At 55.8% G+C, this 57,671-nt stretch carries 36 protein-coding genes and 3 pseudogenes (2 of these 39 cut by a window edge); 27 read left to right on the top strand and 12 right to left on the bottom strand.

Annotated features, from left to right (window positions below; translation table 11 throughout):
- From mltG to H8711_RS03060, 4 genes are all read left to right on the top strand, one after another.
- Positions 1–83 carry the 3' end of an endolytic transglycosylase MltG gene (gene mltG, locus H8711_RS03075; protein ID WP_249282070.1) on the top strand. 1,177 nt of this gene lie to the left of the window's left edge, so 83 of the gene's 1,260 nt are visible here — the last part of the coding sequence; the start codon falls outside the window, past its left edge; it ends in the stop codon at positions 81–83.
- Positions 84–114: 31 nt separating this feature from the next.
- A complete protein-coding gene (locus tag H8711_RS03070) occupies positions 115–1,341 on the top strand; it encodes a peptidase U32 family protein (protein ID WP_249282069.1) in 1,227 nt (408 codons plus the stop codon).
- A 279-nt stretch (positions 1,342–1,620) separates the two neighbouring features.
- Complete coding sequence (locus tag H8711_RS03065) at positions 1,621–2,550, top strand: magnesium transporter CorA family protein (RefSeq protein WP_249282068.1); 930 nt, start codon at positions 1,621–1,623, stop codon at positions 2,548–2,550.
- A 127-nt stretch (positions 2,551–2,677) separates the two neighbouring features.
- A complete protein-coding gene (locus H8711_RS03060; RefSeq protein WP_249282067.1) occupies positions 2,678–3,478 on the top strand; it encodes a hypothetical protein in 801 nt (266 codons plus the stop codon).
- A gap of 144 nt (positions 3,479–3,622) precedes the next feature.
- On the opposite strand, the gene H8711_RS03055 is transcribed toward H8711_RS03060, so the two are convergent.
- Positions 3,623–3,829, bottom strand: a complete 207-nt coding sequence (locus H8711_RS03055) for an alpha/beta-type small acid-soluble spore protein (RefSeq protein ID WP_249282066.1) — start codon at positions 3,827–3,829, stop codon at positions 3,623–3,625.
- 144 nt (positions 3,830–3,973) lie between these two features.
- Positions 3,974–4,525, bottom strand: coding sequence for a hypothetical protein (locus tag H8711_RS03050; RefSeq protein WP_249282065.1), 552 nt, complete (start codon positions 4,523–4,525; stop codon positions 3,974–3,976).
- Between the two features lie 221 nt (positions 4,526–4,746).
- Here H8711_RS03050 and H8711_RS03045 point away from each other — a divergent pair, with 221 nt between their 5' ends.
- Positions 4,747–4,956: an LPXTG cell wall anchor domain-containing protein gene (locus H8711_RS03045; RefSeq protein ID WP_249282064.1), complete on the top strand. Its 210-nt coding sequence runs from the start codon at positions 4,747–4,749 to the stop codon at positions 4,954–4,956.
- A 74-nt stretch (positions 4,957–5,030) separates the two neighbouring features.
- Here H8711_RS03045 and pduL read toward each other — a convergent pair whose 3' ends face one another.
- Complete coding sequence (gene pduL / locus H8711_RS03040) at positions 5,031–5,606, bottom strand: phosphate propanoyltransferase (RefSeq protein WP_249282063.1); 576 nt, start codon at positions 5,604–5,606, stop codon at positions 5,031–5,033.
- Positions 5,607–5,829: 223 nt separating this feature from the next.
- Here pduL and H8711_RS03035 point away from each other — a divergent pair, with 223 nt between their 5' ends.
- On the top strand, positions 5,830–6,405 hold the full coding sequence (locus H8711_RS03035) for a uracil-DNA glycosylase (RefSeq protein WP_249282062.1): 576 nt from the start codon (positions 5,830–5,832) through the stop codon (positions 6,403–6,405).
- Positions 6,406–6,764: 359 nt separating this feature from the next.
- Here the strand turns inward: H8711_RS03035 and H8711_RS03030 are convergent, their stop codons facing one another.
- The 3 genes and pseudogenes from H8711_RS03030 to H8711_RS03020 form a co-directional block, all read right to left on the bottom strand.
- The gene (locus H8711_RS03030; RefSeq protein WP_249282061.1) at positions 6,765–6,932 is read right to left on the bottom strand and encodes a hypothetical protein; all 168 of its coding nucleotides are present in this window, start codon (positions 6,930–6,932) and stop codon (positions 6,765–6,767) included.
- Positions 6,933–7,050: 118 nt separating this feature from the next.
- A pseudogene (locus H8711_RS03025) lies at positions 7,051–7,143 on the bottom strand (TnpV protein); the annotation flags it as partial.
- Between the two features lie 61 nt (positions 7,144–7,204).
- Entirely contained in the window at positions 7,205–7,621 is a 417-nt protein-coding gene (locus tag H8711_RS03020; RefSeq protein ID WP_249282060.1) for a metal-dependent transcriptional regulator, read from the bottom strand.
- Between the two features lie 107 nt (positions 7,622–7,728).
- On the opposite strand from H8711_RS03020, the gene H8711_RS03015 reads away from it, so the two are divergent.
- The 4 genes and pseudogenes from H8711_RS03015 to H8711_RS03000 all read left to right on the top strand — a co-directional run bounded on the left by H8711_RS03015 (position 7,729) and on the right by H8711_RS03000 (position 10,797).
- The gene (locus tag H8711_RS03015; RefSeq protein WP_249282059.1) at positions 7,729–7,965 is read left to right on the top strand and encodes a FeoA family protein; all 237 of its coding nucleotides are present in this window, start codon (positions 7,729–7,731) and stop codon (positions 7,963–7,965) included.
- A 107-nt stretch (positions 7,966–8,072) separates the two neighbouring features.
- Positions 8,073–9,389: pseudogene (locus H8711_RS03010) on the top strand (FeoB small GTPase domain-containing protein); the annotation flags it as partial.
- A gap of 207 nt (positions 9,390–9,596) precedes the next feature.
- Positions 9,597–10,040 (top strand): MarR family winged helix-turn-helix transcriptional regulator, encoded by a 444-nt coding sequence (locus H8711_RS03005; protein ID WP_249282057.1) that lies wholly within the window; start codon positions 9,597–9,599, stop codon positions 10,038–10,040.
- On the top strand, positions 10,030–10,797 hold the full coding sequence (locus tag H8711_RS03000; RefSeq protein ID WP_249282056.1) for a sulfite exporter TauE/SafE family protein: 768 nt from the start codon (positions 10,030–10,032) through the stop codon (positions 10,795–10,797). The genes H8711_RS03005 and H8711_RS03000 overlap by 11 nt, the downstream gene beginning before the upstream one ends.
- Here H8711_RS03000 and H8711_RS02995 read toward each other — a convergent pair whose 3' ends face one another.
- Positions 10,798–12,378, bottom strand: coding sequence for a recombinase family protein (locus H8711_RS02995; protein WP_249282055.1), 1,581 nt, complete (start codon positions 12,376–12,378; stop codon positions 10,798–10,800). It abuts the gene before it with no gap.
- Between the two features lie 460 nt (positions 12,379–12,838).
- Here H8711_RS02995 and H8711_RS02990 point away from each other — a divergent pair, with 460 nt between their 5' ends.
- The 10 genes and pseudogenes from H8711_RS02990 to H8711_RS02945 all read left to right on the top strand — a co-directional run bounded on the left by H8711_RS02990 (position 12,839) and on the right by H8711_RS02945 (position 31,797).
- Positions 12,839–14,590: a phosphoadenosine phosphosulfate reductase domain-containing protein gene (locus H8711_RS02990; RefSeq protein ID WP_249282054.1), complete on the top strand. Its 1,752-nt coding sequence runs from the start codon at positions 12,839–12,841 to the stop codon at positions 14,588–14,590.
- On the top strand, positions 14,580–15,482 hold the full coding sequence (locus H8711_RS02985) for a DUF4007 family protein (RefSeq protein ID WP_249282053.1): 903 nt from the start codon (positions 14,580–14,582) through the stop codon (positions 15,480–15,482). The genes H8711_RS02990 and H8711_RS02985 overlap by 11 nt, the downstream gene beginning before the upstream one ends.
- Positions 15,483–15,485: 3 nt before the next feature.
- The gene (locus H8711_RS02980; RefSeq protein ID WP_249282052.1) at positions 15,486–19,085 is read left to right on the top strand and encodes a DUF6079 family protein; all 3,600 of its coding nucleotides are present in this window, start codon (positions 15,486–15,488) and stop codon (positions 19,083–19,085) included.
- A 10-nt stretch (positions 19,086–19,095) separates the two neighbouring features.
- Complete coding sequence (locus H8711_RS02975; RefSeq protein ID WP_249282051.1) at positions 19,096–20,259, top strand: aminotransferase class V-fold PLP-dependent enzyme; 1,164 nt, start codon at positions 19,096–19,098, stop codon at positions 20,257–20,259.
- A 2-nt stretch (positions 20,260–20,261) separates the two neighbouring features.
- Entirely contained in the window at positions 20,262–22,028 is a 1,767-nt protein-coding gene (locus tag H8711_RS02970; RefSeq protein ID WP_249282050.1) for a hypothetical protein, read from the top strand.
- Between the two features lie 13 nt (positions 22,029–22,041).
- Positions 22,042–23,547, top strand: a complete 1,506-nt coding sequence (locus tag H8711_RS02965) for a methylation-associated defense system protein MAD7 family protein (RefSeq protein WP_249282049.1) — start codon at positions 22,042–22,044, stop codon at positions 23,545–23,547.
- Positions 23,544–23,831, top strand: coding sequence for a hypothetical protein (locus H8711_RS02960; RefSeq protein ID WP_249282048.1), 288 nt, complete (start codon positions 23,544–23,546; stop codon positions 23,829–23,831). Before H8711_RS02965 ends, H8711_RS02960 begins: the two co-directional genes overlap by 4 nt.
- Positions 23,716–29,148 carry a winged helix-turn-helix domain-containing protein gene (locus tag H8711_RS02955; RefSeq protein ID WP_249282047.1) on the top strand — a complete coding sequence of 1,811 codons (5,433 nt, stop codon included), beginning with the start codon at positions 23,716–23,718 and terminating at the stop codon, positions 29,146–29,148. Before H8711_RS02960 ends, H8711_RS02955 begins: the two co-directional genes overlap by 116 nt.
- 47 nt (positions 29,149–29,195) lie before the next feature.
- Positions 29,196–30,044 (top strand): annotated as a pseudogene (locus H8711_RS02950) (nucleoside recognition domain-containing protein); the annotation flags it as partial.
- A 133-nt stretch (positions 30,045–30,177) separates the two neighbouring features.
- Positions 30,178–31,797 (top strand): peptide chain release factor 3, encoded by a 1,620-nt coding sequence (locus H8711_RS02945; protein ID WP_249282046.1) that lies wholly within the window; start codon positions 30,178–30,180, stop codon positions 31,795–31,797.
- A 48-nt stretch (positions 31,798–31,845) separates the two neighbouring features.
- Here H8711_RS02945 and H8711_RS02940 read toward each other — a convergent pair whose 3' ends face one another.
- Positions 31,846–33,648, bottom strand: a complete 1,803-nt coding sequence (locus H8711_RS02940) for an ABC-F family ATP-binding cassette domain-containing protein (protein WP_249282045.1) — start codon at positions 33,646–33,648, stop codon at positions 31,846–31,848.
- A 36-nt stretch (positions 33,649–33,684) separates the two neighbouring features.
- Entirely contained in the window at positions 33,685–35,193 is a 1,509-nt protein-coding gene (locus tag H8711_RS02935; RefSeq protein ID WP_249282044.1) for a DEAD/DEAH box helicase, read from the bottom strand.
- Between the two features lie 536 nt (positions 35,194–35,729).
- Here H8711_RS02935 and H8711_RS02930 point away from each other — a divergent pair.
- Positions 35,730–36,206: an NfeD family protein gene (locus H8711_RS02930; protein WP_249282043.1), complete on the top strand. Its 477-nt coding sequence runs from the start codon at positions 35,730–35,732 to the stop codon at positions 36,204–36,206.
- Between the two features lie 2 nt (positions 36,207–36,208).
- On the top strand, positions 36,209–37,162 hold the full coding sequence (locus H8711_RS02925) for an SPFH domain-containing protein (RefSeq protein WP_249282042.1): 954 nt from the start codon (positions 36,209–36,211) through the stop codon (positions 37,160–37,162).
- A gap of 56 nt (positions 37,163–37,218) precedes the next feature.
- Here the strand turns inward: H8711_RS02925 and H8711_RS02920 are convergent, their stop codons facing one another.
- The 3 genes from H8711_RS02920 to H8711_RS02910 are packed head-to-tail and all read right to left on the bottom strand — an operon-like array spanning position 37,219 to position 40,088.
- A complete protein-coding gene (locus H8711_RS02920) occupies positions 37,219–37,884 on the bottom strand; it encodes a DUF6320 domain-containing protein (RefSeq protein ID WP_249282041.1) in 666 nt (221 codons plus the stop codon).
- Positions 37,871–39,157: a hypothetical protein gene (locus H8711_RS02915; RefSeq protein WP_249282040.1), complete on the bottom strand. Its 1,287-nt coding sequence runs from the start codon at positions 39,155–39,157 to the stop codon at positions 37,871–37,873. Before H8711_RS02915 ends, H8711_RS02920 begins: the two co-directional genes overlap by 14 nt.
- Positions 39,126–40,088, bottom strand: a complete 963-nt coding sequence (locus H8711_RS02910) for an alpha/beta hydrolase (RefSeq protein WP_249282039.1) — start codon at positions 40,086–40,088, stop codon at positions 39,126–39,128. Before H8711_RS02910 ends, H8711_RS02915 begins: the two co-directional genes overlap by 32 nt.
- A gap of 542 nt (positions 40,089–40,630) precedes the next feature.
- On the opposite strand from H8711_RS02910, the gene H8711_RS02905 reads away from it, so the two are divergent.
- From H8711_RS02905 to H8711_RS02885, 5 genes are all read left to right on the top strand, one after another.
- A complete protein-coding gene (locus tag H8711_RS02905; RefSeq protein WP_249282038.1) occupies positions 40,631–45,748 on the top strand; it encodes an InlB B-repeat-containing protein in 5,118 nt (1,705 codons plus the stop codon).
- A gap of 111 nt (positions 45,749–45,859) precedes the next feature.
- Positions 45,860–46,852 (top strand): cohesin domain-containing protein, encoded by a 993-nt coding sequence (locus H8711_RS02900; protein WP_249282037.1) that lies wholly within the window; start codon positions 45,860–45,862, stop codon positions 46,850–46,852.
- On the top strand, positions 46,833–50,954 hold the full coding sequence (locus H8711_RS02895) for a dockerin type I domain-containing protein (RefSeq protein WP_249282036.1): 4,122 nt from the start codon (positions 46,833–46,835) through the stop codon (positions 50,952–50,954). Before H8711_RS02900 ends, H8711_RS02895 begins: the two co-directional genes overlap by 20 nt.
- A 58-nt stretch (positions 50,955–51,012) precedes the next feature.
- Positions 51,013–54,984, top strand: a complete 3,972-nt coding sequence (locus tag H8711_RS02890; protein WP_249282035.1) for a transglutaminase domain-containing protein — start codon at positions 51,013–51,015, stop codon at positions 54,982–54,984.
- 33 nt (positions 54,985–55,017) lie between these two features.
- A protein-coding gene (locus H8711_RS02885; RefSeq protein WP_249282034.1) for a dockerin type I repeat-containing protein crosses the window boundary here: on the top strand, positions 55,018–57,671 show its 5' portion. Its footprint extends 1,336 nt past the window's final position; only the first 2,654 of its 3,990 coding nucleotides appear in the window; its start codon is at positions 55,018–55,020; its stop codon lies off the right edge, out of view.

The raw sequence follows: 57,671 nt of genomic DNA, 5'->3' as shown, positions 1-57,671 counted from the left end.
TCTACTACGCCGCCACCATGCAGGAGCATGAGCAGAATATCCGCACCGCAGACGGCGTGGCCGGCGGAATCGCCACCGACTGATCGCCGTCCGCCGCATCGGAAAGGAGAGGCTATGTCGGAACTGATGATACCGGAGGTGCTCGCCCCGGCGGGCGACCGGGAACGGCTGGAGGCCGCGGTGCTGTTCGGCGCGGATGCGGTCTACCTGGGCGGCCAGGAGTTTGGGATGCGTTCTTCGCCAGCCAACTTCACGCCTGAGCAGCTCAAAAGCGCGGTGGAGCACGCGCACCGGCACGGGGTGCGCGTCTATCTCACCTGCAATACGGTGCCCACCAACGAGGAGATGGAACGGCTGCCTGCTTACCTGCGCGACGCGGCCGCCTGTGGGATCGACGCGCTGATCGTCTCGGATATCGGGGTGCTGATGACCGCGAAGCGGGTGGTTCCCGAACTCGAAATTCACATCTCCACCCAGGCTGGGGTGGTCAACTACGTCACCGCGGGCGAGCTGCACCGCATGGGCGCCCGCCGCATCGTGCTCGCGCGCGAGCTCCCGCTCGATTCGATCCGCCGCATCCGCGAGCACCTGCCCGATGAGGTGGAGCTCGAGTGCTTTGTCCACGGCGCGATGTGCATGTCCTTTTCCGGACGGTGTCTGCTCTCCAACTACATGGTGGGGCGCGACGCCAACCGCGGGGAGTGCGCCCAGCCCTGCCGTTGGGGCTATTACCTGATGGAGGAGAAGCGTCCGGGCGAGTATTACCCGGTCTACGAGGACGAGCGCGGGTCCTACATCCTCAACGCCAAGGATCTGTGTATGATCGAACACATCGATAAGCTGGCCGGGGTGGGTGTGAACAGCCTCAAAATTGAAGGGCGGGCCAAATCTGCCTACTATGTAGCCGTTGTGACCAACGCCTACCGCAACGCGGTGGATCAGTACCGGCGCCACCCCGACAGCTTCCGTCTGGAACCGTGGATTTTGGAGGAGACCTTCAAGGTGAGCCATCGGGAGTACTCCACCGGATTCTACTTCGGCCAGCCGGAAAACGCCCAATGCTACCAGGACGGCGGGTATGTCCGCACCTGCGACGTGGTGGCCACGGTAGACTCCTGGCGCGACGGCATGTTGGAGGTCATCCAGCGCAACCGCTTTTTTCCCGGCGACCAGCTGGAGGCGCTGCCCCCGCGCAGCCGCCCCGTGCCCTTTGTGGCGGAGCGAATTCTGAACGAAGCGGGGGAGACGGTGCAGAGCGCCTGCCACCCCATGGAGCGCCTGCGCATCCCGTCTGAGCGGCCCTTTCCCGTGGGTACAATCCTGCGCAAACAAAAAGAATAATTTTACTTAAAAACAGCGGAATTCCTTCATATTTGGCCTTATCGGTTCAATTAGTGCGGAATTTCGCTGTTTTTTTCGCTTTTTAAGCTGAAATCGGAGGATATCGCTTGCAATCGAGCTGGGATATGATATAATAATAGGGCTGGAAATTTTAAGAGATCAGACTTCAACGGAGGTGACGCTGTGAACCCCGATCCCATCCCTCGACGAAACGAGACAAAAAAATATTCGGCGGTTGCGGTGTCCCACCCGGCCGCCCCATAGAAATGGGGAGATTTCATGATCAATTACTACAAGACGGTGGAGAACCGCCTCGTCAGCATTGAGGCGATTCAGGACGGCTGCTGGGTGAGCGCTGTCTGCCCCACCGAGAGCGAGGTCGCGTTTCTCACCGACCAACTGGGGATCGACCAGGGGTTTGTCCGCTCCTCGCTGGATGAGGAGGAGACCTCCCGCGTGGAGCAGGAGGAGGATCAAACCCTGCTGATCATCGACCTGCCGCTTGCGGAAACCAACTCGGACGACACCATCCAATACACCACTGCGCCTATCGGCATCGTCATGCTGCCCAAGCAGATTGTGACCATCTCGCTCAAGAGCAATCCGCTCATCGGCGAGTTCGCGGGGGGCCTGGTGAAGAACGTCCCCACCCATCACAAGAACACCTTCCTGTTCACCCTGCTGCTGCGCATTGCGGCGCGTTACCTACAGCATCTCAAACAGATCGACAAACTTTCGATGCGTATGGAGCACCAGCTCCACAAGTCGATGAAAAATAAGGAGCTCATCCAATTGCTGGGGTTGGAAAAGTCGCTCGTCTATTTCTCCACCTCGCTCAAGGCCAACGAGCTGACGATGGAAAAAATTCTGCGCGGGCGCATCCTCAAGCTGTATGAGGAGGATCAGGACCTGCTGGAGGATGTCCTGATCGAGACCAAACAGGCCATCGAGATGTGTAATATCTACGCGAGCATCCTATCGGGCACGATGGATGCGTTCGCCTCAGTGATCTCCAACAACCTCAACATCGTGATGAAGGTGCTCACCTCCATCACCATTCTGATGGCGATCCCCACCATGGTATCCAGCTTCTACGGCATGAATGTATCCGGCCTGCCGCTGCCCTACTTTTGGTTCCCCTGTGTGCTGGCTGCGGTGCTCACCATCATCGTGGCGATTATCCTGGTGAAAAAGAATATGTTTTATTGAGACCGCGCCCGTTTGGTAGATTTTTCTAGCATGCGGGCGCTTGTTTTTTTAAAATCTATTTGTCAGCACTGAGAAACGATGTTATAATACCATTAGAAATCTGATTTTGACCGAGGAGGGACCGGACGTGGAGCAGGAAATCGCGTTTGAAACCAGTGCATTTGGCGGATTTAATAAAAAATCGGTGCTGAAATATATCGATGAGCTGGGGGAGCAGAATAAAAGCGTCGTGGAGGGCCTCGAGCGCCAGCTCGCAGAGGCACAGGCGAAAAACCAGGAGCTCGCAGGTGCGGTGGAGACCCTGAACGCCAAGGTCAAACAGGTGGAGCAGGAGTCCGCCCAAAAGGCCGCCGGACTGGAGCAGACTGTTGCGGAGCTCAGGGAGGATTTGGCGCAGCAGAGGAACACCCTGAGGGAGCGGGAAGCGGAGCTCGCGCGGGAGCGCGAGGAGCACCGCCAGCTCGCGATGCGCGCGGAAAATCTCGAGCGCAAGGGCCGCAAATATGACGAAGCGATGTTACAGATCGGCAGCGCCCTGATGGAGGCGCGCGAAAGCGCAGACGATATCATCAAGGAGGCGCAGCAGAAGGCGGGACAGATCAGCGCTGACACGGTGGAAAGCATCCGCCAGCTGGGCTCCGAGGTGAGCACCTTCAAAAGCGATGTTGCAACTCTGCGCGTGACGCTGCAATTCTCGATGTCCGAATTGGAACGCCGCCTGGACGCGATCGACAGCTCGATCGATACGCTGGACGCTGCGGTGCGCGGGGTCGAGTTCCGGGGAGAACCGGTTGTCCAACCGGATATTTCGAGCGAGGAGGAGACGGCGCCGGCCCAGGAGGAGCAGCCGCAGCAGGAAGACGAGGCTGAGGAGATGCCGAAAAAAGAGCGGGAACAGGGCGCCAAGCCGGCGAACTTTTTTTGGTAAGCCGCGCCTTCCTACGCGGAAGCAAGGCGGCTTTGCAGAGACAGCGCTTCAGGCGTTGGGCCGATGGCTGCAACGCTGGCTATCATAGATAAATAAGAAAAGGCAGAGGTGCAGTTGCACCCCTGCCTTGTTGCTGAAAAGGACTTATTTCATCGAGTTCTCATAAGCCTCGATCATCTTTTTGACCATCTGGCCGCCGACAGAACCGGCCTCGCGGGAGGTCAGGTCGCCGTTGTAACCCTGTTTCAGGTTGACGCCTACTTCGTTGGCAGCTTCCATCTTGAATTTATCCATCGCTTCTCTGGCCTGAGGCACAACAAGGTTGTTGCTAGAATTACTGTTGTTAGACATAATGTTTACACTCCTTAATTTTTTCAAGGTTTTTTCTTTTGCTGTTGCGTTTGTGGTAATAGTATGGGCGCATCCAAAGAATAAATACTTGGTAAATTCATTCAGAAATTCTACAATAAACCGGGAATCGACAAAAAATTCATTTTACCACGAGAGGCCGTCCAGCTTGGAGGCGTTGCCGGAGATCAGCAGTAGGGAGACCGTGCACATCAGCGCGTAGCGGTCAAGCGGACGGGAAAGGCGCAGCGGAATCTCGAACGGTTCGATGCTGCCGCCGTCCAATGTGGGGATATTGCGCTGGAGGCAGACGGTGGCGCTGTCCGCATCGATGCTGGAGAGGGTGACGGTATCGGTGACCGACATGCCGCAGGAGACAGCGGGGATTCCCCAGCGGCTCATCATCTCGGCTGCATTGCGGTTTTCGGTTTGCAGCACACCCACCGCGCCGTCCTCGCTCACCGCGCAGCGGTCAAAGGGGATGGCGAAGCGGCTTTTGCACAAAATAATACTGTGCGCGCCGTTTCCGGTGTGGATGCGGTCGCATTCCAGCAGCAAAAAATCCGGGCTTTCAGCGCAGCCGCTGACCTTTCCACCCTCCCGGATGTAGGCCACCTGAAAGGACGGCCGCAGAATCTGGTAGATGGCGTCGGCCAGCGCGCTGCCGTCCGAATTGCCCAGTACGATCAAATTTATCATTGGAATCCCCCACCTCAATTACTGTGATCGAACCGATCGACCCCTGCCAATGAAAATGCCTATTCACTAATTTTTGTAATTTTGAATCAATTATGTACAATTTTGAAATTAAATGGCGCGCGCTTGACAGTCGAAAATAAGGTACCTATAATAATGAAGTAACAGGGCAGAGATGTTCCATGATGGATCAGGGGATCTTATGAAAGAGGGAGTATCGTTTCATGAAAAATAGATGGAAAAAAATATCAGCGTCGCTTTCAGTTGCGATGGCCACCCTGCTGACAACATCGGTTCACGTGTTTGCGCTCAACCCGGATACGGGCGACAATTCCAACCTGCCGTTGGTGCTTGGTATCGGCGGCGGCGCACTGCTGTTGGTCATCATCCTGGTGGTGCTCGGCGGCAAAAAGAACAAAAAGAAACAAAAATAAGCGCTTGGGCGGATACAAAAGGGCCGGGCCGGATGGATTTTTCCATCCGGCCCGGCCCTTTTTTTCGTGGTCGATCAGTCGAGAATTTCGCCGTAGAACTCGCCGAACGCAGCGGCTGCATTGGCTTCGTCGGTGTCGATGTGCATCGCCGGGCTGTAGGAGGGCGAGACACGGCAGACCACGTCGCCGAAGACCAATTCGCGGCCGGTGCCGGCGCATTTAACCGACACGATCTGTTTGTCGCTCACGCCGAACTCAGCGGCAGCCTCGGGCGTGAGATGGATGTGCCGCTGAGCGACGATGACGCCCTCGGAGAGCTCCACTTCGCCGCAGGGGCCGACCAGCTTGCAGCCGGCCGAACCCGCGATGTTGCCGGACTCGCGCACCGGCGGATTGAGGCCGAGCGTTCTCGCGTCGGTGAAGGAAACCTCGATCTGAGTGGCCGAACGGGTGGGGCCGAGGATCGAGACGCGGGGGATCGTCTTTTTGGGGCCGACCACGTCCACGCGCTCCTCACATGCAAACTGTCCGGGCTGAGAGAGATCCTTTTTCGGGGTCAGCTTGTAGCCCTTGCCGAACAGAGTTTCAAGATCCGCTTCCGTCACATGCACGTGGCGGGCGGAGGTTTCAATCAGAATTTTTTTTGCCATCGGTTTGTACCTCCATACCATCATTTTGCGCGGGATCGAATCCCGCCGGGGAAAAAGTCCCAGAGCGCGCCGGACGGCGCACCCGAAGCTCTGTCCATTATTATACAAAAAGAATCCCCCCACCGCAAGGGCATCCGGACGCTTTTGGCGGAAAACTTGTCGCTTTTGCTGCGATTTATGATATAATCAAATACAGAATGTAGAAAGAGGGAAGTGATCGACGATGGTAAACTCCTGGGAGGAGCTGCGCGCGCAGGCGATGCAGTGTGAAAAGTGCAACTTGTGCCGGACGCGCACCAACGTGGTGTTCGGTACAGGCCCGCAGGATGCGAAGATTATGCTGATCGGCGAGGGTCCGGGCGAGAACGAGGACCTGCAGGGAGAGCCGTTTGTGGGCAGGGGCGGCCAATTGCTGGATAAGATGCTCAAGGCGGTGGATCTGTCGCGGCAGAAAAACGTCTACATCGCAAACATGGTCAAATGCCGCCCGCCCCAGAACCGCGACCCCAAGCCGGAGGAGAGCGAGGCCTGCATCGGTTACCTGCGCAACCAGGTGGCCCTGCTGCGCCCGCGCATCATCGTCTGCTTGGGGAGGATCAGCGCGATCCGGCTCATCAGCCCCAACTTCAAGGTGACCAAGGAACACGGCGTCTGGTTTGAGAAAAACGGCGTCCTCATGATGGGTACCTTCCACCCCGCCGCGCTGCTGCGCACCCCCGCCAGCAAACCGGCAGGATTGGAGGATTTTCTATCCCTCAAAGAGAAAGCCCTCGAGCTCTGTCCGGAAATTTTTGAATAAACCGCAGCAAAAAAAGGCTTCCCCGCGCATAGAGAGGGGTTCATAAAACAGTTGACCCTCCGTATGTACTGAAAGCATACGGAGGGTTTATTTATATTCATAATGAAACCTTGCTGGCGGCGAACGGTTTGTCAAACCGTTTGCGGACAGCAAGTCCACAGGGGATAGCCGCATTAGCGGCGCAAGGGAGTGCAGCCACCTTGACGGAACAAAGTGAAACATTCGAGGCCTGTCAGTTTCTTTCTGCTGACGGAAAATGAAGCTCCGCAGGACGCACGATACTCCCGATAGGAGAGTATAGAAGTGCACCCTTTAGTTCCTAAAGGGATTTTTTCAGTCCCTCCAAACCGGAAAGTATTCTATTCCGCACGGTTATCTATTGTGAAAACAACACAAGCAATTCCAGCAATCATTGAGAACAAAATAGCTCCACTCATTGCCTCATTCATAGTTGCTCCAATGAAAAAACCGATAACTCCTGCAATGACCATAGTGATAATAGATACTACAGTTCTAAACTTTTTCATGCGCCCTGTACCTCCACCAAATTTCGGTTGTTTATTCATAAGTATATCAGAAAAATATGAAGGAATCTACCGCCTGTACGAAAACACCCGAGCATTTTGAGCCCAGGTGTTCTCTGTATCAATCATAAATCAGCTCAAATATCACAATCGCTTCTGCCTGTGCCTTGCAAGCGTTCATCTGCCGCACCCATTCCATTTGGTTTTCGGCTTCTCGGCGCAATACTGTTTTACGGACACCTGGTATCGGGGAAGCCTTTTTTGCCCGTCGGGAATCAAGCCAGCCTTTGCAGCAGGCGTTCCAGGTTCTCAATGGTCTTTTCATCAAAGAAATGCTCGATCTGCTCTACCTGCTCGATCTCGTCGTCGGTGTGGTTGAGCAGACACAAAAAGCGGTGAAGCACATCGTGGCGATAAAGCAGGTATTCCCCCAGTTCCCATCCCTTTGGGGTCAGCTTCACCATGCCGTACCGCTGGGAATCCACGTAGCCGAGTTCCTTCAGATTGGCCACCATCTTGGACGCCGAGGACGGCTTGACCCCCAGCGCAGCCGCGATGTGGTTGACACGCGCATAGCCATCCTGCTTTTCACAGCGACAGATCATTTCGAGGTAATCCTCCATCGCGTCGGTGACAGCGCGGTTGTTTTTGAGCCGGTAGCCCTTGAGCGTTCGGAATTCGCTCTCCTCCATCCGCTCTCACCTCCTAAAAAGTTGTAGCGCGCCGTGCCGCATCCGAATAAATTAGTACAGGGAAACAAATTTGCCCATTCCTAAAATATTAACAGGAGTCAATGATTATGAACGAAAACACCATAACTTTATATAGAGTTCCGGAAGGAAAGACCGCAAAGGTGCATTCTCTGCAATCCACAGGGAGTATGCGCCGCCGCCTGCAGGATATCGGCCTCATAGAGGGGACCGACGTGCGCTGCCTACAAAGGAGCCCCGCGGGGGACCCGGTCGCCTACTTAATCCGCGGTGCGGTGATCGCGCTGCGTTCGGAGGATTCCTCACAGATCCTCGTATCGCTCTGAGGCGGTGTGCCGCCCGCCTTTTCCGGCCGAGAACTCGACGGGAAGGGGCGGGTGGCATGTTTTGCCGATCGATCGCATCTAAAATTTGAAACAGAAGGAGAATGATCATGGGTTTAACGGCAGAATCAACGGGGCTTGGGGCCGTGGACAATGGGCTGGTGATCCGCAAGGAGGACCCGGGCGACCGGGTGATTGCACTGGCCGGCAACCCCAACGTGGGAAAATCCACGGTATTCAATGAGTTGACCGGCCTCAAGCAGCACACTGGCAACTGGCCGGGTAAGACCGTCACAAACGCGCAGGGGCGCTATCTACATAACGGCCGGGGATATGTGATGGTGGATATCCCCGGCACCTATTCGCTGTTGGCACATTCGGCCGAAGAGGAGGTCGCGCGCGACTTCATCTGCTTCGGCAACCCGGATGCGGTGGTGGTGGTGTGCGACGCCACCTGCCTGGAGCGCAATATGAACCTGGTACTGCAAACCATCGAGATCACCCCGAACGTGGTGGTCTGCGTCAACCTGATGGATGAGGCCGCGAAGAAGCATATCCGCATCGACTTCGAGCAGCTCTCGCAGAATCTGGGGGTTCCGGTGGTCGGGACGAGCGCCCGCAGCCGCCGGGGACTGGATGAACTGATGGAGTGCGTCGAGCGGGTGGCGGATGGGAAACAGGCGGCCGCTCCGATGAAAGTCCGCTACAATTCCTACATCGAGGCAGCCATCGGCATGGTGGAACCGGTTTTACAGGGGCGGATCGGGGACCGGATCAATACGCGATGGGCAGCGCTCAAGCTGATCGATGCCGATCCCTCGCTGGTGCAGTCGCTCACCGATTTCCTGGGCGCCGACCCGTTCGAGGACGACGAGGTGGCGCAGGCGGTGGAGACGGCGCGCCGGTATCTGGCCGGGGAGGGCCTGGACGAGGAACATCTGCGGGACAGCGTGGTGTCCTGCCTGGTGCTGGGCGCCGAGAGCGTGTGCGCTGACGCGGTGTTCTTCGAGGATCGCGCCTACAACGAGCGCGACCGCAAGATCGACTACCTGCTCACCAGCAAGTGGACCGGGATTCCGGTGATGCTGCTGCTGTTGGCCGGTATCTTCTGGTTGACCATCACTGGGGCGAACTACCCGTCCCAGCTTTTGTCCGACGGCCTGTTCTGGGTCCAGGACCGGCTCACTGACCTGTTTACCGCGCTGAATGCACCGGAGTGGCTGCACGGGGCGCTCGTGTTGGGTGTCTACCGCGTGCTCGCCTGGGTGGTCGCGGTGATGCTGCCGCCCATGGCGATCTTCTTTCCGCTGTTCACCCTGCTGGAGGACGCGGGTTATCTGCCGCGCGTGGCGTTTAACCTGGACCGGGGCTTCAAAAAATGCCGCGCATGTGGTAAACAGGCACTAACCATGTGCTTGGTCGCCGGCAGGGCATTTTTGATCCTTCCGAGGTGACAGAAGACATTTACCTGATGATTGGAAAACTGGAAGGGGGATGGTGTCCTATACTGCGGCCGGGGTGCCGCTTTCTTTTTTGCATCCGGTTTGCAGAGGGACCCTTGACAATTTGCGAAGAGGTGCTATAATCCTATATAGTTCTAAATAGAACAATATAGAGGTGAAAAGGTCGTGTATATGGAGTTTTGGAATCTCCTCTCCCTTTCAAAGCGCCTGTACGATCAGAGTATGCAGCCGGTCTGCGAGCAGTTCGGGGTGGCACGCATGGAGCTGGATGTCCTGCTGTTCCTCGCCAACAATCCGCCCTACGACACAGCCAAGGACATCGTGGAGCGGCGGCGGCTGACCAAATCGCACGTGTCCACATCGGTGAATTCGCTGATCGCGCGGGGATATTTGGAGCCGTCCTTCCAGCAGGGAAACCATAAAACCGTCCATCTCCGAATCTGCCCGGCGGCGCGGGAGCTTCTCGCCTGCGGGCAGGAGGCGCAGAGTCGGTTCGTTGCGAGCGCATTTGCGGGTTTTCGGCCCGAGGAAATCAAGGAGATGGGGGTCAGATTCGGCCGAATCGCGGAGAACGTCCGCGCGGCTCTCACAGGAGGAATGGGAAATGCCTTATGAATTTTTGATCTGTTTTATCGCTGGAATCGGGGCGGGCTTGGGGACCGGGTTCGCCGGGATGAGCGCCGCAGCGGTGATCAGCCCCATGCTGATCACCTTTTTGCATCTGCCCGCCTATGAGGCGGTGGGCATCGCGCTGGCCAGCGACGTGCTCGCCAGCGCGGTCAGCGCGTATACCTACGGCAAAAACAAGAATCTGGACATCAAAAACGGCTTGATTATGATGTTTACGGTTTTGGGATTCACCCTGGTGGGAAGCTGGGTGTCCAGCCTGCTCCCTAACGGTGCGATGGGTGGATTTTCGGTGTTTATGACCCTGTTGCTCGGCATCAAGTTCATCGTGCGCCCCGTTTTGACCACCAAGGATTCGATGGCCGGGGTCAGCTTTAAAAAGCGCGCGGTGCAGTCGGTGCTCTGCGGCATTCTGATCGGCTTTATCTGCGGCTTCGTGGGCGCAGGCGGCGGCATGATGATGCTCCTGATCCTCACCAGTGTGCTCGGCTATGAGCTTAAAACGGCGGTGGGCACCAGCGTGTTTATCATGACCTTTACCGCCTTGACCGGCGCGGTCAGCCACTTCGCCATCGGCGGCGCCCCCGACTGGTCGGTCCTGATTTTTTGTGTTCTCTCCACGCTCTTGTGGGCGCGCATCGCCGCCAAATTTGCCAACAAGGCGAATCCTGTCGTGCTCAACCGCGCCACCGGTGTGGTGCTGACGGTGCTGGGTGTGGCGATCATCGCGGTCAATTACCTGTAATTAGTTTGCCGAGGAGAAGCGGTAGATAATTTTGATCTGCTGGCGCTTCACCCTGCGGCCGTCCGGTCCGGTCTCATACCGCCCCTGACTGATTTCTACGCGGTCGACCAGCCGGTAGAGCAGGTCTGGCGTCAGCGCTTCGGGGTTTTCCCACTGCGCCAGCAGGGTGGAACAATCCCGCTGGTCCGCGGGGCTGCCCGCCTCCGCGCGCTCCTGTATCTGCTGCAGCTCCGCTTCTGCGCCCTTCTGCTCCGCCTCATAGCGCGCGAGCAGCCGCTGAAAACGCTCGTCGCCGATCTTTCCCGAAAGGTTATCCTCGTAAAGCTGCTCTATCACGCGATCCAATTCGGCTGTGCGCCTTTTCAGCGTTGCCGCCCGTTTGTCCGTCCGGCCGCCATCCGCCCGGCCGGGCAGCTCCATTGCCCGGTTCAGTAGGGCATGGCGCTGTTCGTCGGTGAGCTGGAGCTGCTTGCGGAGCTGCTCCAGCACCAGGCGGCACAGCGTTTCGTAGTCGATGAAGTGGTTGGTGCATCCAGCTGTGCCGCGGAGCTTGTAGGCCCCGCAGGCGAGGCGATAGACCCCATGAGCCGAAGTGATCGACATGTTGTGGCCGCAGTCCGCGCACTTGGCGATCCCGGAAAAGATGTTGTGAAATCCGCCCGCCGGCCGTTTGGTGCGGGAGGCCATCCGCTGGCCCGCCAGGTCGAACGCCTCGCGGCTCACCAGCGGTTCGTGTGTGTGCTCCACCACCACCCAGTCCTCGCGCGGCTTTTCGATGGTGGCATGGGCTTTGAAGGATAGCTTGCTGGTCTTGCCCTGCGCCATATGGCCGAGGTAACAGATGTTCCGCAGCATTTTGCCGATGGTGGAAGGGGTCCATTCCAGGCGCCTGGAGTAGTTGGCTGCGTCCAGGCCCGGATGGGTCTGGCAGCGGTGGAGGGCGGGGCAGGGGACGCCGCGGCGGTTCAGCTCCCGCGCGATGTCGGCGGGGCGGAAGCCCAGCTCGGCCTGTTGAAAAATGTATTGCACCACCTGCGCTGTGGAGGGGTCCACGAGCAGGTGGTTTTTGTTTTCCGGGTCCTTTTGGTAGCCGTAGGGGGCGAAGTTCCCGATGAAGCATCCGGCCGCAATCTTGCTTTGAAGCGCGGAGCGGATTTTTTTGCTGGCGTCGCGGGCATACATCTCGTTGATGACGTGCTGAAAGGGGGCGAGGTCGTTGTAAGGCGAGTCGCTGTCGTATCCGTCGTTCACCGCGATGTAACGCACGCCCTTGCTCGGAAAGTAGAGCTCGGTGTACTGGCCGGCCGTGATGTAATCGCGCCCCAGGCGGGAGAGGTCCTTGGTGATGACCATGTTGATTTTCTTGCTTTCGATATCCCGGATCATCCGCTGGAAACCCGGCCGGTCGAAGGAGGTCCCGCTGTAGCCGTCGTCCACATATTCGGCGTAAACGAGATAGCCGTGTTCCTTGGCGTAGGCGGCGAGCATCCTGCGCTGGGTCGAGATGCTGGCGCTCTCCCCCAGCTTATCGTCGTCCCGCGACAGCCGCAGGTAAAGCCCCGCTGAATAATCGGTGCCCATCAGCGCCCTCCTTTCGCGGTGGATGCGTCTTTACGATCCCCTCTGTGGGGGCGGGTGGGCCAGCAGAAATTCCAACAGCAGCTCTTCGAGCGCCGGCCCTGCAGGATGGACGCTGACGACTTCGTACTGGTCTCCGCTGGACGTTGTAACCCAGATTTTCTCCTCATTGTGCTCCAATTTCTTCACCGCCGCTCCCTATTACATGTTAGGAAAAATCCGTCCCATCACTCTTATGCGGGGAACAAGTCCGGATATGTCTGGGGCGGGCCACGGCGGAAAAGCTCGAATTCCAGGATTCCAGATTGAAAGAATCGGTCTGATATGGTAAAGTTGTAGGGAGCACTCTGTTGAATCCGATCGGTTCGCCCCGCCTCAAGCGGCGGGGGTGTTTTGCCGGATAATCCGTTTTATGGGACCGAATATATGATATCATGGCGGTAAGCAAAGGCAGGTGAATGAGATGGTTAGTTACTATTGCAACAACTGTAAGATCGCGGTGGAGAAGAGTGAATGCCCCATCTGCAACAAGAGGACGGAGATGAAGAGCGAGCTCTATTGGTGCCCCTCCTGCAATATCCCGCTTTACGAAGAGACCTGCCCCCTTTGCCACGGCCGCGGGGCGTACTTCACGTCGGATGCGAGGCCGGTGTTCCCCGAAGAGCGGCTGCTGATCGAGATTATGCTGGATCAGCCGTTTGCGTTTCTGCACGATTCCGTCTGGAACGGCACGGGAAACCGCTACTATGTGAACGGGAAGCGTATCCCGTTTTCCGTCTCCAACCTGCGCCGGTACGACCCCGAGGAGATTCGTGCAAAGCTGGAAAGGTACAAACCGCAGAATTCCTATGGGCCGTTCAACGAGATGATCGGCCGCTGGATTCAGGCGAACGCGCAGCACCTCCACTTCATCACAACCGAGGCGCGGCAGTACGTCAGCGGCTATTCCCAGCGCTTTCTCAACACCGACAACGTGGCGTCGTTTGTCTCCTTTTCAGGAGGAAAGGATTCGACGGTGGTCAGCGACCTGGTGCGCAAGGCGCTCAGCAATCCCTCCGTCATCCACATCTTTGGAAACACGACCCTCGAGTTCCCTCAGACCTACGAATATCTGGAGCGCTTCCGCAAGGAGAACCGCAAGACCCCCATGTTGCGCGCCGAAAACAGGGATCAGGATTTTTTTGACCTCTGCGAGGTGTTCGGCCCACCGAGCCGCACCCTGCGGTGGTGCTGCAACATCTTCAAAACCGGCTTCATTGGGGAGAAAATCAAAAGGACCTTCGATGCCGACAACAAGGCCGTGCTCACGTTTTACGGCATCCGGCGGAGTGAATCGGCGAGCCGCAATACCTATGAGCGGTCCTCGGTGGGCCGGAAGATCAGCAAGCAGCTGGTCGCCTCGCCCATCATCGACTGGCTGGATTACGACATTTGGCTCTACCTGCTGACCACCGGAATCGACTTCAACGACGCCTACCGGTTGGGTTATACCCGTGTGGGCTGCTGGTGCTGCCCCAACAACAGCAGGTGGTCGCAGTTTCTGGCGAGCATCTATATGCCCGAGCAGAGCAAGCGGTTCCACGACATCCTCTACCGCTTTGCGGTGAAGATGGGCAAGGAGAACCCCGAGGAATATGTCGCCTCTGGCGGATGGAAGGCGCGGCAGGGGGGCGCGGGGATCGAGCTGAGCAAGAATGTGGCGATTGAATTTAAGCCCTGCGCAACCGACGCCAAGAGCTTCAACTATGTCCTGAATAAACCCATCACCAGGGAGCTCTACGAGCTTTTTAAGCCGTTCGGCGTCCTCAAATTCGATATGGGCAACCCCAGGCTGGGCGAGGTCTACATCCTCGACCATAAAACCATGCAGCCGATTATGAAGTTGCAGGGCAGGCTGGGCACGGACGAGCTGCGCATCACCATTCTGAGTACGCCGATCGCCCATCGGATCAAGACGGCGGAGATCGAGCTGAAATTCAAATGCCAGATCACCAAATACCAGCTCTGTGCGGGGTGTCACGCCTGCGAGACGGTCTGCAAGCAAAATGCGATCAAGCTGATCAAAGTCGGGGAGACCGGCTATCAATACCGATATGAAATCGATGAGGGCAAATGCAACCACTGCTGCGAATGTATCAACCACTATACAGGCGGATGCTATATGAGGCGGGTGCTGCTGCCCCGTGGAAAGGGATATTCTGAGAATGAACAATAAGCTCAACAAGGTGAGGCTCAAGGGAAACGAATCCTTCAACATCCGCGAGGGCTGGCTCCGCAAGGGGATGCGCTGCGTGGCAGAGGACCCCAGGCTGTTCGCCAAGCGCGAGGCGATGGAACTGCTCGGCATGGGCAGCAAGATGGTCAAGTCGGTTCGGTTTTGGCTTCAGGCCACCGGCCTCACCCAAGAGGTGTATCAAAACGGCGGCCGCGTCCAGACGATCACCGAGGACTTCGGCCGTGTGATCGACCGCTACGACCCGTATTTTGACGATATCTTCACCCTCTGGCTGCTCCATGCGAACATCGTGGCCAACGAGGAGTTCTGCATCGCCTGGAACATCTTTTTCAACGAGTACGAGGGGGAGAACTTCACTAAGGAGGATCTGTTCCTGATGTGCAAAGCGCAGCTGGTCAAGCGGATGGAGGAGGGGGCTGCCTTCTCCGAGAAGTCGTTTTACAGCGACTGCGCCAGCATCCTGAAGATGTACCTCAGCGCGGAGACCAGCGAGGACCCGGAGGAGAGCCTCGGGTGCCCTTTCGCGGCCTTGGGGCTCATCCGAAGGAGCGCCAACTCCAAAAACGCATACCGAAAGGTAGCGCCATCACCCGACCAGCTGGATAAGCTGGCCGTCCTCTACGTCATCAGGAAGAATTTGGCCGAAGGCAAGCGCTCGGTCAGCATCGATGATCTGCTCGGCGCGCCCAACAACGTCGGTAAGGTGTTCCACCTCAATCGGGTGGGGCTCAACGAGTATCTCGACCAGCTCCGGGTCTCCGGGCTGCTCACGCTCACCCGCACGGTCGGCCTGGACATGGTGTACCTGGAAGATTCCCCCACGCCGCCTGAGATTATGACGGCGTATTATGAAAAAGCAACGGTGAGGTAATCCATGAAATACGGTAGTTTCATCCGGGTGAACGAGAAGTTTCAGACCTCGATCAACCTGGAGTATGACTTGAATCAAATCGACAAGGTCGATTGTTACATACCGACCGAGCAGTCCGTCAAGATTCTCGGCGATTTTTTGCAATCCTTCTATTACGACAACAACACGCAAAACAGAGCGACGGTGTTCATCGGCCCGTATGGACGTGGAAAATCTCACCTCCTGCTCATCCTCACCGCGCTGACCTCCCTCGACGTGTACGCTGTCGGCGGGGGGACGGCAGAGGAGGCCGCGAGGGCGCAGCGGGAGCTCTGCAGCAAGATCAGCGCCGTCAATCCCGAGGTCGGCGAGCTGGCCAAAGTTGTGGTGGAGTCTGGCATCCGGACGCTGCCTGTGATCGTCAACAGCAACACGACCGACATCAATCAGGCGTTTATCGTCGCGCTGCGGGACGCGCTGGTCAACACCGGCCTGCAGAACCTGCTGCCTGAGACCTACTTTGACGCTGCCTGCGCCATGATCGGCAAGTGGGAGGCGTCCTTTCCCGAGGCGTACGAAAAGCTGGGCCGGGAGCTGAGGCAGCACAAGCGCTCGGTCGAGGACCTGCTGATCGGCCTCAAGCGGTACGACCAGGCTGCCTACGAGCTGTTCTGCGCCTGTTACCCCTCGGTGGCTGCGGGCGCGGAGTTCAACCCCCTCATCAATATGGACGTGGTCAAGCTCTACACATCGGTGGTCAACGCCCTTTGTGAACAGACGCCGTTTCGTGGCATCAACATCATTTTCGACGAGTTCAGCAAGTTCCTGGAGGCCAATCTGGACAGGAGCAGGATGCTCAACTTCAAGATCATCCAGGATATGGCCGAGGCCGCGACCCGCAGCGGCAGGCAGCAGATTCATTTCACCTGTGTCACCCACAAGGAGATTTTAGACTACTCCGCCAGCGACAGCTTCAAAACGGTGGAGGGGCGCTTCCGCCAGCTTCGCTTCATCGCGCCGTCCGAGCAGAGCTACGAGCTGATTTCCAACGCGATTGAAAAGGCGCCCGAGTTTGAAGACTTCAAGCGGGAACACCGGGCGGAGTTTGAGCGGGCGATCAGCGTCTCGTCGATGGTGGGCGTGTTTGGCGACCTCTCGCAGCAGGCGTTCGAGCAAAAGCTCGTCTACGGCTGCTTTCCGCTGTCCCCCCTCAGCGCATACGCGCTACTCAAGGTCAGCGAGAAGGTGGGGCAAAATGAGCGGACGCTGTTCACCTTCCTGGCGCAGCGCGATGCAAACACGCTCTCCGCGTTTCTGCAAAACGACTACGACACCCTGCGGTTCCTCACGGTGGAATCGATCTACGATTATTTTGGGGAGCTGTTCAAACGGGAGGTGTTTAACACCACTGTGCACAGCATCTGGGCCAAGGCCGATTCCGCCATCCGGCAGGTTTCAGACGGGGATCAGCTCAAAATCCTCAAGGCGTTCGCCGTCATCAAGATCATCGGGGACGAGGCGTTTCGATGCACATCGTCGCACATCAAAGCGGCCCTGATGATGGACGACGACCGGTTCGCCAGGGCGAGCCGCGAGCTGCTCAAGCGGCATATTCTGGTGCAGCACGGTTCGTCGGAATACGTCCTGATGACCGCTAACGGCGTGGATGTGCAGAAGAATGTGGAGACCTACGTCAAATCCAAGCTCGCGCGGATCAAGACCTGTGAGGTTCTCGCGGACGTGGTGGACCTCGGCTTTGTGATGCCGCGGGAATACAACGACAGGTTCCGGATGGTGCGCTATTTCAAGAATATTTTCCTGGAGGCCAAAGTCTTTCTGCACTACCAGGACGCTTCACAACTTTTGGCCGATTATCCCTACGACGGCCTCGTGATCTACATCGTCAACGAAGGGGAGGTCGCGGCTGAGGAGATCGAACAGAAGGTGCGGTCGTTTCACGGGCAGCCGCAGATCGTGCTGTGCATGTCCAAGGCGTTTTTTCAGCAGGAGGAGCTGCTGAAGAAGTACGTCGCGATTCAGCGGCTCAAGGCGGATATGGCGGATCAGATGGGGGACCCGCATTATCTCGAGGAGATGGACAACCTGGAGGAGGATATCTTCCGGCAGATCCACCAAGCGGTACAGGACCTGTACTCGCCGGGCAGCCCCAACAGCTACTTTGTCAATTGTGACGGGCCGTTCCCTGTCATCTGCCGCCAGGTGGAGCTCAACCACGAAATCTCCCGCATTTGCAGCGTTTGCTATTGGCAGACCCCGGTTGTCAACAACGAGATGGTCAACAAAAATGTGATAACACCTCAAATCCGCAAGGCGCGCGCCCTCGTCGCCGACTGGATTCTGGAGCGCGCCGACGACAACGTGATCCCCTGTATGGATGGCTTTGGCCCGGAGGTGAGCATTTTCAAATCGATGTTTGTGCGCACAGGTCTGGACCGCTCCACCGAGGCGCAGGACCCGGGCATCCGCGCGGTACTCGGCGAGATCGCGCGCTTCATCACCTCCTGCGAGGAGGAGCGGCGGAACTTCGGCGCTCTGTACCAGACGTTGACAGAGGCCCCATTTGGGGTGCGCAAGGGGGTCATCCCCCTGTTCCTCGCCTATGCCCTGCGGCAATACAGGGAAAATGCCGTCTTCTACTATGCGGGCAAGGAGGTCGAGCTCTCCTCCGCCATCCTGGGCGGGCTGGTGGAGGCGCCGCAACAGTATGAGATGCTGCTGGAAGCGGGCACGGGGGAGCGCGAAGCCTACTTGGACCGTCTGGAAACCCTGTTCGCCCCCTATCAGGACCTGAGAACCACCAGCGTCAACCGCATCTACCGCGTGGTCAAGAGTATGCAGAACTGGATGCGCGCGCTCCCCGAATATACCAAGAAGTTTGGGTCCTATTGGGAGAACGGCGAATCCAAGGCCGTCGGCGAGGAGGTCAAAACCATCCGGCGCGAGCTGCTGAGGTTTGAGACAAACTCCCGCGAGCTGCTCTTCAGCACCTTCCGCCAAAGCCTCAGCCCGTCCGGCGACATATCCGAATGCTACGTTGAGATTGAGGGCGCGAAATCCTTTTTGGAGGGCCACCTGCAGCGCTGCAAAGCGGAACTCAGAGGGAGGCTGATCGCGCAATTTGCGCCGGGCTACCGGGGTGGGCTCTCCCGCGCGATTCAGACGTGGCGGGACGGTCTGCCCGCGGCGGCCAGAACCCACCTGTTCGACAGTACCGCAAACGAGCTGCTATCCTTCGCGGGGAAGCTCAGCGGGTACGACGACGAACAGACCCTGGACGACCTCGTCTACCGCTTCTCTTCCATGGCGATCGAGGACTGGAACGACGCCCTGGCGGCGCAGTTTGACGGCGAGATATCGTCTGCCATCCGGCGGATCAACGAGTATCAGGCGGATGGGGAGGCGCAGGGGGCGGGTCCCTGCAATGTGGTCATCAACCTGACCGGACGGAGGATAGAAAAGGCGTTCTCGGAGGAGGAAATCTCCCCGCTGGGGAGGACGGCTCTCAACAACCTTCAGGCCGTCTTCGAGGAGTACAACGGCGCGCTGGAACCCGACGAACAGCTCGCCATTCTGATTCAACTGATGAAAGACCTTTTGGATTAAGGAGCGCCGTATGAACGATATGATTTATTTGGATAACGCTGCGACGACCTTCCCCAAGCCGGAATGCGTTTACCGGGCGGTCGATTTCGCACAGCGTAATCTGGCCGTGAACGTCGGCCGCGGCTCTTACGCCGCTGCAAAGTCGGCCGCGGCGGTGGTCGATGAGGCGAGGGCGCGCACAGCGAAGCTGGCCGGTGCGAAAAGCCCGGACGATGTCGTCTTCACCCCGTCTGCAACCATCGCCCTCAACGAGATTCTGTTCGGGCTGGAGTGGGACGAGTATAAAAATGTCTATGTCACCCCATTTGAGCACAACGCGGCGGCCCGCCCGCTGGAGGCCATCCGCCGGAGATGCGGCGCTGCGGTGCACCTGCTGCCCTACGATAAGACCACCTACCAGCTCGACGCCGCAGAGATGGAGCGGCTGTTTTCAATCGACCCACCGGACTATGTGCTCGTCGATCACGTCAGCAACGTGATCGGCCTGATCTCCCCGCTGGATGAGATTGTGCGGGCGGCCAAGGAATACGGCGCGGCGGTGATCGTCGATGCGTCCCAGTCGCTGGGGCTGCTCGACATCGACCTTTCCGTGTCCGGCATCGATTTTTTGGTGTTTGCGGGCCACAAAAATTTGTACGCCGCATTCGGCGTGGGCGGATTTGTCAAAAACAGCGGATATCCGCTTCATCCCTTTTTTGCAGGGGGGACCGGTTCTGATTCCCTCAACCTCGGTATGCCGCCCTCGACGCCCGCGGGCTACGAATTTGCAAGCCCCAACGTCATCGCGATCGCGAGCTTGAACGAATCGCTTCAATGGATCGAGTCGGTCGGCAGGGGCCAGATTTACCGGCACAAAAAGGACCTGATGCGCAGGCTGATCGACGGCCTCAGCGGCCTCGGCGGCGTGAAGCTCTACCTCCCCGCAGATTTGCACCGGCACACCAGCGTCCTGTCGATCAACCTGGAAGGGTATGAGGCCGGCGAGGTCGGCGCGATCCTGGACCAGGATTACGGGATTGCGGTGCGGACCGGATACCACTGTGCGCCTTATGTGCACGATTTCATCGGATCGACTGTTTATAAAGGGACGGTTCGCCTGAGCCTGAGTTATTTCAATACGATGGAGGAGATCGACACAGTGATCAAAGCCGTTTCTGAGATAGAGGGGGCATGACCATGAACGAATTTGTCAACTACCTGAACTCGACCAACAATGCGGGCAGCGATTCCACCGGTTCCCTGGCGGAGGTGCAGGTGAAAAGCGCCTATTACGACCGGATCAAGGTAGACCGCAGGCTGGGCGGGTATATCGCCGAGGGGCTGGAACGGCAGCGGTACGAGGCGTTTGTGCTGACCGGCCACGCGGGCGACGGCAAAACCAGCATTTTGGTGCAGGCGCTCAAACAGGAGGGTCTGCTGGCGCCGACGGAGGGCCTGGAAAAACAGAAGGATTACGAGCATTTCTACTATGTCAAGGATATGAGCGAAATTCCCAAGCACGACCAGACCGGGGTGCTTCGGAAAGCGCTCGAATCTCCGGCAAATGGGAAAAGCAGCCTGCTCATCAGCAACACCGGGCCGCTGATGGATGTGTTTGTCAAGCTGGTGCAGGAGATACGCGCGGAGAAAGGGTCGCCGTTTGGGGAGGACGAGAGGATCGAGCTCCAGTCCACCCTGCTCAGGCAGCTCGACAGGAGCGGGGACGCTGCGATTGAGATCGAGGGGTATTCCTTCGTCCTCGTCAACATTGCGCGGGTGGACAACGTCGCGTTTGCCGGCAGAATTTTGGAAAATATCCTCGCGGACGACCTGTGGGCTGCGTGCGACGGCTGCGCCTGCGAAGACCGCTGCCCCATCTGCTGGAACCGCAGGTATGTCAGCGAGCACCGCAAGCGCGTGCTGGCGTTTTTGGAAAATTATTACCGCTACCTATACGAGAATGACAAGCGCATGACCATCCGCCAGATGGTGGGCCAGATCAGTTATGCACTCACCGGGAACCTCACCTGTGACGCCATCCAGGGGCATTATTACAGGGCCCCTTTCTTCGATTACAACTTTGCCAACCTCTTTTTCGGCTGTGTCGGCCTGCGCGACGACAAGGACGCGGGCCAGGTGAAGGGAATCGAGCAGATCAGGAGCCTGGAGCTGGACAAAATCGCGCTGGATGCGGACTACAGCCTGTTTGTCAACCATGATTATACCTGCTTCAGCCCGGAAATCCAGACGGAGCTGACCGAACTGTTCCGGAAAAACCGGAGATATTACCGGATTTCAGAGGAGGGCGCGGCCTCCTCCAACCCCGTGCAGAAGCGCGAAACCCAATTGCGCCGGGCGGTGCGGCGGTTCTATCTGATGTACAGCATGTGCAGCGACGAGGCTCAGATGGAACAGGTGATGAATCAGGTGTTTGGCAGGCATTTTACCGACTATAAAAAGCTGATCTCCGGCCGGCAGCCCCGCCTGATGCTCAAACGGATGCAGAATACCATTTTTCAGGCGCTTTACAAGAAGAATACCGGATTTTTGCCCAGCGGGGACATGCCGCTGTTTTTGACCCTCCGCCGCGAGGACGACGTGTTCCAAAACGTGATGCTGGTGCTCGGCACGGTCAACAAGAGCGACCTCGAACTCTGCCAGCGGAAGGAGAACAACCGCTTTGAGGATGCTGATGAGAAGTGGTCGCTGGTGCTCAAGGTGAAGGATCGGGAGTTTCCCATCACCCTGCCGCTGCTCACCTATTTCAGCGCCCTGATCGACGGCGCGATCGCATCCAACAGCAATCCCGCGCTCACCCACGGCATCGCCAAGCTGGATGCCCTGCTGCATGAGCTGTACAGTTTTCATGACGACGACAACGAGCTCACTGTGTTGGTGAATACCGCGAAGGGGCAGCAGGTGAGGAAAATAGCTTTTGAGGAAGGAAAAATGTTGATCGACTAGGAGGGACGACATCATGGAGCTGTACCCCAGGACATACAAAAATGTGAACTCCTTGCAGAGCAAGCTGTTTGGGCACCGGATCAAGGCGGCCCAGACCAAATACGAGTATCTGATCGAATTTTTGCAGGTGGCAATCGCCCGCAAGGAGGACGCGCTCACCGGCAAGCCCTTCTCCGGTATGTTCCCGGTCGATCGCCGGGTGGAGGCCTACAACCTCACTTTTTTCCCTGAGACAAGGATCGGGCTCAAGCGGTTTGTATTCCTGCCAAAAAGCAAGCTGGAGGGCAAGGCGGAGGTGGATAAGCAGGCGTACCGGGAATGCATCTCGGCGCTGGAACAGAATGTGCTGGGTGCGAACGCCATGGCCAGACGGAATAACATCACGATCATTCAAAACCTCCTCAGCGGGTTCAGCGCGGTCAATCAAAACCGCTCCTGGTTCGACCAGAACCTGCTCCCCATCTGCCGCGAGGCCATCCTCCCCGAGGGCATGGGCGTGAAGCGCGTCCGCCAGGGCCTCACCTTCAGCGTGGGGGACGCCAAGGTGGACGGTGCGTTCGACTACCACCGTTACACCTACATGTGCCGCGGCGGGGAGGTCTATTACCTCCATCTGCTCAATGCCATCAACGAGTTTCCGGCCTATCAGGCGGTCATCGAAGCGCGGCTGACCCAGATGATCGACAGTTTTCCGCAGTTTTCCCACCTGTGCAACTTTGTGCAGGGGACTTGGGACAATTATATGATGGTTCCGGCCGAAGAAAAGAAGGAGACCTCCAAGGACCTGGGTGCGATTCCCCGCGCCTTTTCGCAGCGCAACCGCGATACCCTGTCCGAGCTCCGCAACTTTCTCAACAGCAAGTCCCATCCGTTCGAGAAGATGGAGATTCTTGCAGACGGCATCCTCCTGCAAATGCTGAGGATGATGTATCTCGCGGCCGCCATCGGGCGCGAGAGCAACTGCTGGGTGCTCGACATCAACTACAAGGGAATGGACAACAGCGAGATGAGAAAGACGGCGATTGCCGCCTTCAAACACAATGAAGAGGTCATCAGCAGTTACCTCTACCGCGGATACGCCGAGTTGCGCGATCAACTGGAGGAGCAGGACGAGCGAAAGGCCATCAAGGGCGCCGCGGAGGATTCCTACCGCCTGTTCCGGAAGATGGGTAAGGCGATCGGCGTTGTGATTCCCAATACCGGCGCGGGGATGCGCTTCTCCCTGTCCGAGGACATCATCAAGTTTCTGGTGCTCTCGCTGATCCCTCCCAAAAAGATGATCACCCTCGACGAGTTTATGGAGCTGCTCTACCGGCACTTCGGCATGGTCATCGGCAAGGAGCAGTATCTCAGGGAGGCGGCGCGCGGGTCGGTGAAGAAGCCGGGGGACACCTCCTGTCTGGAGGAGAACAAGCGCGCGCTCGCCCAGAAGCTCAAGGACTGCGGATTTCTGCGCGATCTGTCCGACGCGACCTCAATCGTCGAAAACCCCTATGAAAGCGAGGATGATTTGGTGTGAAACAGTTGACAAAAGTCCTGCTGATGCGGATTTTGGAACAGATGGAGCGGGAGCCCTCAAAAACCAACATCGTCCGGATCGAGGGGATCGACAATCCGGTCATCTACAGCGATGTCTGCGAGCAGCTCAAATATGCCGCCGGCAATACCTTTGTAGCCAAGCTCACCTATGAACGGTTCCAACAGTTCGAGCGGGAGAACAGGGAAGAGTGGAAGCAGGCGCTCGTATTTTTGCATCAGGGGGGAGAACGACAGCTACAGCACAGCGCTCACAGAGGCGTATAAGGCCAAGAGCTATGTCGATTTTGACGGCGCGATCACCAAATGGCGCAACGAATCTGCGGAGTATCTGGCGGCGACCCCAGCCCTGGTGGTACTGATGGGCACCGAAGCGACCGACGACAAGGGCAGCCTGGAGGATTCGATCTATGAGATCTCCACCAAGGAGATGATCGCGGCGCTTAAGGCCGACTATAGCGCCTGGTTCGGGGATATCCTGGCGGAAAACAACCTGGATACTGAAGAAAACCGCGCGGCGCTCAACACCCTGTATAAGACCATTTTTTCCAGCGCCAACGTGGATGTGTTCACCTACAGCGATTTTATCGACCGCCTCCACGACCTGTCGTTCGGTTCGATGCAGGAGCTCATCGCCTACATCTGTGAGACGCTGAACACCGTTTGGGGCATCCCGAGCGTGATCGATGGGCGGTCGGTGCCTATGGTCCGGAGCCTCAAGACCGGCAAGCCCGCAAAGATCATCGCCAATGCCATCCGGTTCATCGAACGGGCCGACGACATCCCCACCCAGTCGTATGAACAAAAGCTGCATCAAAAATTCCAGAAGTATGCGGAGGAGAATGAGGTCGATCCCGGCGCGGGTTTTCCACAGGAGACCGGGCTGTTTGTCAATTACGATGAGTTTGAAACGTGCGTCCTGGATTTCATGAAGGGGAAGGACCTGGACCTCAACCGCAGCCGGCTGCTCGCGGTCGACTACGCGATTCTGGACCGGATCATCGGAACCAAGATTCAGGGCGCGGACCCAAAGCCCAAAGCGCCGCTGGTGACAGGCGAACCGATGGAGGCATATTCCAGGATGTTCCTGCTCGCCGCAAACGACTTTTATGCGGAATATGGGATCTGTCCCGACGAGATTCGCGTCGAGATCCATAAGATCATCCTCTCCAACTGCACCGAGGACTCCAAAAGCGACGCCTACTGCAACCTCTGCGCATTTCTCGGCGGCATCCTGGAGTTTTTCCGCGGCGCAGGCATTCCATCGGGTGCGGGTGAGCTCTCCTTTTCCTACGACTGTTTCGGCACACCTGATCCGTTCGACTTTGAGCACTTCGACGCGATTCCCGTGGCTTGCCTCAAAACGGCCGGCAAGTGGGGCGACCCCTGCAAGGTCATCCTCACCCTGAGACTGCGCGGGGGCGGCGAGACCCACAGTTACGACTTTAAGTGGGCGTTCTCGCCCTATGCGGCGTGGAGCAACGCGTTTTCCTATCTGGACAACGTGATCGACCGCGCGGGGGAGCATGTCCTCCTGCCCACCCTGGTGGCCTGTGAAAACATCCAGGATTACCTCGCCTGCGAAAGCGAGGAGGAGTTTTATGCGCAGTTGAGCCAGTTGCGCGACGTCGTGCTCTATGAGGAGCACCGGAGGGAGGTCGAGCGGTACTTCGGAAGCTCGGATGCCGCTGCGAAATTCGATTCCCTCTGCTGGAATTTCAAGGATTTTGCGCTGCAGTTGAGCAGGCGCGGCTTTTTCCACGCGCTCGCGGAGCTCCAGCGGGTGGTCGCGGCATACCGCGACCTGATGCAGTATCTCCACGACCACTACGCCGATTTTACCGATGTGCAGCGGGAAAAGATTCCGCTGCTGCTCAACTGTTTTATGATCACCTCCAATCAGAATGTCATCGGGGACTGCGACATGGCGGAGGTGCTGCTGCCGGCCTATCACCCCGTCCTGCTCGAAAAGATCGACGCCAAGTTGCAATTCCTGCGCGACGGCTTTGCGGAGCTGATGGCGCAGCGGGCGACCGGCGCCCAGTCGGACCAGAGGCTGCTGGCTAAGCTGGAAAACCTTGTGCAGCTCTCCTCCATCACCCAGGGGGTGGATACCATCTTCAAAAAGGCCGCTAGCTTCCTCACCTGCAAGAGCATGTGGGAGTATTACGGCGTCTACTACGATGCGGCTGTGGATACCGATCTGATCTCCGGCAATTCGTTCGGGGCCTCTATCGTCACCGATGACGAGGACGCTTCCGCGATGCTCCATGTGTCCCCGCAGTCCAACATCATCGTGCGCAACGTCATGGATTACATGCGCACCTTTCCCGCCCGCGTGGACGGCCTGAAGATCGCGTTCGTCGCCCCCACCGACATGCAGCATATCGTCGCGGCGGTGCACACCATCGCCAAATACCTCGAGGACAGCGCGATTGTCGCAACCATTCATCTGAAGCTGATCTGCCTCAACAGCAGAAAGAATTCAGCGTCCTACCTGCGCAAGTGGCTGGACAGCTATTTCGACGACGAGCGTTCGGTCAAGGTGAACACCTTCCTTCGCTATCTGTCGATCGACGCCGATTCCGGGGTGGAGGAGCTGGAAGGGCTGCTGCAACACCACGACCTCTGCTTTGTCTACAACATTTTAAGCTCTGTGGGCGTTCAGTTCAGCCCGGCCGTCAAGGAGGGCGGCGCCGCGGATCAGGCGAAGTTTCCCATGACCTTGATTCCCGACACCATATCCGCGACCCACGGAAAGTCGAGAAAGGTCAACCTCTCTCAGTCCCAGTTTGCCGCGGCGCAGAGCCAGACGCAGGCAACCCACATGGTCGGGTACCCAGACAGCATCGACCGCGTCTACCGCGCGTACCGGACGCTGGAGCTATCCCCTATTCAGGAGCGGATCATCGACACAGCGCACATCTGCTGCAAGTGGGTCGTCTGTATTGACCAGGCGATCGACCGCCACATGCTGGAGACCAAAAACAGCAAGATCATTGGGTTTACCACGGGCGAGGGCCGCTATGGGGAGCTCAATGTCACGGTGTCCGCCCGCAAAGATTTGCTGCGCGATATCAAGCACATGCTCCGCAAACGGATTACCGAGAAGTTCGCCAACTGGGACGACGCCCGGCTGCAAAAGGCCGCCGATTATTGCGTGGACGGGCTTTCAGAGCGGATGGACGGCAGCCGCATCTTAAAAGCGCTCAACCCCTACGATTATGAAATCCACAGCTTTTTGGCCTACATCCTGACGCTCCAGATGCTGAATATGGCGGCCGCGGACGACCGGTACATCGTCCGCTCGCTCATCAGCCTCGACTCCTATCAGCACTGGTTTGCGGAGGACGGGGAGAAGTGCAAAGACAACAAGCGCCCCGATTTTATGCTGATTGAGATTCCGAACACGCCGGAGAACCTCTCGCCCGAGTGCCTGCTCCACATCGAGGTCAAGATGATCGAGTGCAAGATGGGGTATCGAAATGGGAATCAAATCGCCAAGGCGCGCGAGCAGTTGGAGAAGGGGCTCCGTGTGATGAGCGGCAACTGGGACCCGCGCAATTCGGGGGTGATGCGCCGCTATTGGCTCAACCAGCTTTACCGCGCCATCATTTTTTCGCCGCTCAACATGGAGAACACCGCCGCAGGCTATCACATCATCCGGGATAAAATCATCGGGATTCTGGACGGCAGGTTTGAGATCGACTGGACCGGCGATATCTTCGCCTTTTGGCTGGATGAGAACGACGACCGGCTGGACGAGTGGGAGATCGTCTCTTCGCTGCCGCAGGAGCTGGCGGATCAAGGCATCCGTCTCAATTCCATGGCCTGCCACACCTGCGGCCAGCTTCTGATACAGAAGATGCTGCTCCCGCAGGAGGAGCGCTCGTCCACCTTTCAATACAACGAGGTCGAATCGGAAGAAACCGGGGCGGAGGAGGCCGAGGAACCAGCGGCGGGGGACTCCGCTGCGGCCGTCGGCAGCGGCGAGACGATCCCCAGGACGCGCGACGCTTATCTCCCGTTCCTGCGTTTTTTGGCGGATGGCCAGGAGCACACCAGGCGGGATTCGCTCAACTGGTTCAAAGACGAGTTCAATATTTCGGTTGAGGATCAGCGGATCAAATATCCGAGCAACAACCACGCCAAATGGGAGACGGTGCTCGATTTCGCCATCACCGATTTCAGAAAAAACGGCCTGCTGGAAAACAGCGAGCTGGCGCGGTTTCATCTCACCGCATTCGGCGCGCAGCTATTGGATAAAATCAACCATGAGGGGCCGCCCCAGGCATTTCTGTCCTTTGTGGAGGCGCAGCGGGCCGTGCAGATGGGGCAGGTAGAGGTCGAACCCGAGGGCTCGACTGAGCGGCCCGGGGTGGAATCCGCCCCTTTGGCGCCTGCGGATGAGACCCCGGCCGGCGCGCCGGATGCGGCCTCCACTTTGGAGGAGCGACAGGGCCTCGGCGCGGTCCGGCTGCTGTTGGGGGAGGAGACACGGACAAAGGAGAAATATTATTGGGAGTTCGGCAACCGGGAGCTCAACAACCGGCATCTCCTGATCAACGGCAACTCCGGGTGCGGCAAGACATACTGCATCCAAGGGCTGCTCATGGAGGCCGCGCTGCAGGGGGTATCCTCGGTGGTGTTCGACTACACCGGCGGTTTTACCAACAGCAAGCTCGACCCGGTCTTTAAGGAGGCGCTCGGCGACCGGATCCGGCAGCGGATCATCCGGATTGAAAAAATCCCCATCAACCCCTTTGCCAAGCACGAAATCCAGATCGACGCGGAGCTGTTCGTGCCGGAAAACGACGTCGATATTGCGAGCAAACTCGCTGAGATATTTTCATCCGTTTATGCGCTGGGCGACCAGCAGAAGAGCGCGGTCTATTCCGCTGTGCTGGCGGGAGTCAAAGCGCATGGGGAGGCCATGAACTTCCAGCTCATGGTGGAGGAGCTCGAGCGGATGGGGACGAGCTATGCAAAGACGGTCGTCAGTAAAATCCAGGCTTTCACAGATATCGACCCGTTTGCCGTCGACGAGGGGTTCCGGTGGGAGGATATCCGCGATTCCCAGGGGATGGTCTATGTGATGCAGCTCACCGGCTACGGCCGCGACATTCAAATCCTGTTGACCGAGTTGATGCTCTGGGATATTTGGAGCTACAGCATCAAAAATGGCGATGAATCCAAACCGTTTATCCTGGTGCTCGACGAGGCGCAGAATCTCAGTCACAGCGATAGGTCGCCGAGCGCAAAAATCCTCACCGAGGGCAGGAAGTTCGGCCTTTCCGGTTGGTACGCGACCCAGTTTATGAAGCCTCAGCTTTCAGACGACGAAATCCAGCGCTTGCAGCAGGCCGGCCAGAAGCTCTATTTTTGCCCACCCGACGACGGCGTCACAATGGTCGCTAAAAATATCGATATCAATGCACAGGGCGCAAAGGAATGGGCCGAACGGCTGAAGAAGCTGAAAAAGGGCGAGTGTGTGACCTGCGGCAGCATGGTCAGAGGTGGTAAATGGGTCAAATACGACCCAAAGGTGATCAAAATCAGCAGCATGGAGGAAAGATTGCCGTAACATGGGCCCGATGGATGCCGCCGGGGTATCCCGCGCGGCGCCCATGCATGTGCATGGGGTTTGGATGCAACGCCGCGGGCATTGTGGGCGCGCGGATCATCGACTCGCCGCGGGAACGCCTGATCGCCATCATCACCAATAATTTCGTCCCCTGCAACGGGCGTTTCCCCACGCTCATTGCAATTATCACCATGTTTTTTGTGGGGACGGCGGGCGGGCCGGCCCAGTCGCTGCTCTCCACGCTGCTGCTCACCGCCGTCATCGTGCTCGGGGTGCTGATGACCTTCCTCATCTCCCGCCTGCTGTCCGCCACCATCCTCAAGGGGATGCCGTCCTCCTTCACGCTGGAGCTGCCGCCCTACCGCCGCCCACAGATCGGCAAAGTGATCGTCCGGTCGATCTTTGACAGGACGCTGTTTGTCCTCGGGCGCGCCGTGGCTGTGGCGGCCCCGGCTGGCCTGGTGATCTGGCTGATGGCGAACATCACAGTCGGGGATATGAGCCTGCTTGCGCATTGTGCCGGCTTTCTCGACCCGTTTGCGCGTTTGATCGGGCTGGACGGCGTGATCCTGATGGCGTTTATCCTGGGCTTTCCTGCGAATGAAATCGTGATGCCGATTGTAATTATGGCATACATGGCCACCGGCAGCATCCTGGAGCTCGATCTGATGTCCCTGCGGACGCTTCTGGTGGATAACGGCTGGACCTGGCTGACCGCTGTGTGCACCATGCTGTTTTCCCTGATGCACTGGCCCTGCTCCACCACCTGCCTCACGATAAAAAAGGAAACGCAGAGCCTCAAATGGACGGCAGTCTCCTTCCTGGTGCCCACTGTCACTGGCATTCTCATCTGTTTTGTCGTGGCCAATGTGGCGCGGCTGACCGGGCTTGCCTGAGCCGGGGGATTGTGAGATAAAAACCACCGGTATCCAGCGTGCCGGTGGTTTTTTACTGAAAAATTTGCCTCTTAACAATGGAATTTTCTTGCGCCTGAGCGGCAAAAATGATATGATATAGCTTTGGAATCGAATGCTACAGGTGGAGGAATTGAGCTTGGCTGAAATCAATCACGAAATCGAACGCAGAAGGACTTTTGCGATCATCTCGCACCCCGATGCGGGTAAAACCACATTGACCGAAAAATTTCTGCTTTACGGCGGCGCAATCGCGCTGGCAGGTTCGGTCAAGGGCAAAAAGACCGCCCGCCATGCGGTGTCCGACTGGATGGAAATTGAAAAGCAGAGGGGGATTTCGGTCACCTCTTCGGTGATGCAGTTCAACTACGAGGGGTTTTGCATTAATATTTTGGACACGCCGGGACATCAGGACTTCTCGGAGGACACCTACCGCACCCTGATGGCGGCGGACAGCGCGGTTATGGTGATCGATGCGTCCAAGGGCGTGGAGGCGCAGACCCGCAAACTGTTCAAGGTGTGTCTGCTGCGCGACATCCCCATCTTCACCTTTATCAATAAGATGGACCGCGAGGCCCGCGACCCGTTCGACCTGATGGAAGAGATCGAGAACGAGCTGGGAATCCGCACTTATCCCATCAACTGGCCGATCGGCTGCGGTAAGGAGTTCAAGGGCGTGTACGACCGGCACAAGCGGGAGATCATCAAATTTGAGGCGGGCGAGCTGGCCAACGGACAGCGCGCGGTGGCCAAGGAGGAGATCGAGCTGGGCGACCCCCGCCTGCACGACATGCTGGGCGAGCGGCTGAGCGCGCAGCTTTCCGACGACGTGGAGCTGCTCGACGGAGCGAGCTATGACTTCGACATGGAAGAGGTGCGCCACGGCAAGCTCTCGCCGGTATTTTTTGGCTCGGCGCTCACCAACTTCGGCGTGGAGCCGTTCCTCGAAAACTTTTTGCAGATGACCCCGCCGCCGTTGCCCCGCAAGTCCTCGGTGGGGGAAATCGACCCGTTCAACAAGGACTTTTCGGCCTTTGTGTTTAAAATCCAGGCGAATATGAACAAGGCGCACCGCGACCGCATCGCGTTCATGCGCATCTGTTCGGGCCGGTTTGATAAGAATATGGAGGTGCTGCATGTGCAGGGCGGCAAGACCATGCGCTTGTCCCAGCCGCAGCAGATCATGGCGCAGGACCGCGAAATCATCGACGAGGCCTACGCCGGGGATATCATCGGCGTGTTCGATCCGGGCATCTTCTCAATCGGGGATACGATCAGCGTGCCGAATAAAAAGTTTGAGTTCGAGGGCATCCCCACCTTTGCGCCGGAGCATTTCGCCCGGGTGCGGCAGAAGGACACGCTCAAGCGTAAGCAGTTCGTCAAGGGCGCGACCCAGATCGCCCAGGAGGGCGCGATCCAGATTTTCCAGGAGCCGGGCAAGGGCATGGAGGAAGTGATTGTCGGCGTGGTGGGTACCCTGCAATTCGATGTACTGGAGTACCGCCTGAAGAACGAATACAACGTGGATATCATTATGGACCGGCTGTCTTACCAGTACATCCGATGGATCGAAAACGAGGACATCGATCCCAAAAAGTTGAGCATCACTTCCGATACCAAGGTGGTGCAGGACTTCAGAGGCAATTTCCTGTTGCTGTTCACCGACAATTGGAACATCAACTGGGCGATTGAAAAGAACGAAGGGCTCCGGCTGGCGGAGTTCAGCAGGACATAAAACGACAAAAAAACCGCCGCATCTCTCATCTGAGATGCGGCGGTTTCATCATGCCTCGCCCTTTTCCTGCTCCGCGATGCGCTGTGCCAGATCGCTCAGGTAGACCCAGCGGTCCATCTGCTGCGCCAACTGCGCTTCCAGCTCCTCCTTTTGGGCCAGCAGGGCTTGCAGCCGCTCGAAGTCGCTCGCGGCTGCGGCGATCTCCCGCTCGGTACCGGCAATCCGTTTTTCCAGTTCCGCGATCAAGCCGTCGATCTGCTCGTACTCGCGCTGTTCCTTGAAGGTGAACTTGAGCTTGGTGCTTTTTCGCTTCCAAGTCTCTGAGGACGGCTTATCCGAAGCGGGCTTTTCGCTTTTCGCCTCCCGCCGCGGACGCTGCGCGAGGTAGTCGGTGTAGCCGCCCATGGTGCCGAGGATGTCGCCGTCCGGCTCGAAGGAAAAGATGCGGCCGGCCACCTTGTCCAGGAAATAGCGGTCGTGCGACACCACCACCACGGCGCCTGAAAATCGCTCGAGATAATCCTCCAAAATGGTGAGCGTCTGGATGTCCAGGTCGTTGGTCGGTTCATCCAGCAGCAGCACATTGGGGGCCTGCATCAGGATGCCGAGCAGGAACAGGCGGCGCCGCTCTCCGCCGGAAAGTCGGCCGATGGTGGTATATTGAAGATTGCCGTCGAACAAAAATTTTTCCATCATCTGCGCCGCGGTGAGGGTTCCCTCCGGGGTCTCCACCTCGGTGCAGATGTTTTTGATGTAATCGATCGGGCGCTGGGCGGGGTCCAATTCCTCGCATTCCTGCGAGAAATATCCAATCCGAACGGTCTCTCCGTGGACCACGCTGCCGCTGTCGGGCGCCAGGCGGCCGCCGATCATCCGCAGCAGGGTGGATTTGCCGCACCCGTTTGGACCGATGATGCCCACTCGGTCGTCGCGCAGCAGGTTGTAGGAGAAATGGTCGATCAGGGTGCGTCCCCCGTAGGCCTTGCTCACATCGCGGATTTCCACGATCTGCTTGCCCAGCCGGGAGGAAAGCGCGCTGATCTCCATTTTGTCCTCTGTAAAATCCACCTTTTGCGCCGAGAGTTCCGCAAAGCGGTTGACGCGGAACTGCTGTTTGGTGCTGCGAGCCCGCGCCCCGCGTTGAATCCAGGCCAATTCCTTGCGCAGCAGCGCCTGGCGCTTGCGCTCGCTGGCGGCGGCCATCTCCTCGCGTTCCGCTTTGCGCTCGAGATACTTGGAATAGTTGGCCCCCTCGTAGCGGTAGAGGCGGCCGCCCTGCAGCTCTAAAATGGTGTTGGTCACCCGGTCAAGAAAATAGCGGTCGTGGGTGACCATCAGTAGCGCGCCGCTGTAGCGCGCGAGATACCCCTCCAGCCATTCCACCATCTCGTTGTCGATGTGGTTGGTCGGCTCGTCGAGGATGAGCAGCTCCACGGGCGACACCAGCACGCTGGCGAGCGCTACCCTGCGCTTCTGCCCGCCGGATAGTTGTGAGACCGGCTGCTCAAAATCGGTGATGCCCAGCCGGGTGAGGATCGCACGGCATTCGTACTCCTTGCTGTCCCTCTGCTGCCCGTCCACGCCGGTGAGCGCCTGCTCCAGCACGGTGCGCTCCCCATCGAAGATGGGATTTTGCGGCAGGTAGCCCACGCGCACCCCGCCCGCTTTGGCAATGCTGCCGCTGTCGGGCGGCTCCACCCCGGCGAGTACCCGCAGCAGGGTGGTTTTTCCAGTTCCGTTGATGCCGATGAGTCCGAGCTTGTCTCCTTCCCCGATGCTCAACGACACGTCGCGCAGCAGCTCCTTTTCGGTGTAACTTTTCGACAGTTTTTCTGCATTTAACAGTAGCATGATGTTCTCCCCAACAGTTGGCGTTCCGCCCGCAGGTCAGCGGCCACGGCTTGGACGGCCGGATTTGAGCGGGCTCATGAAGTAGGCGTTGCGGGTGACCGGCTCGTCGGCCGGGTTGACCTTTGGCTCGGGCGGGCGTCTGCGCCGTGCAGACGGACGGCCCCGATCGGACTTTTTGGAAGACTGGGGCGCAGCGGAGGCCGGCTTGGCGGGTTCAGCAGCAGGCACGGTTGCCTCGCCCTTTTTCTTATTCTGTTTTTGCCGTTTAGGCGGATTTGGTGCGTCTTCCGCTTCGTTGTCGGTAGCCTTTTGCTTTTTCGGCTGTCTGCGCGATGGCACTCGGTCTGGCGCCGCTACAGCGCTTTTCGCCGCTGGGGCGGACAGAGACGGTTCCGGAGTGGGCGCGCTGCCCAGCGGATAGGGGTGTCCCTCCACCACTGGGATGTCCCGCTTGGTCAGCTTGCGGATATCAGCGAGGTATGCTTTTTCCTCCTCGTCGCAAAACGAGATGGCGACGCCGGAGAGCCCCGCGCGCCCGGTGCGCCCGATGCGGTGCACATAGGTCTCGGGGATGTTGGGCAGGTCGAAATTGATGACGTGGGAGAGCTCCACGATGTCGATGCCGCGCGCGGCGATGTCGGTGGCCACCAGCACGCGCACCGAACCGTCCTTAAAGCTGGAGAGCGCCCGCTGGCGCGCCCCCTGCGATTTGTCCCCGTGGATGGCGGCGGCTTTGATGCCCGCGCGGGTGAGCTCCCGCGTCACACGGTCGGCCCCGTGTTTGGTGCGGGTGAACACCAACGCGGAGACGATCTCCGGATTGCCGAGCAGGTGGATGAGCAGCTTGCGCTTGTTAGCCTTGTCCACAAAGTAGACGCTCTGTTCTATAGAATCCACGGTGGAGGAGACCGGGGCCACTGCGATTTTTGCCGGATTCACCAGCACCGTGCGCGCGATCTCAGCAATCTCCTTCGGCATGGTGGCGGAAAACAGCAGGGTCTGCTTTTTGTCGGGGAGCTGGCGGATCACCCGCCGCACGTCGTGGATGAAGCCCATGTCGAGCATCCGGTCGGCCTCGTCGAGCACAAAGATTTCCAGGTGGTCGAGACGGATCAGCCCCTGGCCGATCAGATCGTTGAGCCGTCCGGGGGTCGCCACGAGGACATCCACCCCGCGCCGGAGCTCCTGCTCCTGCGGCTTTTGTGAGACGCCGCCGAAGATGACGCAGCAGCGCAGCGGCAGGAATTGGCCGTAGGCCGTAAAGCTCTCCTGGATTTGCAGCGCCAGCTCGCGGGTGGGGGTGAGCACCAGCGCCCGGATGCACCGGGGCGTGCCCTGCGGCAGCGGATGGGCGCGCAGGTTTTGCAGGATCGGCACCGCAAAGGCGGCGGTCTTGCCGGTGCCGGTCTGGGCGCAGCCCAGCACATCGCGGCCCGCGAGTACCGGCGGGATCGCCTGTTCCTGGATGGGGGTCGGCTGCTGGTAGCCCTGAAGCTCCAGCGCCTTCAAAATGGGGGGAATGACGCCTAATTCTCGAAATCTCATAGAACTCCTTTGTGATATCAAGGCCCGCCATACCGCCAAGGTCGCCCACAGCGGAGGGAGAGCCGGTATTTATGTTGAGAAAGACCTTATTTTTACGTTTTTACCACAAAAAATTGGTTTACAGAAATTGCTGCGGGGTATATGATAAATTTATCATAACCGTGCACAGCACCCATAAAAAACAAAATCTGGCATATAAATTTAGTATACCATATTTTTCATCGATTACAAAGCGTTCCATCCCCAGCGGCAAAAAGAACAGGCTCTATTTTGTCCGGGTGGCCGCAGCGCACGCGGGGCGGACGCCGGGCTCGCGCGGATGATACCCGGCGAGTAGGTTTCACCAGAAGTGCGCAAAATCGAAGAAAAAGGGGGAATTTCGCCATTTTTCCGGGTTGTATCTGGGGGTGGAAAATGCTATAATTTTGACAAGCAGAAAAGTGACAACCTATTACAAAATATAGATTGTCAATCTGCCCCGGGAGTAAGATGTACATCCAAACTGAATTTTTCTTGAGTAAAGGAGGCGCACAAAAATGCTGAGGATTCCAGCGCAGGATCTTTATCCAATATTTTGGCTGATCCTGGGAATCATACTGGCGATTATCGAGGCGGCAACCGTCCAGCTGGTGGCCATCTGGTTTTCGCTGGGCGCGGTGGCGGCCATCATCCCCGCGTTGATGGGCGCGCCCATCTGGGTGCAGTTCCTGGTATTTGTGGCGGTATCCGCCGCTTCGATGCTGTGCACCCGCCCATTTGTCAAGCGCTGTTTGCGTGTCAAACAGGAACGGACCAATGCGGATCGCGTGATCGGCCAGACCGGCATCGTGGTGCAGCAGATCGACAACGACAGGGCACAGGGCCGCGTCGCGGTCATGGGGCTGGATTGGTCGGCGCGCACCCAAAACGGCGAAGTCCTGGCCGAGGGCGCCCGTGTAACGGTATTGGAGATCGACGGCGTGAAGCTGATCGTGAAACAACAAGAGACAACACAACCGAGTGAGGAGGAGTAAACATGGGAGTATTTGAAGTATTTGGCGGGTTTATTATTCTGGTGGTGGTGCTGATCATTTTGATCGCCCTGGTTTCCTGCATCAAGATCGTGCCTCAGGCCACCGTCTATGTTGTGGAGCGCCTGGGCGCCTACCATGCGACCTGGCAGACCGGCATCCATTTTAAAACGCCGTTTTTTGACCGCGTCGCCAAGAAGGTTTCGCTCAAGGAGCAGGTGGTGGACTTTGCGCCGCAGCCGGTGATCACCAAGGACAACGTCACCATGCAGATCGATACGGTGGTGTTTTTCCAGATCACCGACGCCAAGCTCTACACCTACGGTGTGGAGCGGCCGATGTCCGCGATTGAGAACCTGTCGGCCACCACGCTGCGCAACATCATCGGCGAGATGGAGCTGGACAGTACCCTCACCTCGCGCGATGTCATCAACACCAAGATCACCGCGACGCTCGATACGGCCACCGATAAGTGGGGCATCAAGGTCAACCGCGTCGAGCTCAAGAACATCCTGCCCCCGCGCGAGATCCAGGATGCGATGGAGAAACAGATGAAGGCGGAGCGCGAACGCCGCGAATCGATTCTGCAGGCCGAGGGCAAAAAGCACAGCCAGATCCTGGTCGCTGAGGGTGAGAAGGAATCTGCAATCCTCCGCGCGGAGGCGGAGAAGCAGTCGGCCATCCTGCGCGCTGAGGGCGTGAAGGAACAGAAGATCCGCGAAGCGCAGGGCGAGGCGGAGGCCATCCGCATGGTGCAGGAGGCGTTCGCCGAGTCTCTGAAGATGCTCAACCAGGCTGCTCCCACCCAGCAGGTGCTGGCGATCAAGGGCCTGGAGGCGCTTGCCAAGGTGGCCGACGGCAAGTCGACCAAGATTATCATCCCCAGCGAGCTGCAATCGCTGGCGGGTATGGTCACCTCGATCAAGGAGATCGCCACCGACGACGCGCCGAAGGCGTAAAATTGCTCAAATGGAAGGGGCCGCAATCAGACGATTGCGGCCCCTTTTTTGCAGTTTCACAGATGCAGCCGGCGCAGCAGCTCCGCGCGCATCGCCTTGCCCTCAAAGATGAACAGCGCCGAAAGGGAGAGCAGGCTCGCCCCCACGCAGATGGCGGAGGGATAGATCACGTGCACTGCTCCGGTGAGGATCAATACGAGCGGCAGAATACCCAAAAAGCTGTCGAGCACCAGGTAGATGATGTAATCGCCGATGCGCAGCTTGCGGATGCGCGCGATCGTTCCCATCGCAGCCATGGCACAGGTGCAGAGGATGGGGATGACATAATCGATCGACCAGCCGTGAAAGCCGGTAAACCAGTCCCACACCACTGCGAGCACAGAGATCAGCGTCACCTGCCACAGAATGGTTTTGGGAAGGTTGCCGCGCTTTTTCATGAGCAGGGCGAAGGAGAGCCACAGGCTGGCGATGCCCGCCAGCACGAACAGCGACCACCACCCGCCGGAGGGCAGGCAGAGGTTGATGGTGACGCAGACGACCGCCACCGCCGCTGTGACGAATTGAATCAGATGGATCAGCCTGCGGTGGGGATGTGCGGCGGGCGGCACGGTGGGAAACACCGCGGCGTCCGGCTCTGGAACGCCCGTGAGATCCCCCTGGCAGAGCGGACAGCGGCGCGGCGCGCCGGTCACCGATAGTTTACATTTTTTACAGTACAGCATCGGAATCCCCCCGTTCGTCGTCCATTGGATTGGCGGAAAGCTCCACCTCGACGCCCATCCCCGTGAGGGTGCGGAAGAAGCAGCGCTGGATGTCCGCGCTGAGAAACGGCGCGGTAAAGCTGACGACAAACCGGTCCCCGAACGAGCAGGTGCAGGCTTGCAACCGCTTGGTGCTGGTGAACACGTCGAACAGCCGAATGTAGCGCTCGATTTCGGGCGGCATGGCGATCCTGCCGACATTGGAAAACGCGGCGGTGATCTCCTGCTCCGAGACCCAGTTGGCCAGCTTTAAACACGGGTCCTTGAGCGCCAGGGGGATCAGCTTGGTGGGGATATTGTGCTCGAGCGCCGAAAGCTGGTTCATCTTTTCGTACAAGCGCTGCGGGGTGAGCTGACGATGAAACTCCCCGATGACCTCCGCCAAAACCGCATCCAGCGAGCTGTCGGCCCCTTGAAAACGATACCCCACGTTGATGACGCCGAAAAAGTTGCGGGCGGATTCCGAGGGGAAGTAGTTGCGCAGGTTGACCGGCACGGTGATAACCACCGGCCGCGCGGATTCCCGCACCGACATGCCGCTGTGGATCGACTGGATGAGCACCGCGACCAGGAACTCGGTGATGGTCGCGCTGTGCGAGCGGGAGAGGCTGAGCAGCTGCTGAACCGACATCGTCCCCTCCAGGACGCCGATACGGTTTTCCTCATATCGCTCGCCGCGCAGCCGGTAGGCTCGCGGCGCCTTCGGCTCGCGCCCACCCTTCTGCTTGGAGTAGTATTTTAAGAAGCTGTCGTCGGTCTTTTGTACCTCGGATGCGTCGTAATTGAGGGTGATATCCTCCGGCAGCTCGTGGGGATGCTGTTCCAACAGATAATAGAGAACCAGAGTGCGCAAAAAGTGAAGCGCTCCGGTGCCGTCCGACAGGGCGTGGTAAACCTCAAGGTTGATCCGCCTGCCGAAATAGGTCACTTCAAAGAGAAGATTTTTGCTGTCGCCGTTGTAAATTGGGCGACAGAGCGGCTGCGATTCCTCTGCGACGCGCGGATGCAGCCGGCTTTCCTCAAAATAGTACCAGAACAGCCCCTTTTTGATGATAGAACGGTAAAGGGGGAACTGGTCGATGGTGCGGTCGAGCGCTGTTTGCAGCGTTTTGGGTTCCACCGCCTCGGTCAGCTCGCAGCAGAAGCGAAACACCTTGGTGTCGCGGCTGGTGCTGGTGGGGGGAAATATTTTTGCGGCATTGTCAAGTTTGCTCCACTGGCGGGAGTATTTCATCGGGGGTCACCTCGTCTAAGAAACGGTTGATGATGTCATAGGTGTGTTTGACCTGTGCAAAGCGGGGTGGCAGGGATAAAAAGCCGTGCAGCGCGTCTCTGATGCGGTGGACCTCCACCGCATTGCCCGCTTCCAGCAGCTTGAGGCCGTAGGCTTCGCCTTCGTCGCGCAGCGGGCAGTATTCCGCCGTGATAATCAGGGTGCGGGGCTGACGGCTGAAATCCTGCGCGAGCAGCGGCGCAAAATAAGGGCTTTGCAGATCCTCCTCTGTGTTGCGGTAGAGCTCCATGAAGTCGTTCACCCGTTTGGAGGTGAGCAGATAATCCGCGCCGTTCTCCCGCACTGATGGAAAGGGGGAGTTCTCGCTGTGGTCGTTGTAGGTGGCGGGATAGATTAAAATTTGGCGGGCGGGCAGAAATTCGCCCCGGTCCCGCGCGAGCAGCGATACGGCTGCCGCGAGGTTGCCGCCGGCGCTGTCTCCGATCAGGGTGATCTCCTCCGGCCGGGTGCCCAACAGCGCGCCGTCCAGAAAGATTTCGCGCGTCACCGCATAACAGTCCTCCAACCCCGCAGGGAACCGATGCTCGGGCGCGAGCCGGTAATCCACCGAGACCACCACGTGGTTGGTCAGCCGCGCCATGTCGGTGCAGACCTTGTCGTAGCTGTCGATGTTGCCGGTGACCCATCCGCCGCCGTGGAAAAACAGCAGCACCGGGTGCAGCAGCCCGTCGGGCAGCGAGAAGATGCGCACCGGAACCTCATGGTCGCCGCAGGTGACACGGTGGTCCCAGGTTTTATAAAACGGGGATTTGACCAGCCGTTTGGAGGTCAAGCTGACCACTTGCCGTTCCATCTTATAGGTCTTTTTGACATCCAGGTCGGGATAGGACAGCGCCTTGAGCGCGGCCCGCATCGCTTTGTTGATCGCCATCAGCCAGATCACTCCAATCCTGCCCCATGCATCGGGTTGGCAAGGGGCAACTGCAAACAGTATACCACGTTTCTATTGGAATTGCGAATGGGTTTGCCGGCGGCTGAGACTATATAATACTATATTATGGTGTGCGATGAGAAATACAAGGTTCAGTAGATGCATGAAATTTTTGCGCATATGGATTAGGATACCCCATGCGCTTTATTTTAAGGATATAAAAAAAGCGCGGTGGCAAACCGCGCTTAAAAGGGAGAGAAAAAGGAAAAGGAGAAATTCTATCCTGTCTGGGATGTTTTTAGTATACCCGGGAATTATGAGCTGAAGTTGAAGAGATTTGCAAGATTTTGAAACAAAAGCGTAAAGAAACTGCGAACAACAACCAAAAAATGGATGGCATGAAAATTTTATTCATAGACAATTTCCACATATTTGTCGAATCCTATTGAAATTTGTCCCAGATTTCGGTACAATAAAAATAGCAAAATTTATGCCATTTTTACAAAACCCCCTATTTTAAGAGAGAAATCGGAGGAAGAGCCATGTTGAAACGAATGATATCGCTACTATGTGCAGCGGCATTGGTGTTTACAAGCACCGGCGTGGTCGTTTTGGCCGATGAGGCGCTGGATGCACCGATCCAGATCATCGAGGAAGAATTACAACAGCCGGAGGAATCCCCGGCCCTGACGGAGGCAGCTCCCGGGCAGCAGCCCGCCTCCGAGCCGGAAGGGCAGGGGGCCGAGGCGGAACAGCCGAAGCTGTTGGTCAATACAGGAGAGGTAAAACAGTACGATATACCAGACTTAACCTTTGAATTTGAATTGGAGCCGGGAGAGCAAGATAAAACCGTATTCTCCTCAGGCGATTATTTCGATGTTTATTTGAATTTGGCCGACTGGGGATGCTTGGAAGAGCTCAAAGGTATTTCAGACGAAGATCGCTTTTTCCTAGATGAAGGAGAGGACGGAAAATTTTGTAACAGCTATGGCCTGAGCACTTTTGACATAAGGGTCGGCTATAGTGGGATTAGCCTTTCCAATCCGGAAATTGAGATTGATAAGAACTTGCTTGTGCCGATAAAAATTGATACCGACACCATGACAAGCCTTTTTTCCTATGATGGTTATACCGAAAACCCAGCACAAGGATTATTCCTTTTGGGAAATAAAGAAGAGCGTGTCAGCGGAATCGGAAAACTGTTGCACCTCTATAAGATACATCCGTTGGATACCAAAGCCACAAACGACAGATTGATTAAGTTGGGCGTTTTTGTGAACGAAGATGTGCAAGCGGAGACAACAGCAGAGTTTTATTTGGATGGAGCCTCCACTTTTCTGGCTACAATCGGTAAAGTGGCCGATGATAAAAATAATGATGCAGCCAGGGTCACTTATAATACCCCAAGTTTGTCAGTGAAAATCGACACCATCGCCCCGCGCGTGGAACTGAAAGGCGACGCGGTCGTCATCACCGATGCGTTTCTGGATGAGGCGGCGGGTGTCGTCGTCAACGGCGAGGTTGTAAAACCCTCCGTATTGGACGAGAAGCTGAACAAATACCAGGTGGAACTGCCGGAAGGCAGCGACAGCTACCAGGTGTCTGTCACCGACCTCGCGGGCAACAAGACGGAAAAGACCTTCTATCCCGCTGCGCTCAGCGGTGCAACGGGCAATGGCTATGTCGAAGCAGGACAGGACTACCGGTTCACCCTGAACATGGAGGATGGCGACGAGCTGCTGAACCTGTCCGTCAAAGTGGGCGGCGTTTCGCTCAGCGAAGGCGAGGGCTATACGCAGGATGGAAACACCTACACCATCCCGGCGGCCAGGATCAACGGCAAAATTGAAGTGACCGCCAACTATCAAAAGCAGCCGCACAGCATTTCGGTTGTGCAGCCCGCCAATGGCGCGATCACAACAGAACCCGTAAATGAGGTGAAAGACGGCGAAAGCGTCGCGTACACGATCACCGCGAACGAGGGCTATTACATCGCCAGCTACACCGTCAACGGCAATTTCAAGCCCAATTCCGACCAGGGCATCGACAAAATAGAAGATGCCATCACCGATGTGCACGGGGATATCACAATATCGGCGGAGATGAAGAAGCGGACCTTCACGGTGACGCTGAAAGCTCCTGAAAATGCGGTGGTAGACGGAAGTCTTATGCAGACTGTAGAATACGGCGAAGATGCTGTGTTCACCATAACTCCAAACGAGGGCTATGAGTTTGACAGCGCGACCGGAGGAATTTACAACAAGGCAACCCATACGCTCACCGTTTCAGCTGTTAAAGAAGACAAAGAAATTTCCATCGGCTTTAAGCTGAAACAGTTCACCGTGACGCTGAGCCAGCCGGACAACGCCACGGTGCAGGGCGAGCTGACAAAAACAGTGAGCTACGGCGAGGCTGTGGAATATATCGTCACCCCGGACGAAGGCTATGAGTTCGATTCGGCCTCGGGTGGTGGATACGATGCGGCCACTCATACCTTTAGGGTGGCCGGTGTGAAGGCGGATCAATCCGTCAGCATCCGGTTTAAGCTCAAAGAATATGTCATCACCATTCCGGAGGCGACCGGGGCGAAGATCGCGGTTAAAACCGCGGACGGACAGCCGGTTGCGAACGGGGATCGCGTGAAGCATGGTTCCAGCATTCAGGCAGAGGTGGAGGCTGAGGTCGGCTATACCATTGAGAAGGTAATCGGTTTTATGCCCATAGATGCGCAGAATCAGCTCAAGCAGTCCGGCACGGCGGCGGTGAAGAGCGATCTCACCATCTCCGCGGCGATGGCGGCAAAACAATATGCTGTGAGTGCGACGATCAAAGATGGGGCGGACAAGGGCGCGGTCGCTGCGGATAAGAAAACCGCGGCGATCACCGATACCGTGACCTTCACCATCACCCCCAAAGCGGGCAAAGAGGTGTTGAGCTTCTCGGTCAACGGCGAGTTGTTCTCAGTGCCCAGAGAAGGCGGCGAGGTCGCTTACAAGCTGTCCGAGCATGTCAAAGAGCACCAGGTCACCGGCGTCGAGGGCGTGGCGAGCTTCGGCAACAAGAGCTACGATATCGCAATCTCCAAGACAGGAAACGGCGTTGTGAGCGACACTCCGGACGGTACCGGCGACATTTCTTCCATCCGCGTGGAGGACGGCGCTGACAAGACTGTCTATATCAAAGCGGCGGAGGGCAGCTATATCGCAAGCTATACGGTGAACGGCAAAAAGACAACCCTGGTAGGTCAGGAAACCGCGGCGATAGAGGTGCCGTTCAAAAGTGTCACCAGCAATCAGGAGCTTTCGGCTGAGTTTGGGATCAAATCCTACCGGGTGAAGGTGGACGCGGTTGGCGGAAGCATCACCGGCGAGGCGGAGCGCACCGTCAACCACGGCGGCAGCGTTTCGCTTGTCGTCAAGCCCAACGAAGGCTATGAATTTGCCAGCGTTGCAGGAGAGGGCAAGTACGACCCTGCAACAAACCGTTTGACGATCGATTCGGTCACAGGCGACCTGGACATCACGGTGAATTTCAAGATAAAGACCTTCACGGTTGCACTGGGGCAGATCACCAACGGCACGCTTGGGGAGGGACAAGCGAATACCCTCACTGTGGATTACGGCGGAAAAGCGGAATTTACGGTGCTTCCCAACGAGGGCTACGAGCTGGACCGCCTGTCCGCCGGCGCATCATACGATGCTGAGACGAACAAGCTGACCGTTTCCGATGTTAAGAAGGATTACACGATCGATATCAGCTTCAAAGTGATGACCTTTACCGTCACAACAGGCAGGCCACAGCACGGCACGATCACCCTGAGCAGCTCCAGGGTGGATTACAATGGCAGCGCATCCGCACAGATTCGGGCCGCGGAAGGGTACTACATCGCAAGCTATACGGTGAACGGCAAAACAACAGAAAACAACGATCAGTCGCTGACCGAATATCAGGTGGAACTGTCCAACATCCGGGAGAACCAGCGGATCGACGCCACCTTTGCCATCAAGAGCTTTGTGATTTCGGCCGAGGTTGGGGAGAACGGCGCGGTCACCATTCGGCCGGAGGAGGTTTCCTACGGCGGCAGCGCCGAGGTGGAAATCACCGCGAATGAGGGCTATTATATCGCCAGCTACACCGATGTCAACGGGCAGACTGTGGAAAATACCGACCAGAACCTGACACAGGTGACGCTGCGGTTCCGCAATGTCAAGGAGAACAAGTCGGTGGAGGCGGCCTTCGCCATCAAGCGGTACACGGTCCGTGTCACAGCGGTCAATGGCACAATCGATGGGGAAGCGGCTGTGGTGGCCAATCACGGGGATGAAGTACAGTTCCAAGTGCGCGCAAATACCGGCTATGTGTTCTCGCAGGAGCTTACGGGTGCCGCCTATGACGCGGAAACTGGCATCCTGACGGTGCAGCCGGTGACAGCGGACCGGAGGATCACTTTGACGTTCACCCCGGCGGCGGTGGAACTCCCGACAGAGGAGATGGAGACCCTGCCGGAGCTTATCGATTACGAAGAGTATTCGACCGCCGATTTGACCGCATCCGCGGGCAAGCGCCTCACCGGGACGCAGTTGCTTGAGATGCTGCAAGCGGTGCAGGAAAATGAGACGGCTGCACATCTGGTGTTCCTGACCGATTCCGGCATGGTGATCGGCGTGCCTGTACAGATATTGGAGAAGCTGGCGACAGCTGAGGATCTCGACAACCTGGCAAAATTCATCAGCGGAATGAATCAGAAGGACGCTTTCGCATTCGGCCTGTTGGAGGAGCGCGAGAACAACCTTGGAAAGGGTCGCTTGGATGAGAGCAATGCGCGGTCGATCACCTTCAATCTGAACGAGACCATCCCGTTTGGTTATGGAATTGATTTCATCATCCCCGCGAAGGCTGAGGTGCTTGAAGATCATCCCCTGTATGTCTACCGCTCCGCAGGTTCCGGCCTGACGCTCAAACAGAACGGGGAAGCGGAGTATTCTGGAGAAAACGGGTTCCTGCTGTTGACCGAAGTTGAGAACAGCGCAGTGTATGTCGTCAGCACCTACCAGATCAAATCTGGGTCCAGCCATTCGTCCGGTTCCGGTTCGAGTTCATCGGTCAGCGCAAGCGAATATTGGGCCAGCATCAAAGATCGCGCGGAGTCCGCTGCACCGGGTGCGACCATCCTGATCCGGATGCAGGGCGAGGATGTGATCCCTGCCGATGTGATTGCCGCATTTGCCGGAAAGGATGTCACATTGGAGTTTGAGAGAGGCAATGATTCGTTTGCGGTCAACGGTAAACAGCTCGAAAAACCGGAACAGAATCGAATTTACTACCGTTTCCTGGATCTGAAGGAAAGGTATGCCGGTGTTTCTCCAGTTCAGTCTTCGGGCGCTGCATCTGCAAACCCTGAAACCGGCGGTCTCGTGACGGTTTCGATTCCCCAGGGAGCAGTCAATGATATCGTACCTTCTGACCTGTATGTAGACGAGAGCGGAATGCTTTCGGATACCGAGTCGGGCACGGTGCTCTTTACCCCGGAACAGGCTCAATTGGAGATGTCTGAGAAGACCGGCGTTCCTTTTGCAGCAATTCTGGCGGCGGTGGTCGCACTGGTGGCCGGCGGAACAATCTTCTACGTTATGAAAAGACAATCGACCTCCCGCAAATAAGTAAAGCAGGGGCGTGGTGATTGGGAAGCTCCGCCAGCGATATCATTCGCTGGCGGGCGCCTCCCTTTGGAATTGTTGTGATTCTGTCACAAAGTTCCAGGGGGCGTCCCTTTGCCGCGCCCTTTTTGGATCGTTTTATTTGCATCTGGGGCAAAAGAGAGGCGGAAAGGGATTACTATGAAATTATTTTGTCGTATTTTGGCGATTGTTTTGACCATTACAGCGATGGCGTCGGTTGTCTATGCAGCAAACTGTAAATTGACGGCGACCCTTGACCAGAGTACCTATCAGGCGGGGGATGCCGTATCCGTCACCTATGAACTGGAAGGGCTGGACAGCATGGACAACGATGGGATCGCAGCCTTCCAGATGACGTTATACTATGACACCGAGTTTTTGATGATCAAAGAAATTCGTCCGCTGGGTGAGATTTCCGCCAGTGAGCTTTCGTATAACGCGGGGAATGGAAAGGCGGTCCTGATCTATGTCGCTGGCGGCGGCAGTGCGGACCCCATCGCGGGGGACCCCCTTTCCCTTTTCCAAGTGGTATTCACCGTTCGGTCGTCGACCCAACAGGGTAAAACGGAGGTCAGGGTGGAAGACACGGCCTTTGCAGGGATCGATGGGACGGAGATTCAAAGTTTGCAAGTGAGCACCGGCAGCACGGCGATTCAAATTGGCGATGGAGAACGGCCTGACAGTGGCTCCGGTTCAAATGGCGGTGCTCAGCACAACAAACCGGATCTGTCTGAGGTGGAAACCCCCATTGCCATGCTCGATGGGGAGATGGTCTCCGTGAATGCGCAGTCTGAACTGGAAGGCCTCGCCACTTCCAGCGGGGAAGAGCGGCAGGAGGCGCCCGCGCAGGCAAATGCTTACGTTGAGGAACAGGGGAATCCGGAGGTTTTGCAGCACCCGGACCAGCAAGATGTCCCCGAGCAATCCGAAACGAAAGAGGTACAACAGCCGAAGCAGGATTCCAACGGCGTGGCTGTCTGGTTCGCGGTGGGACTGGCTGTTGCAGCAGGTGTGGCGGTTGTCCTTGTTGTTTTAAGGCAAAAGAGAAGAAAGGAGCAGCGGAAAGATGAAAAAGAGGCAGAATAGATGGATTGCGCTCGGCTTGAGCGTCATGTTACTCTTGACACAGACCACCGCTTGGGCGGCTGACCCAGCACAGACACAATCGCCGCTTCCCGACCAGACGCAGAGTGAGGAACAGTCTGTTGAAGTGGAAGAGCAGGTGGAGCAACCGCTGCTTCTGGAAGAACCTGAGCTAGCAGAGCCGGAACAGATCGAAAAAGACAACGCAGCGTATGCCGATTCAAAAACGTTAGAGGAAAAGCCCGCCGAACAGGAGGATGGGGCGGTGGAACCACCTCCAGTTGAACATTTCATCCCGTCTGTTTTGGCTGAATTCGATCTCATAGCTGAGAAAGCTGTGAACGCCGAAGATTGTTTGACCGCAACCACCACTCTGTTCCACGAAGGCGGCTTTATCGGGGAACAGATCGACCGAGAACAGGCTGCAGAGGAGGAACTGGAGTTTGAGAAGTTTCTTATCGAGCAGTTAACAAGGTATGAAACTGATATTGATGTCTCCCAGTTCGGCCTTTCCGGGAAAATCAAGGACGGACAATCGGAACTGTCGCGTCTGTATTTCAAGGTGATCAACAGCAATCCGTCGTTGTTCTTTGTGACCGGAAAAGTGTGTTGGCGATGCGGTGAAGATGGTGAAACGGCAGTTTCGCTGATACCGGAATACCGGTATCCCAAGCATCGGGTAGAAACGCTTGTGGAAGACTATGAAGACTTTTTGTATGACCTGCGGGACTGTGTTGCAGATATCGCTTTCGATCATGGAACGGATTTGGAAAAGCTGCTGACAATCCATGAAGCTTTGCTGCTAAATACACGGATTGCGGAAGGAACCCCAGCACTGGGGAAATATAAACAGGAACAGGACTGCGCTTTTGGCGCCTTGGCAAACCGTTATGCAACAGGAAACGGCTACGCTTTGGCGATGTATGATTTGATCCGCACCTTTTTGGAACTACCTGTCTATTGCATCGGGTCGGAGGAAACCGGGCGGCTGTGGAATATCGTCGAGTTGGACGGGAATTGGTATCATCTGGATACCGGGGCGGACGATGAAGGGGCTGTCCTTCCGGGGGTAGCGGAGTTTGACCTGGGCGGCTATGTAGGCCACGATCATTTTCTGCTGAGCGATAGAGCGATGGAAAAGATGGGTTACCGAAATTGGGACTCCGCGCTTCCAGAATGCTCCGATACCACCTACGACGACTTTTATTGGCGGGATGTCACGTCCGGTATTTATTCGCTTTGCGACAACGATATCTATGTAGATGACTACCAATGGTGTTATCTAAAGGATGGAAAGATTGTACAGTCGATTACTGACGGAACCAAAACAGAAATCCTGTTTGAGCCCTCCGCCGAATACATGACGCTGGGCGAAGAAAAGATTTATTTTGGAGACGCGAAAGCGCTCAAGGCCGTGACCTACGGGAAGTGGGATCAAATCAGAACTCTGATGGCCGCGACGCAGGACAGCAGGATTTTGGGGGTGGTTTTCTACGAATATGAAGGCCCCTATTATGTCGAGCAGATCAGCGACGCCTATGTGTACAATACGGTTAGCGATTATGAGTCGCTTCTTCCAGATGAAAATGATTTTTCTCTGGCTCAATATACCCTGCGAAACGGACGACTTTGCCTGCAGGGGGAATTTTCTCAGGATTTCATGTGGCCGAGCGCCGTGCAGCTCAACGGGGACAGCGCCATTTTGCTGACAAACGAAAGGCCGAGTGAAGAGCTGGCCGGGCGGGTGAAAATTACCGGTGTCAAATGTTTAGACGATGTCTGGTGCGAATACGACGAGAATTTGGATCAACTGGTGATCCACGTTCTTGCCACGCAGCGCAATTGCTACGGGTATTTTAACGTGTCCATTGACGGGATGGAGGAAAAAACTTATTATGCCCAGACGGTCTCCGCGATGGCGGCTCGGGGGATGGAAAACGAGCTTGTTCTGCCGGTTTCTGGTGCGGAAAAAGAGTTTTATTTTACAGGCGATATTGAATATTGGGATAGCGCTTATGGAGGTGATCTGAACTGGGCGGACATTGTCCCGGAATCCATCAGATGTTGGGCAACCGGAGAGGCGGCGGACGCTGTAACAATCCACAGTTGCGAAAATCTTCATGAAATAAGGCTGTCTGCCAACCGGCCGATTCGAGGGGATACCTGGCTGAATCTCTCATTTGACGTTCGCAACGACCACTTCGATTTTCGTTTCCCCTGCCGCACTTCAGAGAGCGGTATCCTGCTGTGCAAGTACCAGGGATACATTGGGCAAACGATCAGCGATGTGAACCTGTCTCAATCGGTTATTTCGCGTGACAAGACTTATCCAACCGAATTGTTGCATGAGGAACGGGTCTTTATGGCGGTCACATTGGATGGTGACCCGCTGATCGCAGCAGATCTGTCAGCTTTTCAAATCAGTGGGGTTACGGATGGCTTTTCGGTGACTGTGTTGAAGCAAACGGAGGACGAGATCTGGGAGGACTATCTCCCGGATGATGCGGTGATCCTGTTGGTGGAGGCGCCGGCGGAGCGCAAGGAAGGGCAGTTCACCTTACAAGTGCGAGGGCACGAACCGCAGACTTTCTATATGACCACGATGCAAAATCCTATCCTGTATGCAGACGAGGATTGCACTGAGGAGTTGGACTATGTCAGTATTCCCGCGCGAAAGAGCGGCACGATAACGTTCTACCTGAAGGGCGGAAATATCGGAGCTGAGACGACCAACAGAGGGGAGGTCGACTGGACTCGCTATGCAACCACCAGAAAGATTGTCCAGCGCCCAAAACTCATCGGAGAGGTGGAAACGGAATATCTCCCGGAAAAGAAGACTCTCAAAGTGCGCATATACTATTCCGATCACCCTATTACAAGCGACTCCATTCGAATTGAATGGTATGCGGATTTGGATTCCGAATTCGATTTCAATTTTGATCTTTATGGTGATGTGCTGAAACCTGATTTTACTTGGAAAATTCCCGTTCAATCAGAAACTGATCTCTACCTATGGAACTGGCAGGAGGATGGTGCCGAGCGGACCGATGAGATCGATTTGAAGATCGATGAGAGAAGCACAAAGTACTTTGCCTTTTCTGAGGGTCAGGAGGCTCCTTGTGGCTTCACAATTTTGGGGACGGAAGGGGATGCCTTTGAGGCCAGATCGGTTATCATCGATGGGAAGCAGCTTCTGCAGCTTCATGCGTTCGCTCCGGCCGATTCAAAAACGCAGTCGGTCACCATCCAGCTGGATTCAGGCGCAGTTCACACGGTGCGAGTGGTTATCGATGAACTGGATTTCCTGATATTTGCCGATCCGGACCTGACCCAGGAGATCAACGAGCTGACCTTCTTGGAGGGACAGAGCAAGACGATTTATCTCGCTTATCGCAACTCCTACAATGCACCTCCGTGGCCAGTTAGGCTCAGACATCGATTGATAGAATCGAATTTGATTATGATTCAATGCACCGACCATCAGGAGATAGAACGGAGAAAGGTTGGAGACCGCTACATTCCGGCCTGTTTGAAGCTAGAGCTGAAGCCGGAAGCGGGGACAATGTCCGGTCCGGCATACCTGCTTATCTATCCCAGAACTTGGAGTAGGCGTGAGATTCCCTATCAGGTTCTGGCGGATACGCAGGCACTGATAAGCCCCTATTATCATGTAAACCTGTCGAAGAGCCGGCTGACCGGTTTGGAGGAGAGCACCACAGCAACCGACCTGCTTGGCCGGATAGCTTCCCGTTATACGATCTCCATGACCGATTCCAAGGGGGCGAAGATGGAAGGCGACCGGGTTGTCGGCACAGGCTGCAGGATTGTCTTAAAAAATGAAAAGGAAGCAGTGGAAAGAATCGTGATCCCACTTTTGTACGGCGACTGCACCGGCGATGGGTCGATTAATGTGCACGATCTGTTGGGAATAAAGAGCCATATTTTGGGCATTAGCTCTCTAAACGGTGTTTATAAAGAGGCCGCCGATCTTGTTGAGAATGAGGAGACCGACATCGACAAGATCAATGTATTTGATCTGCTTAAACTTAAAAACCATATTCTGGGAGTTTCAACTATAGATCAGGGGCCGATGACAGTGGTATGATATCGCTAAATGGCCGCCGTTTGAAAGGATGTAAAAGCGCAGAGGGAGGCAGCAGCATATGAAAAAGAGGAATAAACAATTCGTAGCTTATTTGATGAGTGTATTTTTGCTTTTTACGCATTCAACAGCTTGGGCAGCGCAGCCAGTTCAGGAGGAACAGGCCAATCCGCCTGTTTTAGCCGTCTCTCCATCGGAGGACGAAGAACAGCAGGAGACAGAAGTGGAGCAGATTCCCCCGGATGGGGGAGATAGGCCTGACGGACAAATAGAAGATAGCGTAGTTGGGGACAAAAGCAAAGAGGAGATAAACGATTCTCAAACAACGGGTGATCCCATCGAGGTTGAAGATTTTGCCGGTGAGGATCAAAAATCGTTGCAACTCCCACTGGAAAATTCGGTTGAGCGGATAACTGTTACTACAACTCTGTTTCAAGAGGGTGGTTTCTCGGGGGAACAGATAAATCCACTTACTGCTACGCCGGAGGAACTGAAATTTGAGCAAGATCTTCTGGATAGATTCGAGTACGGAGCTTCAAAAATTGATGTGACCAAGTACAGTTTTTCTACAGAACTGGTAAACGGCACAAGTGAACTGGCTGAAATGTATTTTAAAGTGATTAACAGCAATCCTGAGCTCTTTTATGTAACAGGAACTGTGGAGTGGGGATACGAGTCAGGCAAGTTGATGATATTTCCACAATATCGATATAAATCATATGAAGCCAGCACGATCAAATCCGACTATAAAGCATTGCTCAGAAGGATAGAATACGAAGTCGCCAGATCCACTATGAGTTCGATGGAGAAAGTGCTGGCCACTCATGATTATCTCATTCAAAATACGGTTCTGATGGAAAAAGCTGAAGATGAAGGGCAACATAATGGCGTGGAAACGTTGGTGAGCGGCAAGGGAACCCGTAGCGGTTACGCGATGGCGATGGCTCTAATTTTGAAACATTTCGGTACAACCTGTGAGTATACAGTATCAGAAGATATGCAGCATGCATGGATTCGTGTGCAGATCGATGGAAATTGGTACCACGTGGATGCCTCTGCGGATGAGTTGATTGAACAGGGACGAGAAGACAGCGATTATGTGGGACATTGTTATTTGCTGTTGAGCGATGAAAAAATGCAGGAGGAAGGTTATTTAGGATGGAACCATCCGGAGATCAGTTGCGTTGACCGGTACTATGACGATTTTGTGTGGAGAAACGGGACATCAAGGATTTATGATGGCGTTATGAAAGGCTACGAATTGCGAGATGCTAAAATTTGGGAATACGATTACGCAACCAATAGCCAAAAAATTTTGATAGACGCTCCAGTAGAACAGATGCTTGTTAAACACCGATATATATGTTATACCGATGGAAGTTCTATTCAGGCGTTTTATACGTCTAACCCCTCTTTACGGGAAAAGGTAGCCGAAGTACCGGAAGGAAGTATGGTTACAGAATTTTACAATCGCGGGGACCTCGTTTGCTATACGATCAGTAGTGAAAATGGGGGGCACCCCGATATAAACGGCGAGCATTGGTTAACATGGTATGAGGAAATGCAATTGCGCAGCTATGAAGAGGTGGAGGGCGAATTGCGTCTGTTTCCAGATGTATATTCTGCTGAATACAGCACAAAAATTCGCTACACTGAAAAGTTTGTGCTAATGGGGGATTTTGTTCCATCTGAGGAGACGGCAAAAGCGCTTGAGGTGGATGTTGATGGGGACTTTGATGTATCCTGGGAATATAATCGGGAATTGGGTCAGATCTTGTTCAGTATAAATACTGCAGAGTACATTCCTCTCTACGGAAGTGACAATGAGATTACCATTGCGTTGGGAGAAAATCATCTGAGCTTCCGTGTTACAACAGAAGGCACATTGGGTATTTTAAATCATCATCCCGAGGGTGAATTTTGGCTCCGCTTGGGAAAAGCACCCCAAACATTCCTATTGGGCACGAAGTATGAAGATTGGGAAAGGGAAATGGATCCCGCTCCGATCCGTTGGGATGCTTTAGATCCCGCGAGCTCGCGTTGTTGGTTGGAGGGAGAAGATGCAGATGCAATCACCGGATTTAGCTATGAATTTTTGCCAGAGAAAGAGACAATCCAGGTAACAATGAGTGCAAACCGTACGCTACGGTCTCCTGTAGAGTTGCATGTGGAGCTTATGATAGATGGAAAGTGGGATCATTATAAATTTTTGTGCCAAACAGCGATTCAGGGAATAGCCCTTTACGACTATGTAATTGGAAGCGTAGGGGAAATAGATGTTTTATACAGTATAAGCTACGATGAACCCACCTTCTCGACTGATTCTACCATGCCGATGAGATCGGGTCCGTTGGAAGGCGCTCGATATTGGCTTTTGTGTATCGATGGAAAAACTGTTCCCAAAAGCAAACTCAGCCAATTAAGGATTGTCAATGAAACAGAAGGGCTAGAACTGTCTACTGGTTTGTTGCTGGATGGAGATCAGGAGGTAGTCACAATTTGCGTCACTCCTCCGGAAAACCGTGTGACAGGAAGTTTCACTCTGTCGTTGGATGGTAAAACACAGACCTTTTACATAACAACTGAACACATTCCGCTTATCTATGCTGATGAGGCATGTACACAGTTGCTGGATCAAGTGGAGTTGCCGATGCTTGGCAAAAGTACGACTACCATCTACCTTAAGGATGGCGTCATTGGAGACGAAACAGTAGATGGGAAACCGGTTGATTGGAAACTCTTTCCCAAGACTTTTATTTTTGACAGAGGCTCCAATGTCGTGGATCGGGTGGATGCGGAATACATGCCAGAACATAAGACGATTAAGCTGACACTGTATCGCGAGAATCGACCTGGTCGGCGAAAAAGTTTTATGATACATTGGGAAACAAAGGAAGGGGTAAGGTTCAGTTGGAATTTTGAGTGCCGCTTATTAAATGACATCTATTTGATGCCGTTTAAGATTACAGAAGACATGGCTGGCTACGGCCTTAAGGAAATTGAACTGAACGAATCCGAGTCAGATTATTTGCTGGTCGTAGATCGAGAGAAGAGGATTTCTGATTTTCGGGTTGTATCTGTATTCGGTTCATCATTTGAGGCAGTGAAGACGCAGCTTGCCGGATATCCGGCGCTGAGGATTTCCGGCGGCGGGGAGGCGATGGCGGATCCCCAGTCGATCACATTGGAGCTGCCCACGGGGGAACGCTCTACCTTCCCGGTTTATATTCAAGCGGATACACTCAAAGTGTATTTTGATGAGCAGCTCACCCATCAGGTGAAAAGTCTGACCTTGGCACAAGGCGAAGAGATAACTTTATACGCGCGTCTCGAAGCCATGGTACCAGAAGAAGATTTTCTTTACAGGTGGTCGACAGATGATCGACAGACGGGGGCATATCTCATACGTGAAAAATATCAACTGGAAGAGAATGAAGATGGAGCTTTGCTAAAAATTCCAATCAAAGCTGGGGATACGGCAATGCCATGGCCAGGAAAACTGAATTTAAAGTTTTTCTATAGGGACCCCTATATGGGCGATGATATCGATATTGGCCTGCCATATCAAGTAGTTCCCGCTGATCAGATGGCCGCCAGCGGAATTTTTAACCTTGACCTTGCGTCCGGCCGGATGTATGCTTTAAATGAGCACAGTGACGCTGCATGGGTGCGCAGTAACATCGCTTCGAAGGACTATACCTGCGAGCTGATTGGCACAAACGGCAAGGAACTGGCGGATGAAGAATTTGTTGGAACCGGCTGTCGGCTTTTGCTGAAAAATGCACAGGGAAATACAGCAAAGGCACTGGACGTTTTGCTGTACGGCGACTGCACTGGCGACGGGTCGATCAATGTCTTTGACCTTTTGGCGGTTAAGAGCAAAATCCTCGGAATCAGTACGCTGCAGGGCGTCTATGCTGAGGCTGCGGATACAGCAAGGGAAAATGAAGGGATCGACATTTTTGATCTGCTAGTATTGAAGAGCCACATATTGGGGATTTCTTCCATTCAACAGAATCCAGAAAAGAGTTGATGGAACAATACAGACGGAAATGAGGATGTTGGAATGAACAAAATGAGGGTAACCGCACTGTTGCTGAGTACGGCACTGCTTTTCACCCACATCGCATGGGCTCTGCCCGGCAAAGAGGAGGTTTCTCTCGAATCGGGAAGAGAGGCAATATCCTCGCAAGAAGAAGGCGCATTTGGAGAAGAGATATCCCCCAAACAGCTTTCAAATGAAGAATCGGTATTTGAAGGCGGATCGGAAGAATCGCAGAATGATTTGGAGGAGGAACAACCAGCGGAGGGACCTGCGGGCCCTCCGCTGGAATTTCCAGCAGAATCTTCGGCGAGTGATCCGCCTTTTGAACAATCGGAAAGCTCTCTTGATGAAGGTGATTCGGGAGCGGAATTGAAGGAAGCCAAGGAAGGGCTATTTCAAGAAGGGGCCCTTTCAGGTGAACAACTCAAGCCCCGCAGCACTGCTTTGCGCTCTATTTCCAATGAAAAAAGGTTTGAGGAAAAGATTGTCTCCGCCTTGAAGGCAAGAAAGGCGAGCATTAGCGTCTATGAATTTGGCCTCGATGGAGTTCAGGATTACGAGGGGGATCCCGCAGAGATCGGACGCGCATACTTTAAGGTTTTAAACAGCCATCCTGAGCTGTTTTATGTCGAAGGTACAATTGGGTGGTCTATTAGAAACAGCATCGCTTCAACCATTTATTTTCATTATAAATATGACGAAGATACTAGCGAAGAGATGCAGGAAGAGTACGAAGACGCGATTGATTATGCCCGCAGGACGGCGATTCACGACGGAATGACCGACGAAGAAAAGGTGTTGGCGGTGCACGATCATCTCGCGCTCCATACAAAGTACGATTATGACATTGCTTTAGATCCAGGGAACGGAGACGTTGAGAGTTATAGCGCGTACGGCATTCTGGTGAAGGGCTTAGGAGTTTGCAACGGCTATGCGCTTGCAATGGTTGATATCCTGAAGCGTGAGGGCATCCCAGTGCTTTTTGTCGCAGCAGAGGAGATGAATCATGCCTGGAATGTGGTGCAGCTCGATGGCAAATGGTATCATGTCGACGCCACCTGGGACGATCCTGTTTGGGTCAATGGGACAAAGAAACCTGCCACGGATGACTACGACAAAGAGGGGTACGTCCAGCATAAACGGGTGCTTTTGAGTGACACAGAGATGGAGCGTCAAGGCTACTCAGAGTGGGACGAGGCGATTCCCGAATGTAAAAGCGACCGCTATAAAAACTACTATTGGAAAGATATCACTTCCGGTATGTTTTATTTCAATGAGGAATGGTACTATGCCCGTGATAACATACAAAGATCTGAATTTGACGGTAGCCATCAAGTAGCCTTCATTCAGGAGGATGCGGACTTTTTAGCGCTATATGGCAATCGGATTTATTTTACGGATGGAGGGCGCTACGTTTGGTCTGCACCGCTGAACAATCCTCAACAGATATCGGTGGAAATAAAAATTTCTACTGGAACCATTACGGAGCTTTCCATATCCAGAAATACCCTGCGCTATGTGGTTAAAAACGGCTCGAACTATTCCCTGCACCAAGAAGAGCTCGGAGAACCGGAGGCGCCCTGGTTTTCCCTCAAAAATTATTACTACACGGATGACGACAAGACCGTCTGGGGGGATTCGCTCTCGGAAGATTCCGATGAGCCGTCCACGATCAAGCTCAACCGGGTCGATTATCTGTTGGACTCCAACTTTATCGCTCCCGATTTCTCCATCGACCGGATCGAGTTTTCAGAGCTACAAAACCTCGACAGGGTGGAAGCCGTCTATGATGAAACCCTGAAAAAGATTTTGGTTTCGATATGCGCCACAGAGATAGGACAGAATGGCAGTTTCAATATAAAAATAGGCAACTTCAAAAAGACCTATTATGTCACGACAGAGGGGGCGCTCCATATCTCGGGGACGGGCAGCGAAAACGAGTTCATGCTGCCGATCGCCGGTGAGGGCAGAACGCTCTATTTCCGGGGCGATCTGTTGGAGGAAGGAATCGCATGGAATTTGGAGCGATCCCGATTGACCGGCGACGCGAGCGGGCAAATTGCGAAATTCAGCTTTACCCGTTTAGAGGACGATACGCTCGCATTGTCCCTCACCACCAAGCCCGGCGTGGAAATTCCAGAGGGTTCGGCGCTGAATGTAGTTTTGATGGACGAGGAGAGGCGGCTGCACAGTTTTCCGTTTTATTGCAGCACGGTGGAACCTGGAATTGGATTTTATGAATATGTTTACGATGATGACTATCAATTTGTCCTCCCGGACTACGAGTCCCCTATTCTGATTTCCACTGACCCTGCAAGGCCGACTGAGCTGGATCGCAACAACGGGTGGGAAGGTTTACTCACGGTGGACGGAAATACCATAGCGGCCGATCATTTGGACAAAGTGAAGATTAGCTCCATGTCAGAGGAATTTCAGGCCACACTTTTTGAGGATCGAGTTGCTGAGCAAGGGCCCCTTATTTTATGGGTACAATCGCCTGTGCAAAGGAAGAAAAGCGCCCTTACCGTCAGCGTTGACGGCACTCCCTCCAAAACCTTCTACTTTTCCACCATGGGCAGCCCTCAGATTTATCATGATGAAAGCTGCACCATACCGATCGATGAAATATCGCTTCCGTTGTTTGGAGAGAGTATGGAAACCGTTTACATAAAAGG

The organism is Ligaoa zhengdingensis (genome assembly GCF_014384885.1).
In the GTDB taxonomy this organism is placed as follows: Bacteria; Bacillota; Clostridia; order Oscillospirales; family Ruminococcaceae; genus Ligaoa; species Ligaoa zhengdingensis.
Note: the sequence above shows the minus strand (reverse complement) of the source record. Positions and strands in the feature narration are given on the sequence as shown.

Excerpts from the sequence above, each read along its gene's own strand:
- pduL (WP_249282063.1), bottom strand. The coding sequence starts at position 5,606 with ATGGCAAAAAAAATTCTGATTGAAACCTCCGCCCGCCACGTGCATGTG.
- H8711_RS02890 (WP_249282035.1), top strand. The coding sequence starts at position 51,013 with ATGAAAAAGAGGAATAAACAATTCGTAGCTTATTTGATGAGTGTATTT.
- H8711_RS03015 (WP_249282059.1), top strand. The coding sequence starts at position 7,729 with ATGAACGAAAACACCATAACTTTATATAGAGTTCCGGAAGGAAAGACC.
- H8711_RS03020 (WP_249282060.1), bottom strand. The coding sequence starts at position 7,621 with ATGGAGGAGAGCGAATTCCGAACGCTCAAGGGCTACCGGCTCAAAAAC.
- H8711_RS03005 (WP_249282057.1), top strand. The coding sequence starts at position 9,597 with ATGGAGTTTTGGAATCTCCTCTCCCTTTCAAAGCGCCTGTACGATCAG.
- H8711_RS02965 (WP_249282049.1), top strand. The coding sequence starts at position 22,042 with ATGGAGCTGTACCCCAGGACATACAAAAATGTGAACTCCTTGCAGAGC.
- H8711_RS02980 (WP_249282052.1), top strand. The coding sequence starts at position 15,486 with ATGAAATACGGTAGTTTCATCCGGGTGAACGAGAAGTTTCAGACCTCG.
- H8711_RS02985 (WP_249282053.1), top strand. The coding sequence starts at position 14,580 with ATGAACAATAAGCTCAACAAGGTGAGGCTCAAGGGAAACGAATCCTTC.
- H8711_RS02975 (WP_249282051.1), top strand. The coding sequence starts at position 19,096 with ATGAACGATATGATTTATTTGGATAACGCTGCGACGACCTTCCCCAAG.
- H8711_RS03035 (WP_249282062.1), top strand. The coding sequence starts at position 5,830 with ATGGTAAACTCCTGGGAGGAGCTGCGCGCGCAGGCGATGCAGTGTGAA.
- H8711_RS03000 (WP_249282056.1), top strand. The coding sequence starts at position 10,030 with ATGCCTTATGAATTTTTGATCTGTTTTATCGCTGGAATCGGGGCGGGC.
- H8711_RS03070 (WP_249282069.1), top strand. The coding sequence starts at position 115 with ATGTCGGAACTGATGATACCGGAGGTGCTCGCCCCGGCGGGCGACCGG.
- H8711_RS03050 (WP_249282065.1), bottom strand. The coding sequence starts at position 4,525 with ATGATAAATTTGATCGTACTGGGCAATTCGGACGGCAGCGCGCTGGCC.
- H8711_RS03045 (WP_249282064.1), top strand. The coding sequence starts at position 4,747 with ATGAAAAATAGATGGAAAAAAATATCAGCGTCGCTTTCAGTTGCGATG.
- H8711_RS02955 (WP_249282047.1), top strand. The coding sequence starts at position 23,716 with ATGAACGGTTCCAACAGTTCGAGCGGGAGAACAGGGAAGAGTGGAAGC.
- H8711_RS02990 (WP_249282054.1), top strand. The coding sequence starts at position 12,839 with ATGGTTAGTTACTATTGCAACAACTGTAAGATCGCGGTGGAGAAGAGT.
- H8711_RS02970 (WP_249282050.1), top strand. The coding sequence starts at position 20,262 with ATGAACGAATTTGTCAACTACCTGAACTCGACCAACAATGCGGGCAGC.
- H8711_RS03030 (WP_249282061.1), bottom strand. The coding sequence starts at position 6,932 with ATGAAAAAGTTTAGAACTGTAGTATCTATTATCACTATGGTCATTGCA.
- H8711_RS02910 (WP_249282039.1), bottom strand. The coding sequence starts at position 40,088 with ATGGCGATCAACAAAGCGATGCGGGCCGCGCTCAAGGCGCTGTCCTAT.
- H8711_RS02945 (WP_249282046.1), top strand. The coding sequence starts at position 30,178 with ATGCTACAGGTGGAGGAATTGAGCTTGGCTGAAATCAATCACGAAATC.
- H8711_RS02920 (WP_249282041.1), bottom strand. The coding sequence starts at position 37,884 with ATGCTGTACTGTAAAAAATGTAAACTATCGGTGACCGGCGCGCCGCGC.
- H8711_RS02905 (WP_249282038.1), top strand. The coding sequence starts at position 40,631 with ATGTTGAAACGAATGATATCGCTACTATGTGCAGCGGCATTGGTGTTT.
- H8711_RS02935 (WP_249282044.1), bottom strand. The coding sequence starts at position 35,193 with ATGAGATTTCGAGAATTAGGCGTCATTCCCCCCATTTTGAAGGCGCTG.
- H8711_RS02895 (WP_249282036.1), top strand. The coding sequence starts at position 46,833 with ATGAAAAAGAGGCAGAATAGATGGATTGCGCTCGGCTTGAGCGTCATG.
- H8711_RS03065 (WP_249282068.1), top strand. The coding sequence starts at position 1,621 with ATGATCAATTACTACAAGACGGTGGAGAACCGCCTCGTCAGCATTGAG.
- H8711_RS02930 (WP_249282043.1), top strand. The coding sequence starts at position 35,730 with ATGCTGAGGATTCCAGCGCAGGATCTTTATCCAATATTTTGGCTGATC.
- H8711_RS02940 (WP_249282045.1), bottom strand. The coding sequence starts at position 33,648 with ATGCTACTGTTAAATGCAGAAAAACTGTCGAAAAGTTACACCGAAAAG.
- H8711_RS02925 (WP_249282042.1), top strand. The coding sequence starts at position 36,209 with ATGGGAGTATTTGAAGTATTTGGCGGGTTTATTATTCTGGTGGTGGTG.
- H8711_RS03055 (WP_249282066.1), bottom strand. The coding sequence starts at position 3,829 with ATGTCTAACAACAGTAATTCTAGCAACAACCTTGTTGTGCCTCAGGCC.
- H8711_RS02995 (WP_249282055.1), bottom strand. The coding sequence starts at position 12,378 with ATGGGCACCGATTATTCAGCGGGGCTTTACCTGCGGCTGTCGCGGGAC.
- H8711_RS02915 (WP_249282040.1), bottom strand. The coding sequence starts at position 39,157 with ATGAAATACTCCCGCCAGTGGAGCAAACTTGACAATGCCGCAAAAATA.